Origin of the sequence: Nonomuraea sp. NPDC059007, from assembly GCF_042740555.1 — a bacterium.
Taxonomy (GTDB): Bacteria; Actinomycetota; Actinomycetes; order Streptosporangiales; family Streptosporangiaceae; genus Nonomuraea.
In genome coordinates this window covers 1-56401 of record NZ_JBHYJD010000001.1, presented here as the reverse complement: position 1 = coordinate 56401, position 56401 = coordinate 1, and the positions used below count along the sequence as shown (strand labels likewise).

Below are 56401 nucleotides of genomic sequence, written 5' to 3'. Positions count from 1 at the left end.
CGGCGCCGACCGTCGGCTCGCCCACGCCGCGGGCGCTCAACACGCCTTCCTGGGCCGGGTAGTCGGGGAGTCGTGGCTTGCGGCCGCCCGGCGAGCCCGGGCGTAGGTCGAAGGAGGCCTCCGTGCCGACGAGGCCGCGGCGCTCGGCGTTGTAGGCGTCGCTGAGCAGGTCGCGCATGGGGACGTCCGGCGTGTCGCCGTACCAGGCCTCGCGGTCGGCGAAGGCCAGCTTGGCGCACTCGATCACCGTGTGGACGTAGTCGGCGCTCAGGTGACCCATCGCGGTCAGGTCGTAGCCGGACAGCAACGCGAGCTGCTGGAGGAACGCCGGACCCTGACCCCACGGCCCCGTCTTGCACACCGTGTGGCCGTGATAGTCGAACCTCAGCGGCTCCTCCACGGTCGCCGACCATGAGGCGAGGTCGTCGCCGGTGAGCAACCCGCCGTGTACCTCGCCCGAGCTGTCACGCCACGCGGTCGTGGCGCTGAACTCGGCGATCGCCTCGGCGACGAAGCCGCGGTACCAGGCGTCGCGGGCATTGGCGATCTGGGCCTCCCTGGTGCTGCCGACGGCCTCGGCGACGATGCGGCGATAGGTGGCGGCGAGCACGGGGTTCGTCAGCCGTGACCCGGGCACGGGCGCCTTCCCGCCGGGCAGCCACGTCGCCGCGGAGGTCGGCCAGTCGTCGGTGAACAACCGCTCGACCGTCTCGATGGTGGCCGAGATGCGGTCCAGAACCGGTACGCCGTGCTCGGCGTAGTGGATCGCGGGTTCGAGCACCTCGGCGACCGACCAGGTGCCCCAGCGCTCCAGCATGAGCATCCAGCCGCCGAACGCCCCGGGCACCGTGGCGGCGAGCAGGCCGGTGCCCGGCATGACCTCGACGCCGAGGGCGGTGAGGCGGTCGATGGTCGCCGAGCCGGGAGCGACGCCCTGGCCGCAGACGACGGACACCTTCCGCGCGGACTCGTCCCAGAGCAGGATCGGCACCTCGCCGGCCGGCCCGTTCAGGTGTGGTTCCGCCACCTGCAGGACGAATCCGGCCGCGACCGCCGCGTCGAACGCGTTGCCGCCGCCTTCGAGCACGCTCATGCCTGTCGCGGAGGCCAGCCAGTGGGTGCTGGCGACCATTCCGAAATTTCCCGCCAGTTCGGGCCGGGTGGTGAACACACTGGATCCTTTCGGCTGCGGCGGATCGATGGGGGTTCGTCGAGCCCGCGTCATTGTAGGCGGACGCCTTAAGCGTTATGGTCATCTCATCTGGGAACAGTATCTCATTTGAGAATGGAGTAGCCATCATGTTCATTCATGCGGCGACGGACAGCGTGTTCATCGCTCCGGGCTGGGACCGGGTGCCGGCGGAGGAGACCCGCCGGCTGGGGGAGGTGCCGGCCGCCGACGTCGGCGACGCGCTGCAGCGGATGACCGTCATGGACGGCGGCATCCGGCTGTTCACCGAGCGCGCCGCGCTCCTCGGGAACGCCCTGCCGGTGGAAGTGCGCTCGGGTGACAACCTGGCCATCCACCGGGCGCTCGACGAGGCCAGGCCGGGCGACGTCCTGGTCGTCAACGGGCACGGGGACATGACCCGAGCGCTGATCGGCGGCCTCATCGGCGAGATCATGGTCAACGCCGGGGTCGTCGGCGCGGTGGTCGACGGCGCCGTACGCGACGTCCAGACGCTGTCGGAGATGGGCCTGCCCGTGTACGCGCGGGCGATCACCCCCGCAGGACCGTTCAAGAACGGCCCCGGCGCCATCGGAGCCCCGGTGGCGGTCGGCGGCGTGGTGGTGGCGGCGGGCGACGTGCTCGTCGGTGACGCCGACGGCGTCGTCGTCGTCCCTCGGGACCGGGTGAAGGGGGTCGTGGCCGCGATCGACGGGATCGTCGAGAGGGAGGCGGCGCTCCGGCAGCGCATCCTCGCCGTGCGTACGGCGGCGGCCCGGTGACCGCCTTCCGGATGGAGGAACTGCGCCGCCTCTCGCGGCGTCCGGCCCTGGCCCCGGCCCCGCCGGGAGCCGTCTCCCTCGCCATGGGCGAACCGGACTTCCCGACACCTGCGCCGGTGGTCGAGGCGGCCGTGGCCGCCCTGCGCGAGGGGTACACCCATTACGCCGACCAGAAAGGCCTGCGGGAACTGCGCGCCGCGCTCGCCTCCGGGCTGCCGGCGCGTCCCGGCCGGACCTGGACCGCCGACGACGTCGTGATCACCCACGGCGCCACCGCCGCGCTGGCCGCCGTCGTGCTCGCGACGGTCGGCCCCGGCGACCGCGTGGTCATCCCGGAGCCCGCCTACTCGCTCTACGCCGACCTGGTCGTCCTCGCCGGAGGCACCGTGGACTTCGTTCCACTCGCCCCCGACCTGCACTGGGACCTCGACGCGCTGGCCGCCGCGCTTCCCGGGGCCACGATGATGATCTTCTCGAACCCCTCGAACCCGACCGGCATCGTGCACGGCGAGCGGGAGCTCAAGGCGCTCGGGGAACTCCTCGACGGCTCCGACGTCCTGGTCGTCAGCGATGAGGCCTACCACCGGCTGGTCTATCCGGGGCATGTGTTCACCTCCGCGCTGGAGATCGAATCGTTGCGGGACCGGACGGTCTACGTGCAGACGTTCTCCAAGACGTACGCGATGACCGGCTGGCGGGTGGGGTACCTGGCCGGGCCGCGCGAGGTGGTCGACGCGGCGGCCCACATGCACCGGACCTGCGACGGCTCGTTGAACACGGCGGTCCAGTACGCGGCCCTCGCCGCCCTCGATCTGCCGGACGGCGTGGTCGAGGCCATGGTCGGCACGTACCGGCGGCGCCGCGAGCTCGTGGTCGCGCACCTGTCCGGCATCCCCGGCCTGCACCTGGCTCCGCCCGAGGGGGCGTTCTACGGGTTCCTCCGCTACGACGCCGGCCTGCCGTCCGAGGTGGTCGCCCGCGAGCTCGCCGAGCGGAAGGTGATGGTCCGGGCCGGCGCCGAGTACGGGCCTTCGGGCGAGGGGCACGTACGGATCTCGTTCGCCGCCTCCGAGGACGACCTGCGGACCGGGCTGGCCCGCATCGTCGATCACCTGGGCGGTGCGAGATCCTGACGCGCCCGGTCCGCGCGGGTCCGCGCGGTCGAACGCCCGCCACCCGGACGGGATATCCTTCGCCTGCACTTCGATGAGGGCGGAGGAGGCCTGTGACCGATCAGCGGGACGCCCCACGTGGGGAGGGCAAACTGCGTAGCGACACCCGCCGCAACCGCCGGCGCCTCCTCGAGGCCGTCGGGGAACTCGCCAGGGAAGCGCCCGACCAGCTCACCATGCAGGCCGTCGCGTCCCGAGCGGAGATCGGCCCGGCCACCGCCTACCGCTACTACTCCACCGTGGACGACGTGCTCGCGGCCTATGTGCTCAGCGTCGTCGAGGAACTCCGCGACTTCACCGCGGCCTCGACCGCGGAAGGGCAGCCGCTGTTCGACTCCGTGGTGGACAAATGGGTGGATTTGCTCGCCGAGCACGGCCCGGCGCTGGTGCAGATCCGATCGCGGCGGGGCTACCTGGAGCGGCTCCACGACGGGAACGAGATCATCACCGCCCTGCGTGACGCCTGGGCCGAGCCGGTGCGCGGGCTGCTCGCCGACATCGGCCTCCCGGACGACATAATCGAGTACGCCCTGTTCCTTAACAACATGATGTACGACCCGCGGGAAATCCAGGATCTGCTGCAGCAGACGGACCTGTCCCGCCGGGAGGTCATCACCCGGCTGACCGAGGCCTATCGCGGCGCGTTGCGCGGGTGGGCGCGCGCGGGCTGATCCGCCACGCGGGCATCGTGTTGCCCGGCTTCTTACCTGGCCGCCGTTGGCGGCACCACACTGGGCCGCCGTTGGCGGCAACGCAGTTGGCCGCTGGTGAAGGCGCTGCACTTGGCCGTCGTTGACGGCGCCGCCGTACCAGCGGGTCGGTGTCGGCGAGCGCGCTGATCGCGACCGTGGGCGCCGCCACCGTGCCGCCCGTCACCGACGGGCGGCGAGTGCGGCGTCACGTCACCCAGAACCGCTGCGGTGTCCGCCGCGCCATGCGCGCATCATGAAGTCGGGCAGCTCTAATCGTGTGATGCGGGCCTCCCTAAACAAGCAGTGAAGTGATACGCTCATCTCAAATCAGATAAGTGTCTACGTATCTTGTCGGACGAAGGGGGCCAGCAGTGGCCACTCATCAGGAAAAGCGCGAACCCGCCACCTCCATACGCGCGGGTGAGCTCGAAGTCGGATATATCGATGGCGGCAGTGGTGTGCCGCTCGTGCTCGTTCATGGCGGAGAGAGCGACCGGACCCAGTTCGCGACACTCCGCACGCACCTCGGCGCGGGCATCCGGGCGATCTCCTACGATCAACGCGATTCGGGGATCACCGTGAACCCGCCGCTTCCGTACACGCTGGGCGACCTCGCCGATGACCTCGTCGCCCTGCTGGACGCGCTGGGGCTCCAGCGCGCGCACCTCCTGGGCACTTCCTTCGGCGGCGCCGTCGCGCAGCACGCCGCGCTCCGGCATCCCGGGCGGGTCGCCTCGCTCATCCTGGTCGCCACCACGCCGAGCTACGCGATGTGCGTCGAGGCGGTCGACGAGCTGCTGGGCATGTCCCACGACGACCGGCAGAACGCGCTCTCGGGCTTCTTCCTCACCCCAGAAGGCGAGGCCGATCTGCGCACCCGAGCCGCCCAGACGCTCACCGTCCGCGATCCCGAGCAGAGCGCCCGCCGCCACGCCGTCGCCCGGCAGCACGAGGTCCGCGACCACCTCGGGGAGATCACCGCGCCCACCCTGATCGTGCACGGCACGGCGGACCGGCTGGCCCCCTACGCCGGCGCCGTTCTGATGGAGCAGCGGATCCCGGACGCCGAACTGCGTTCGATCGAGGGCGGGCGGCACGCGATCACGATGGAGTTCGCGGACTCGATCGGCCGCTGGGTGCGCGAGTTCCTCAAGGTGACGGCCCCGTGAACGGCGCCACGCGCGCCCGCGTCCGGGTCACTGGTGACGGCCGCGTGAACGGCACCACGCGCGCCCGCGTCCGGGTCGCTGGTGACGGCGACATGAACGGCGCCACGCGCGCCCGCGTCCGGGTCGCCGCGGCGGGCATCGCCGGGCGGGCTCCGCAGGTGCGCGGCGCGGAGTTCGTGCGGGCACACGTTCAGCGGGGGCAGCGGTGATCGACGCCGCCCGCGAGGTCGCGAGCCGCATGGCCGAGGCGGCCCAGGCTTGGCTGGCCTCCCTGAACGCCGACCAGCTCGCGCTCGCGGCCGGACCGCCGCCGGACGCCGACGGCACGGCCGACGCCGAACGCACCCGCTGGTACTACACGCCCACCGACCACGGCGGCCTCACCTTCCACCAGCAGCGCCCCGCCCAGCACCGGCTGGTGATGCGGCTGGTCGCGAGCGGACTGTCCGAAGCCGGATACACCACCGTCGCCACCGTGCTCGGCCTGGAGAACGTGCTCGACCGCGTCGAGGGCTTCTCGGTGAACTGGGGACGGGAACGTTCCCGCGACCCCGCCATGTACTACCTGAGGGTCTTCGGCGAGCCCGGCGGGCAGCGGCCGTGGGGATGGCGGTTCGGCGGCCACCACGTCTCGCTCAACTACCTCGTCGTGGACGGGCGCGTCGCCGCCACCACCCCGTGCTTCCTGGGCGCTGACCCGGCCGCGTCGCCACTGCTGGGCGGCGCGACGCTGCGCCCGCTGGGAACGGCCGAGGACCTGGCCCGCGAGCTGGTCCGCTCCCTGCGCCCCGAGTCCGCCGCCCGCGCCGTGCTGCTGGGGCGCGCCCCGAACGACATCGTGGCGGGCAACAGCGACCGGATCGGCGACCGCGTGGTGCGGCGCAGCGAACTCTGGCGCCCCGGCCAGCACACCCCGGACGGTGCCGAGAACCCGGCCACCGGCCTCTACGGCACGGACCAGCAGGCCCTGGCCCTCACCCCGGCCCCCAAGGGCGTGCCCGGCGCCGAACTGGACACCACGCAGAGGGAACTGCTGCGCGCCCTGCTCGCCACCTACCTCGACCGCGTCCCCGACGGGCTGTCCCGGCTGCCCCTCTACGACGACCCGGCGGCGCTCGACACCGTGCACCTCGCCTGGGCCGGCTCCACGACCGCGGGCGAGCCGCACTACTACCGACTGCAGGGCCCGCGGCTGCTCGTCGAGTGGACCAACATCCACCGCGGCGTCAACCACGCCCACGCCGTGTGGCGGGACCCGGAGAGTGACTTCGGCGGCGACGTCCTCGCCGCCCACCACGCCGCCCACCACCGGCCATAGGACGAGATGTGAACGACATGTCCGGTCACCAGCCACCCCTAACCGCCGCAAGCCGCCGCCCGCCGCAAGAACCCATCAGCGTGTACGCGCCGAACCGGCCCACACCGGACCAGGGCGCCAACGCGCCCGTAGCGGCGAACCCGCGCGGCGCCCAGGATCACGCGGCAAGACAATGAGCACCACCGCACACGACACCAGCACCAGCGCCACCACCGGCACTGGCACCGGCACCGGTTCCAGCGCCCGCGCCACCACCGGCACGGGCGCCACCACCACCGGCGCTAGCGGTAGCACCCGCGCCAGGGCCAGCACCCGGACCAGCACCCGCGCCCGCGCCTGCGCCCGTGGCCGTGGCCGGTTTGTGGGGTGGCGGGTCACGACGCTGGGGCTGATGCTCGCTCTCACCTTCGCGACGGGCGTCGTCGACGCTGTCGGGTATCTGCGCCTGGACCAGGTGTTCGCGGGCAACATGACGGGCAACGTGGTCATCCTCGGCATGGCGGCCATCGGCGGGACGGGGCTGCCCGTGCTCGGTCCGGTCGTGGCGCTGGTGTCCTTTGTCGCCGGTGCGGCCGTGGCCGGGCGGGTGCTGCGTACCGCGGCCCCGGGCTGGAGCGGCAGGTGCACGAGTCTGCTGGGAGGTGTCGGGCTGGTTCTGGCCGCCACGGCGGTCGGCCTGGCCGTGGTCGGGGCGGGCAGCCCTGCCGCCCGCGCGTCGATGGCGGCGTCGCTCGCCCTCGCCATGGGGGTGCAGGCGGCGACGGCGCGCCACCTGGGGGTGAAGGACGTCACCACCGTGGTCGTCACCTCCACGCTGACCGGCCTCGCGGCGGACTCGCGGCTGGGGGCGGCCCGCGGTCAAGGGGCACGGCGCCGGGTCGCGGCCGTCGCCCTCATGATCGTCGGAGCGGTCGCCGGCGCGGCACTGTGCCAGGTGCACGAAGGCGTGGCGGTGGCGGTGGCAGCGCTCGTCGTGCTGGTGGTGACCGGCCTAGGCCACGCGTACACCCGCCCGGCAATTCACCCTGACCAGCCCATACCCACGCCCGACCCCACACCCTGACCTCCGCACGCACGCCAAGGCACCACACCCCGACCGCCTGCACTCACGACAAGGCACCACACCCTGACCGCCCGCACGCACATCCGGCCCACACCCTGACCTCCGCACGCACGCCAAGGCACCACACCCCGACCGCCCGTACTCACGACAAGGCACCACACCCCGACCGTGTACGCGGCGATCGCCGAGGGAGACCAGTGATGAAGATCCCACGAAGCCCACCGCCAAGCCCGACGACCTGAACCACCGCGCCATCGACGGCCCGCACCCACGCGACCGGCCGTCCCGACCGGCCACCGGCTGCCCGGCGGCTTCGCCCTCGACATCGGCGGCGGCCCGCACGACGCCGGCCGCGGCCGAGGATGCCGCCCCTTCGCGAGACCGATCGTGGCCATCGCGAAGTTCACCCGGCTCCTGAACAACCTTGGGCCCGCACCGGCACGCCCGCCGCGCGGCGGCGGGTGTGCTCGCGGCGGGCTTCGTACTTCGCGCTCGCGGCGTGAGTACTCCCGGCGAGGCGGCGGCGTTACGCACGCCGCCCACCTCCCTACTCGCCCGGAAACGAGGAAAGGACCTTCCATGACCACACCCCTGGCCCCCCCGATCCGCATGGGGAGGGCCGCTGTCGTGGCTCTCGGCATGCTGGCAGCCGTCACCGGTGTCCTGGAGTCGGTGGTGGCGCCGACGCTCCCGCTGCTGCAACGCGAACTGTCCATCAATCCCACCCAGGGGGCACTGCTCAGCACCGCGATGCTCGTCACCGGTGCTCTCGTCGCGCCCATCGCGGGTAATCTCGGCGACCGTTACGGCGGGAAATGGGTCCTGGTCCGGCTGATGGCGGTGGTCTCGGCCGGGGGTCTGGTGTCCTCGCTGGCGCCGAACATGGCGGTGCTGCTGCTCGGTCAGGTACTGCAGGGCGCGATGGTGGGCACGCTGCCACTCTCGATCATCCTGGTACGCAAGTACCTCTCGCCGGGAGAGTCCCAGGTGGCCATCGGGGTGGTCAGCGGGTTGTTCATCGGCGGCGGCATGCTGGGCACGCTGATCGCCGGGCCCATCGCGGAAGGGCTGTCCCGGCACTGGATGTTCGCGATTCCGACGTTCGCCGTCATCGTGACGACCCTGTTCGTCCAGAAGCTGATGCCGCACGATCCGCCCGCCCGGTCGGACGCCAGGATCGACTGGCCGGGACTGGCTCTCCTGAGCGGCGTTCTCCTGACGCTCATGCTCGGGCTCTCGATGGCCCCCGAGATCGGCAGCCGGCCCGTCCTGCTCGGCGCCGTCGTGGTGCTCCTGGTCGTCCTCGTGGCCGGATGGATCTTCGTGGAACGCCGCTCGCCCGCGCCGATGGTCGATCTGCGGCTGCTCACGAGGCCCGCGATCTGGAGTTCCTACGTGATCACGTTCGCGGTCTGCGTGGGTACCGCGGTGTCGATGTTCCTCGTCCCGCAACTGTTCTCGCTGTCCGCCGACGGGTACGGCTTCGCGGCCAGCTCCACCGACATCGGGCGCTACCTGTTGCCCGGCGCCATCGCGGCGGCGGTCAGCGGGCCGGTGGGCGGGGTCCTGGCGCGGCGTTTCGGCTCGCCCGCCGTGGTCGGCGCCGGGGTCGGCGTCATGGCGGCGACGCTGCTCACGCTGGCGTTCCTGCACAGCGAGGTCTGGCACCTCGTCGTCGCCAAGGCGCTGATCGCCCTGGCCAGCGGTATCTGCATCACGGCGATGGTCGTCAAGACCGCCACCTCCGTCGATCACGGCAACACCGGCACCGCGACCAGCCTGGTCCTGGTGACTCGCGTGATCGGCTTCGCCGCGGGCGCACAGGTCAGCGGCGCCTTCCTCACCGCCGGGACCGCCGCCGGTTCGACTGTCCCGGCGGAGTCGGCCTACGTCACCGGCTTCGTCGTCGCCGGCGTCGTCACGGCGCTGTCGCTGCTGGTCGTCCGTACCATGAGCAAAGGAGTCAAGGAATGACATCGAGGCGCACGATTCTCGTCTCGGGGGCGAGCATCGCGGGGCCCGCCCTCGCGTTCTGGCTGAACCGCTACGGATACGCGGTCACGGTGGTGGAGAAGTCGGGCACGCTCCGTGCCGGCGGTTATCCCATCGACGTGCGCGGCACCGCGCTGGAGGTCGTCCGCAGGATGGGAATCCTGCCGCGGCTGCGGGACGTGCACATCGACCTGCGCCGGCTGACTTTCCTCGACGGGGACGGCGGTGAGGTGGCCTCGATCCATCCGCATGCCGTCAGCGGAGGTGTCGAGGGGAAGGACCTGGAGGTGCGGCGCGGGGACCTGACCAACGCTCTGTACGCGGCGGTCCGTGACGACGTGGAGTTCGTGTTCAACGACTCCATCGACGCCCTCGACCAGTCCGGCGACGGGGTCGACGTCACTTTCAGCGGGGGCGGCAGCCGTACGTTCGACATGGTGGTCGGCGCGGAGGGCCTGCACTCGCGCACGCGGGAGATGCTGTTCGGGCCCGAGGAGCAATTTCACCGTTACCTCGGCTACTGCTTCGCGGTGTTCACCATGCGCAACACCTTCGGGCTCTCGCACGAGACCGTCATGTGGAACACCCCTGGCAGGGCCGCGGCCCTGTACGCCGTGGGGGACAACGACGACGTGCACGCCTTCCTGAACTTCGCCCGGCCGCAACCGCCGTTCGACGCGTTCCCGGACCCGGAGGCGCAGCGGAACCTGGTGGCCGAGGTCTTCGCCGACGCGGGATGGGAGGTTCCGGGCATGCTGGCCGCCATGCGCGAGACGGACGACGTGTTCTTCGACGCGGTCAGCCAGATCCGCATGCCCGGCTGGTCCAGCGGCAGGGTCGCGCTGGTGGGCGACGCCGCGTACGCGCCCTCGTTCCTTTCCGGGCAGGGCACCAGCCTCGCGCTCGTCGGCGCGTACATGCTCGCGGGTTCTCTCGTCGGCCGGGACCCCGCGGCGGGCTTCGCCGCCTACGAGCAGAGCACCCGCGAGTTCGTGACCGTGAACCAGGGACTGGTCGGCGAGGGCGGCGCCACGCTCTTTCCGACCACCGCGGAGGCTCTGGAGCAGCGCAACGACAGGCTGCGCAAGCTCAGCGCCATCCCCCCGGCTGAGGGACGACCGGCCCATTCGGCCCTCACCCTGCCCGAATTCACGCCCACGATGACCGGTTGACCCTCACGTGGCGTGAGGCGGCATAGTCGACGCCATGGAGGATCACTGGACCGTGGGGCACGTGGCCGGGCTGGCCGGCGTGAGCGTCCGCACGCTGCATCACTATGACGAGATCGGGCTCGTCCGGCCGTCGGCGCGGACCTCGGCCGGGTACCGGGCCTATTCGGCGGGCGACGTGGAGCGGCTGCGGGAGGTGCTGGCCTACCGGCGGCTGGGCTTCGGGCTGCGGGAGGTCGCGGAACTGGTCGGCGACCCGTCCACCGACGCGGTCGCGCACCTGCGCCGGCTGCGCGGCCTGCTGCTGGAGCGGCGCGATCGCGCCGGCGCCATGGTGGCCGCCATCGACAGGGAACTCGAGGCACGGGCGAAGGGGCTGAAGGTGACACCGGAGGAACAACTGGAGGTGCTCGGCGCACGGCTGTACGACACGATCGGCGGCGCCTACACCGCGACGCGGCGGACCGACCCGCGCATCGCCGCGCAGATCTGGGACGCGCTCGGAGACGCGCGGACGGTGCTGAACGTCGGGGCAGGCACCGGCTCCTACGAGCCCGCCGATCGCGACGTGACCGCGGCGGAGCCGTCGGCGGTCATGCGGGCGCAGCGGCCCGCCGGGTCGGCGCCGTGCGTGGACGCCGCCGCGGAGAACCTGCCGTTCGAGGACCGGTCCTTCGACGCCGCGATGGCCGTCTCCACCGTTCACCACTGGGGTGACCCGATGGCGGGGTTGCGCGAGATGCGGCGCGTGGCCCGTCGCGTGGTGGTGCTCACCTTCGACACCGACGAGCCGGGATGGCAGGACCGGTTCTGGCTGACCCGCGACTACCTGCCGGAGTTCGCCGGCGTGCTCGCGGAGTTTCCCTCGCTGGCCGCGATGGCCGGCGCGATCGGCGCCCGCGCCGAGCCGGTGCCCATCCCGTGGGACTGCGCCGACGGCCTTTTCGAGGCGTACTGGCGCCGGCCGGGCGCGTACCTGGAGGATCGTGTGCGGCGCGCGATGTCGGTGTGGACGAAGGTCGGGCCGCGGGTCGAGCGGCGGGCGGTGCGCAGCCTCGGCGAGGACCTCGACTCGGGCCGGTGGGACGAGCGCAACGGCGACTTCGCCGGCCTCGACGCGGCGGATCTCGGCCTCCGCCTGCTCGTGGCCTGAACCGTCCCGGCGCGTGTGCCGCTCACGTGGTTCTTGCCCGGTTTCGGGGGCGGGTGCGATGCTGCTCCCCGCGTGATCGCGACCGAGGGGAGTACGGGATGGGTGACCTCGGGCCGCCGTCGTGGGGAGTTCTGGACCGGGCAGAACCCTTCAGCGACTGCTTCGGCTACGACCGTGGCACGCCCATCGACCGCCGCCACATCGACGCCTTCCTGACGGCCGCCGCCCACCTGATCGAACCACCGCTCCTGGAGGTCGGGGAGAACGTCTACGCCCGGCGGTTCGCGGGCGACACGGCGCGGACCGACGTCGTGGACATCGACCCGGACAACGAGGACGCGACGCTCATCGCCGACCTGGCCGGGCACGAGTCCCTGCCCGCCGCGCGTTACCGCTGCGTCCTGCTCGTCCAGACCCTCCAGTACGTACGGGACCCCCGCGCGGCGCTGGTCAACGTGCGGCGCAGCCTGGTACCCGGAGGCAGCCTGCTGGTGACGGTGCCGGGGATCAGCCGCACCGACCCGGTGGACGACGCCCTCATGGCCGACCGGTGGAGGTTCACCCCGGCGGGCCTGCGCGACCTGCTGTCGGAGGTGTTCGGGCCCGGTTCCGTCCAGTGCCGCGGTTACGGCGGGCTGCGCAGCGCCACGGCCTTCCTGTACGGCCTGGCCGCCGAGGAGAGCGGCCCGCCGGAAGAGGACGGAGGCGGCGCGGAGTTCCCCATCGTGGTCTGCGGCACCGCGCTGGCCGGTCCGTGAGCGCGGAACCGGCGCCCGGGGCGATCGTCATCGACGGGGCCGACGACGACCTGCTCGCGACCCTGGTGCGCGCCCTGCGGCGGTTGTGCGCGGGGGAGCGGGCTCGTCACCTGCGGGCGCCGCCCGTCCTCGCCGCCGCGGTGGCGGAGCGGGCGGGCTACGCCGCGTCCTTCCCGCATCTGCTCGCCGCGGTCAGCCAGAACGGCGCCGCCACGGACCTGGTGCTGACCCCGGCGGCCTGCCACCACGTGTATCCGCGCTACGAGGGCCGCACCCTCGCCGGCCCGGAGGAGCTGAGCGTGGTCGCCGACTGCTTCCGCCAGGAGGCCACGACGGAGCCCGGCCGCCTCAGATCCTTCCGCATGTACGAGACGGTCCGGCTGGGGACACCCGAGCAGTGCCTGACCTGGCGCGATGACCGCCTCGACCGGCTCACGCGCTGGCTGGAGGCCGTGGGCGTGCGGCCGGAGGCCCGCCCGGCCAACGACCCGTTCTGGGGACGGACGGGTAAGCTGCTCGCCGCCGCGCAGCAGGCCGACGGGCTCAAGTGGGAGCTCACGGCCGACGTCGCCGGAGGCGTCCGTCAGGCGGTGGTGTCGGTGAACTACCACAAGGAGCACTTCGGGGCGGCGTTCGGCATCCGGGCCGCCGGCGGTGCGCCCGCCCACACCGCCTGCGTCGGCGTCGGCCTGGAGCGGCTGCTGCTGGCCCTGCGGCACGCCCACGGCCCCGATCCGGAGCACTGGCCCGCCGGGGTGGCCGCCGCCCTGACGCCGTAGCCGCGCGCCGTAGCCGCGCGCGCCGAGGCCGCGCGCGCCGAGGCCGTGCGCCGAGGCCGTGCGCCGGGGCTTGGTCAGGTCGTCTCGGCCGCCTCGCGCAGTGTCGTGCGGACAGCCTCGCCCAGCTCCGCCAGACGGTGGAGCGGGAGCTCAAGCGCGGTGACCTCGTCGGCCCAGGGAGCGATCCGCAGGACCAGGTCGCGGGCCTGCCGCTTGGTCAGCCCGTCATGCGCCCGGATCAGCCCTTCCCGCCAGGTGTTGATGAGCTTGCCGTGGGCCCGGTCAAGGAGCCGGCGCAGCAGGAGCTCGGCGGGGTCATCGGCGGGCGGACGCCGTACCGCGTCGATGGCGGTGTCCTGGACGGTGATCGTGTAGACCGGCGACAGCAACGCGGCGGTCTCCGTCACGTCGCCCGGGGGCTCGGCGGGGAAGGCGCGGACGTGGCCCGCCCTGGCCGCGAGCAGCAGGCGGGGCAGCGCCGTCTCCAGGCCGGCGGGTACGGCGACGGCCACCCGCTCCGGCGCGGCGGCGTACGGCTTGGCCAGCCAGGTCGCCAGGCGCACCCGCGGCGTCTGCGGCAGGAAGCCGGCGGGCCAGTCGCCCACCAGCAGCTCCGGGGCGAAGCCGGCGGCCTGCTTGAGCAAGCGCTCGTCCCCCGCGCCGGCCTTGCTCTCCACCGACTGCGGCCCGTGCGTGTAGATGGCTGCGGCGAACCGCTCCACCCGGGCGGCCACGGCCGGCTTGGTCTTCGTGGTGGGCCGCAGGATGTAGAGGTCGGCGGCCGACCCGATGGCTTCCGCCCCGAAATAGCGATTGAGGTCGGGATACATGGCCTCGTAGGCAAGGTTGAGGTCGTGCAGGGACGTCTGCACCTTCAGGGCGAGCATCGGCGTGCGCTCGCTGGCCCCGTACGCCAGCATCACCCGCCCCTGCTCCGGATCCCTGAGCCCCTCCACGCACCGGGCGACGAACAGGCCGATGCCCTCCGGGGTGTAGGGCGGGTCCGTCACGGTCACGTCGGCGTACCCGTGGAGAGAGGACGGCAGGCTCAGCCGCAGGTCGGCCCACCGCGTACGCACCGACAGGCCGAGGTCGGCCGCGCACCGGTCGATGTAGGCCAGGATGCGCTCGTCGATGTCGGCCACCGCGATGTCCACCTCGGGGTAGAGGGAGGCGATGGCGAGCGAGGTCAGGTCGTGGTCGCCGACGCACAGCACGCGCGCCCCGGGCGGCCAGGATCGTGCCCCGAGCAGCAGCGCCCGCCGCACCACGGTCTCCGGGGTGGCCGAGACGTGGTCGAGCGACTGCCGTGCCCGCGGCGCCCCCGCGATCAGCTTCCCCATCCGCTCCACCAGGTCCGCGTGGCCGGGCAGGAGATGATCGACGGGCCCGGCGGCGCTGACGGGAGGGTGACCGGCGCCGAGCAGGTCGCGCACCCGATCGGGGGACAGGCGGTAGCGGTCGCCGGAGCGTTCCGGGCTCACCTCGCGGAGCATGGCCTCGATCGAGCGCCTGGAGACGGCCGTCCGCCGCACCAGATCGGGAAGTGCCCACCACGAGCCGTCGCCCAGCACGGTCAGCACCTCGCCGGCGCGTCTCGGGTCCAGGCCGGTCGCCGCCGCCAGGTCGCGTACGTTCTGCTCCTCGTCCACAGCGGAACCCTAACGGGGGTCGCGGGTATCCGCGATCAAGCCGCGGAGCGCCACCAGCGCTCGACCGTCTCGCGGGTGGCGGCGAAGTGCTCGCCGGCGTAGCGGACCGCCGCCTCCGTTCCGTCTCCACGTGCCCCTGTCCCGGCGCGGGGCAGCGCGCGGGCGGCCGCGTTCAGGAAGCCGGAGATGTCGTCGTCCGTCAGCGCCGCCGAGGGCATGAACCGCTGGCCGTACGCCATCGGGTAGCCGCTGTCCCGCAGCGAGGCGAAGAAGCGCCGTCCCAGGTCCGGATCGGCGAAGACGACGTCGAACATGGTCGGCCGGGCACGCGCCCACGCCGCCACGGCCGCCTCGTCGAACAGGCCGTCCAGCCCACGCATGAGCCGCTCGCCCGCCGCCCGCATCGCCTCGACCACGACCCCGCCGGCACTCGCGTCGAGCGTCGCCAGCGCCGCGGCGAAGGGCGTGGTCTCCCTCTGGTAGGTGTTGCCCAGGTGTGTACGGCGGGCCGCCGCCATGACCGCGGAATCCCCGGCGACGGCCGAGAGCGCGAACCCGTTGGCCAGGCCCTTGCTCAGCGTGATCAGGTCGGGGGTCAGCCCCGCCGCGGCGTGGTAGCCGCCCCAGGCGTAGCGGAAGCCGGTCATGACCTCGTCCACGATGACCAGGCCGCCGTGGGCGCGGGCGATGCGCTCGACCTCGCGGGCGAACGCGGGCGGGAAGACGTTCACCTCGGGTGTCACGATCACCGCGGCCAGGTCGCCGCGCCCGCGCGCCAGCCGTTCGAGCAGGTCGAGGTCGTAGCCGAAGTCCGCGGTGTCGGGGTCGCGGTCGGCCAGCCCCATCGCGGGGCGGTACTGCAACTGCCAGTCGTGCCATCCGTGGTAGCCGGAGGTGAGCACGGTACGGGCGCCGGTGTGCAGCCGCGCCAGGCGGACGGCGGCGGTCGTCGCGCAGGACCCGGTCCTGAAGAACTCGACGGCCCGCGCGCACGGGAAGATCTCGACGATCCGGCGGGCCACCTCCTCGCGCAGCGGTGAGGTCGCCTCCGGCAGGATGCCCCCGCGGTGCATCTCCGCGACCGCCGCGTCCACCACCGGCCGGTACCCGGCGCCGAGCGGCGCGGCGCCGCTGCACGACGACAGGTCCACGTGGCAGCGGCCCCGCGTGTCCCACACTCGCGTGCCGGAGGCGCGCTCGAAGGCCGGTCCCGGGCCGGGCGAGGCCAGCGCGCTCGCCCGCCCGTCCTGGGCGATGGACGTGGCAGTCGTTCTGGCCATGGGTTCTCCCTCGAATCAGATGGTGGCCGTCGCGAGGTCCCGGGCGATCCGCCGGGCGATCCGGGAGGCGTTCGCCAGGATGGTGAAGGTCGGATTCACCCCGCCGGGATAGGGGAAGAACCCGCCGTCCACCACGTAGACGTTTTCCTGGTCGTGGATCCTGCCGTCGGCGTCGACCACGGAGGTCCTGGGGTCGTCGCCCGCCCGGCATCCGCCGTGCAGATGGCGGCTGCCGCGTTCGTATCCGGATGCTTCGAGCCGGATATCGGCGGCGCCCGCCTGCGCGAGGAGTTTCTTCGCCTTTTCCGCGAGGTAGCGCAGCCGTGCCGCGTCCAAGGGATGTGTCGCGTATTCCATCATCAGCTGTGGTGCGCCGAGTCCGTTCTTCTTTTTGGACAGGCGTACGCGATTGCGCCACATGGGCTGGTCGGCGGCGAGGTAGTGCACGCGCAGCGGCAGCTTTCCGTCGCGGGGGGCGCGTTCGGCGGGGCTGGCCTCGTACAGGATGCCGCCCAGGCCTTTCGGGCAGGCGTCGTCGAGGTAGTGGTCGGAGAAGGACACGGTCGAGAACGGCCCGCCGGCGTTGTGGGCGCTCCGGGTGGGTGTGGCGACGGTGCCGGCCGCGTACCCGCTGACCTTGAAGCAGAGACCGCGTCCCACGACGTCGTGGCGATTGCCGAGGCCGGCCGGGGACCAGCGTGAGGGCGAGCGCAGGAGAAGGGCCGAGGACTGCACGGCGTTCGCGGCCAGCACCACGCACCTCGCCCGGGTCGTGTGCCGGACCTCGGCGCGCTGGTCGAGCCATTCGACCGCGCTCACCCGGTCGCAGGCGGAGGCGCGCACGCGCAGCGCCCTGCTCCCCGTCGCCACCACGAGCGAGCCCTCCTCGACGGCCGGGTCCAGGAGGGTGGCGACCACGTCCGCCTTCGCGCCGGTGGGGCAGGCGTGTTCGTTGCAGGGCCCGCAGCGATGGCAGGCGGGGCGGCCGCGGTACTCGGCCGAGTTGATGAGCAGGGGCGTCGGAAAGGGGCGCAGGCCCAGGTGGCGGCCGGCGCCGGCGAGCAGGCGGCCGGGCGGGCTGTAGGCGTGCGGCGGCAGCGAGGCGGGCGCGCCGTCGGGTTCGAGTGGGTCGGCGCCGCGGGTCCTGGCCACGCCGAGCAGGCGTTCCATCTCGTCGTAGTGCTCGCGCAGGTCGGCGTACGCGATGGGCCAGCGGGGATCGAGGGCGTCGGCGGCGACGTGCTCGCGGGCGTCGAAGTCGACGTGCCGCAGCCGGAATCCGATGCCGGCGAACAGGCCCATCCCGCCACCCAGGGCCCGCGCGGACCACGGGCGCCCGACGAGGGCCGGCCGGCGTCGTCCGAGCCGGGCGAGCGCGGGCTCCCATCCGGGTTCGAGGGCTTCGAGCGTCGCGCCGGGGCCGACCCTGTCGCCCTCTTCCAGCAGCAGCACCCGCAGGCCGCGCCGGGCCAGTAGGTGAGCCGTGACGGCCCCGCCGGGACCGCTGCCGATGACGCACACGTCGGCCGAGCGATAGACGGCCGAGGCGTCCCGCACAGCGCTCACCCGCCCCCCGGAGTGCGTGATCTTCGCAAGGGTCACAGGTTAGCAACGAACCCGGCGATCACGTCAAACAGCCCATTATTACCATGCGTCACAATTGCTGACAGATTGCGGTAGTTCAAATATGGAGCAATATCCGGGAATTTCCGGGAAACGGATCGACCGCAGTGGGGGTTATGGACTGAGTGCGATCTTGTGTGCTCTTATATGGCCCTCGCAAGCCGTCGTCCACACCGTCGTGGGCTAGCACCGGTGGCCGTCTCACACACCGGGAGTAACGTGGGAGTTGAATCGGAACGCGACAACGACGACACGCGCCAGGTATACGCGCTGCATATCAAGCTTCTGAAAAGGGGAGACTCGCCACGCCTGCTCGGCGTGGACGAGGAACACGTCCGCCGGCTGGCCGCCGTCGAGACCGAGCTCCCGCCCATCCTCGTGCACCGCGAGACCATGCGCGTCATCGACGGGATGCACCGGCTCGGCGCCGCCATACTCAACGGCCGGCAGATGATCGACGCGCGCTTCTTCGAGGGCGGCGAGGAAGCGGTCTTCCTGGCGGCGGTACGGGCCAACGCCACCCACGGCCTGCCGCTGTCGCTGCAGGACCGGCGCGCGGCGGCGCTACGCATCATCGAATCCCACCCCGGCATGTCCGACCGGTCGATCGCCGAGGTCACGGGGCTGTCGGCGAAAACGGTGAGCGGACTGCGCCGGTGCTCGACCGTGGATTTCCCACAGTTGAACGCCCGCGTCGGCAAGGACGGCCGCCGCCGCCCGCTGAACGCCGAGGAGGGCCGGGTGCGCGCGGCCCTCGTGATCGCCGCCAACCCCGACGCCTCCCTGCGGAAGATCGCGCAGGACGCGGCGGTCTCGGTCGGCACCGCGCACGCCGTACGCCAGCGGATCCGGCGTGGTGAGGACCCCCTGGCGGCACAGACCGCGGAACGGCACGCCGACGCCCCCGGCACCGCGAACACCACCAAACGCCGCCGCCCGGAGCACCGGACCACCGATGTGGTCATGCGGCTGCAGTCCATTCAGCGCGACCCGTCGCTACGGCTTTCCGAGGCGGGCAGGCACCTGCTCCGCTGGATGCACATCCACGTGACGGCCAAGGACATGCAGCCGAACCTGCTCGACGCGGTCCCCTCGCACCTGGCTCCCATCGTGGCCGACCTGGCGCTGCAATGCGCGGAGATCTGGATCGACTTCGCCCATGACGTACGGGAACGCCTCGATGACCAGGCGGAGGGCCCGCCGCACTCCCGCTCGCAGGCAAGGGGGCAGTAGTGGAACGACGATCGGCCGAGTTCACCGGGCAGAGCACCGGATCGGGACCCGCCACCTGCGGGCAGGTGTCCATGTGGCTGGACATCACCGGCAAGGACCCGAGCGAGGCGTTCTTCAACCCGTCCGGCGAGGTGGAGATACCGTCCGGGCTCACCGTCGAGGACGTGCTGGACGAGCTGGGCGCGCTGATGTGCCGGCACGAGTCGCTCCGCACCTTCCTGACCGAGGACGCCGGCGGCCGGCTGACGCAGACGGTGACCGGCGCGGGCCGGCTGCCGGTGGACCTGGCCGACCTCGGCGCCGACGGCGAGGGGTTGTGGGCGGCGCTGGCCGGACGCCGCCAGGTGGTGGAGCGGTTGCCGTGGGACCTGTCCGCTGAGCTGCCGTTACGCCCCACGGTGTTCCACCGCGCCGGCGAGCCGCTGGCCGTCCTGCTGAGCGTCGCGCACACGGCCGCCGACGGCACCGGGGTACGCAACCTCGTCGCCGACCTCGCCACGATGATCGAGGCCAGGGCCAAAGGCCTGGACCGGCCCCCGCGGCCCGCCGCCCGGCAGCCGCTGGAGCAGGCCCGCCACGAACGCTCCGGCGAGGGCGCCCGGCGGCTCGCGGGCGCGCTGGACCACTGGCGCGCCAGGCTGGCCACGGTGCCGCCCACGATGTTCCCCGCGGCCGCGGCGCCCGGCCCGCCCTCCTACCACGCGGCGGTCCTCTTCTCCAGGGCCGCCGATCTCGCGCTGAACCTCCAGGCGAAGCGTCACGACGTCAGCGGGACGGCGATCCTGCTCGGGGCCACGGGGCTGGTGCTCGGCGCGTACACCGGGATGCCGGTCTGCGCCGTCCAGCTCATCTGCGCCAACCGCACCCGGGAGCCGGAACGGCGCGCCGTCGCCTGCATGATCCAGGGCGCGCTCGTCACGCTGGACCTGCGCGGGGCGAGTTTCGGCGACGTCGTCACCCGGGCCTGGACGGCCTCGCTGCGCGCCTACCGCAACAGCCTGTACGACAAGCGGGAGCTGCGCCGGATCATCCGGTCGACGGAGGAGGAACGCGGCGTACCGCTCGACCTGTCGTGCGTGTTCAACGACATGCGCGAGGAGACCCGCCCGGACCGGCGGCTGATCGGCTCCGCCGACGAGGCGGCCGTGCGGCACGCGCTGCGCGACAGCCTCATCCGGCCGGAGCCCGCGGTGGAGCAGGAGAAGTTCGCGCTGTACGCCGAGGACACCCCCGAGATGCTGCGGCTGACCCTGCACGCCGACGCCCGCTACCTGGACGCAGGCGCCCTGCGGGACGTGCTGCTCGGCATCGAGCGGCTGCTGGTCGAGTCGGCGTTCGGCGAGGTCCGCCCGGACGAGGTGGGCGCGCTGACCGGCATCGCCCCGCCCCGAGCGGAGGCGACGGCGTGAGCGTGCCCGGCGGGACGCTGCGGTCGCTGCGGCTGATCCCGGACGAGGCCCGCAACCCGGAGGTGCCGTGGAGCTCGGCCGAGCAAGAATACGGCCTGCCCCCCGACGTCCTGCGGGCCATGGTCGCCGCCGGGCTCGGCGGCCCGGACGGCTTCGACCACTTCGACCTGCTCAACGTCTCACTCGACCTGGGCGTGCGTTCCCTGTGGACGTTCGGCCCGCCCTCATGGGCGAAAGGCCTGCGCGCCGGTACGGCCACGCGCGCCGAGATCGAGTATGTGCCGGAGTGCGCGCACGAACCAGGCGAGGACCGGGCCTGCGACTTCCACGTCCTGCTGCCGACCGGATGGGCCCCGTGCCCGGAAGGCTCGGCCGTCGCTCACTTCGACCTGCCCGCCACCTGGCCCAAGCCGGAGCCGCCCGCCGCCGAACTGCTGGAGGAGTTCGGCCGCGTCCGGTTCGTGCGCCTGCCCATGACGGTCGGGCTCGACCCGGACTTCGTCGGGCGCACCGGCATCGCGGACTGCACGGGCGGCTCGCTCTTCCTGGTGCGGGAGGGGCGCCGCCGCGGCCTGCCGATCCGCCTCGCCCAGGGCGTGATCATCTCGCCGCCGTTCTCCGTCCTGCACTACTGGGCGGAGATCGAGAACGACGGGGTGTGGGTGCCGCACGACCCGCTGATCGTGGGGGCGATGCTGCGCTGGGGGCTGCTCGACCCCGCCGAGTGGGGCGTGCTGAGCTCCACCGGCGCCGTCCTCGCCCGCATCTCCGGGGAGATGGGGCCCGTGGGACTCGACGCCGGCCGCCCGGCCGGGGTGTCCTTCGCGACTGTTGTGCAGACCGGACCGAGAGGATGAACGCGGTGCCTGCGAGAGCCGTACACGGTGACGAGCGAACTCACGTGGAGCGCCGCGTGCGCGACCTGCTGGTCAGGAAGGACCTGCTGCCCGGCGTCATCGAGTCCGCCGACGCCGGGGCCGACCTGTGGGAGCTGGGGATGGAGTCGCTCGCCATGGTGGGCGTCATGGTCGCGGTGGAGGACGAGTTCCGCGTCGAGTTCCCCGACGAGATGCTCACCCGGGCGACCTTCCGGTCGCTGGCCGTGATCACGGACGCGGTCATGGGCCTGACGCACGGGGAAGACCGCCCATGACCGGAGATCCGCGGCGGACCTGCCGGGAGCTGGCCGATGGGGTGCTGGCCGAGCACGCGGCGGCGGTCGACAGGGACGCGCGCTTTCCCAAGGAGGCGCTGTCGGCCCTGCGCGCGCACGGCCTGCTCGCCGCCGCGGCCCCGGTGGAGCGCGGGGGTCTCGGCGCGGACGTGCCCGCGCTCGCCGGCATGGCCGCGGCCCTGGCGCGCGGCTGCGGCGCCACCGCCATGATCTGGGCGATGCACCAGGTGCAGCTCGCCTGCCTGCTGGCCGGCGAACAAGCGCCGGAGCTGCGCGAAGCCGTGACCAGGGTGGTACGCGACCAGCTCCTCATCGCCTCCGCGACCAGCGAGGCGGGCATCGGCGGCGCGCTGCGCACCAGCTCCTGCGCGGTCGAGCGCGACGGCGCCGGCGCCCGCCTGGACAAGCGCGCCACCACCGTCTCGTACGGCGTCGAGGCCGACGCCCTGCTCGTCAGCGCCCGCCGGGGCCCCGGCTCACCGCCCAGTGACCAGGTCGCGGTGCTCGCCGACTCCGCGCGTACGCGCCTGGAGGTCCTGGGCGGCTGGAATCCCCTCGGCATGCGCGGCACGTGCAGCCCGGCGCTGCGGGTCCGCGCCGAGTTCGAGGAGTGGCGGATCCTGGCGGTGCCGTTCGGCGACCTCGTCGCCCGGGTCATGACCCCGCTGTCCCACGTGCTGTGGTCCGGGGTCTGGTACGGCCTGGCCGCCGAGGCCGCCGACCGGGCCGTGCGCCACGCGAGGGCACGCGGGGAGGCCGCGGGGCCGCCGAGCGCGAGCCTGGCCGAGACGCGCTGGCGGCTGGCGGGCCTGGAGGCGCAACTCGACGCCGCGGCCAGGGACACGCAGGACGTCATGACCGGGACGGCGGAGCCGACCGTCGCCTTCACGCTCCGGGTCAACGCGCTCAAGCTGGCCGTGTCGCAGGTCGCGGTGGACGTCGCGCTGGCGGCCATGCGGGCGTGCGGTATGGCCGGCTACTCCGAGGAGGGCCCCTTCTCCGTGGCCCGGCTCCTGCGCGACCTGCTGTCCGCGCCCCTGATGATCAACAACGAGCGCCTGGTGGCCATCAGCTCCCAGCTCGCCCTCGTGGCCAGGGAGCGCTGATGGGCGAGACCCGGTCCCATGTGCTCCCGCCCGGCGAGACCTGGGCCCACGTGCTCCCGCCCGGCGAGGCCTACTCGCCGGCCAGCGGCGGGTCGCTCGGCACGGTCGCCGCCGAGCTCACGCGCGAGCACACCAGGCACGGCGGCGCCACGGTGATCGTCGCCGACCGCGGCGAGGAGCACACGGCGCGGGAGGCGCGGCTGCTGGCCTACCACAGCCCCGGCGAGACGCTGGAGGAGCACGAGCGGCGGGAGGACGACGCGTCGGCCGGGCGGGGCGAGCGCCGCGCCCACTACGCCAGGTTCTTCCGGCCGGCGCTGGAGGCGCTGCCGGCCGGCTTCGACGGACCGGTCGTGCTGCACAACGCGGTCGCCGCCGTCCCTGAGCTGCGGCGGACGCGACCGCGGGCGCGGGTGTGCCTGTACCTGCACGCCGACATGTTCCGTTCGTTCCCGGCGGCCGAGCGGGCGCGTGTGGTGGCCGAGGCGGACTTGGTGGTGTGCGTGAGCCGGTTCGTGGCCGAGCGCTTCCTCGACGGGACCGGCCTGCCGCTGTCGGCCGTCGCGGTGGTGCACAACGGGCACGACCCGGCCAGGTTCCACCCCGGCCCGCGGCCGGACGGGGAGGCGCCTGTCGTGCTCTTCACCGGCCGGCTCGCCCCGGAGAAGGGGCCGATGGCGCTGATCAACGCCTGCGTGGAGCTGGCCCGCGCCGGCGCCCGATTCCGGCTGCGGATCGTGGGCAACGCGGAACTGCACGCGTCCTCGGCGCCGGACCGCTACGAGCGGCAGGTGAAGCACCGCGCCTCCTTGCTGGGTGACCGGGTGGAGTTCTCGCCGTTCGTGGACCGCGCCGTCATCGGACAGGTGTACCGCGAGGCCGACGTGCTGTGCGTGCCCTCGCTGTGTGAGGACGCCAGCCCTCTCGTCCTGACCGAGGGCCTGGCCAGCGGCCTGGCCTGCCTGGCGAGCGCGCGCGGGGGAGTGCCGGAGGTGGGGCGGGACGCGGTGCGCTACTTCGACTACCGGCGGCCCGGCGACCTCGCCCGGCAACTCGGGCGCCTGGTCCGCGAGCCGGGCCTGCGGGCCGAGCTGAGGCGGCGGGCGCTGGGCCGCGGGCGCGAGCTGACCTGGGAGAGCCGCTACCGCCTGCTGCGGTCGCGGCTGGCGGGAGTGGTCCGGTGAGCCGCACGGTGCTCGTCGTGTCGGCGCATCTCGACGACGCCGTGCTGTCGCGTGGCGGCACGATCGCCGCGCTGAACGCCCGAGGAGCGCGGGTCGTGGTGGTGACGGTGTTCGCCGGGTGCGCGGGCGATCCGATGCCGCCGTTCGCCGGGCAGTACCACGGCTGGTGGCGTAAGGCCTGCCCCGCGATCGGCGGCACGGCCGCCGACGGCATGCGGCTGCGCCGTGAAGAGGACCGGCGGGCCTGCGCGGTCCTGGGCGCCGAGCCGGTCCACCTGGACTTCCTGGAGGCGCTGTACCGGCGCGGCCCCGGCGGGTCGCCCCGCTGCGCCGTGGGCGACGACCTGTTCTCGCCGCCGGGGCCGGACGACCTCACGCTGGTGAAGGCCGTCGCCGCCGAGCTGGGCGAATGGATCTCCCGGCTGGCTCCGGACGAGGTGCACGCGCCCGCGGCGGTGGGCGGTCACCTCGACCACGTGCTGACGGCACAAGGCTGCGCGGCGGCCCTGCGGGACGTCGCGGACGGGCCGCGGGCCCGCTGGTACGAGGACCTTCCCTACGCGCTCGAACAACCCGCTCACCGCCCGGCGGCCGTCGAGCCCCTGACGGGCGACGACTGGCGGCGCAAGATCGAGGCCGCCGCCGCGTACCGGTCACAGCACCCCATGCTCTGGGACGACGACTGGCCGGACCTGTTGCTCGCACACGCCCGCGCGGCCGGCGGGGACAGCCCGGCCGAACGACACTGGGACGCCGCCCCGCCCCCCGATGGAGATCATTGACATGTCCGCCAAGCCCGTTGATAACATCCTGCCCGACTCCGGAGCCGGAGGTCCTATGGCACCGTCCCCGTCCGTGCGGTCCTTCGACGTCTCGCCCGGCCAGGCCGCGTGGCTGCCCGCCGCGGCCGGGGCCCTCGCCGCCGACGGCGCGGTGCTGCTCACCGGTACGGGCCTGGCCGGCATGGCCCGCGAGGTCGGTGCGCGCATGCTCGCGGAGGTCCCTGTGCTGGTGGACCACCACGACGTGCTCAGGGCCTACGACGACGGCCACATGCGGCACCGGCCACCCGGCGGCGGCGACGGGCACGTGGCGGCGTTCCTCGGCCATCCGGCCGTCCTCGCCCTGTGCCGCGAGCCGCTGGCCGAGCCCCGCGTGCTCAGCTACCACGGGCACACCGTGCTGCCCGGCTCCCGGCCGCAGCCGGTCCACGCCGACTGGGAGCCGCTGTGGCCGCGGAGCGTGGCCGCGCACCCGCCGTTCATGCTGGCCGTCAACATCGCCCTGGTGGACACCGGCGCGGACAACGGCAGCATCGAGGTCTGGCCGGGCACTCACGAACTGGCCTCCCAGGACGTCTACCGTCCCGGCTCGCTGTGCGTACGCGAGGAACTCCTGGAGGAACGGCGGCGGGCACGACCACCCGAGCGCGTCGCGATGCGGGCCGGAGACGTGCTGGTGCGCGACGTGCGCTTGTGGCACCGGGGCACCACGAACACGACCGGCACGGCCCGCCCGATGTTGTGGCTGCTGCTGGCCGCGTCCTGGCTGCGCGCCGAGCCGTCGGTCCTGCTGGAAGCGGAGGTACGCGGCGAGGTGGAGGCGCTGGCCGTCGAGGTGGCCGCCGAGTACGTCGGTCACCCGGTCGGCGCCCTGTCGGAAGGCGGGGCGGAGTGAGCACCACTCAGGGAGGGCATGTGCCGTACGAGGTCCGTCCGATCACCGAGCGGGACGTCGAAGAGGTGCTGGTGCTGTGGGGCCTGAACGCCGGTGAGCATGTGCCCCTGCTCTCCTACGATCGCTGGGGGCCCGGCGTGGCCGTTCCGGCGCGGCCCGAGGTGACGGAGGTGGAGGCGTTCACCCGCGACCCGCTTGAGGGCACCAGGGATCTGCTGCGGGCCGCGCTCACCGACGAGCTGTCGTTCTGCCTGGTGGCCGGCACCGGGCACGAGCTGGAGGGATTCCTGAGCGGGGAGATCCACACCCAGTCCGTCAACGACTTCCGCATCGGCTCCGTCCGCGAGTTCTACGTCCGGCAGGAGAGCAGGCGCCGCGGCATCGGGTCCGCGCTCGTCGAGGCGGCGATCGCGGAGTTTCGCCGGCGCCGGGCGCGGATGTTCCGTGCCGAGGTCAACCCGACCTGGAAGGACGGCATGGCGTTCTGGCGGGCGCGGAGCGCGTGGCTGCAGGACGCCGTGGTGTTCAACCACTACGAGTGAGCATTCATCCGCGAAACGCCTGGGGAGCATGATGAGCCTGCAGAACGACGGCGTCACGGTGGTCGCCGAGGACTCCACCCCGATCGCCGGCGATCCCGGCGCGCTGCGGCGGCGCCTGCGGGAGCACGGCATGCTCCTGTTCAGGGGCCTCCTGCCGCGGACGCGGCTGGCCGAGCTGCGCGCCCGGTTCACCGGGGTGCTTTACCGCCACGAGTGGCTGGCCGAGGACGGCGACGACACCGAGCCGCGCCCGGCGGCCAACCGCCGCGACGGCAGCCCCCGCTGGTGGCGCATGTACCAGGACCTGCAGCGGGTCGAGCTGATGCACGAACTCGCGCACGCGCCGGAGGTCGTCGGGGTGATGCGGGCCATCCTCGGCAAGCATTTGCTGAACCACACGCGGCGCCAGGTCAGCCTCGTGCATCCCGGCTTCTGGGTGCCGCCGCACCAGGAGCACACCTATGTCCAGGGCACCCCGGACGTGCTGACCGCCTGGGTGCCGTTCACCCCGTTCCCGGCCGACGGTGGCACGCTGCGCGTGCTGAGGGAGCGCACCGTGCCCGGGGTGCGGCCGCTGACCGTGCTGGACACCGGAGGGGTCGAAGCCGAGGTCGGGCCGGGCGAGGGTGACTGGTGGCGGGCCCCCGACCTGGGGCCCGGCGACGTGGTCGTGATGCACGCGCTGGCGACCCGGGCGGTGGACGAGAACCGCTCGCCGTACCTGCGCGGTGCCGTGGAGTACCGCTACCAGTCCGCGCGCGAGGCGGTCTGCCTCGCCTCGCTGCGCCCGCACCACTACCCGCGCGTGCCGGGCTGGGAGGAACTGGCGACCGGCTGGGACCAGCGGCGCTGGCTGCGGGTGCCGCTGCGGGTCCGGCAGGTGGAGTTCCTGCTGCCCGACCGGCAGGAGAGCTGGCACGAGCTCCTTCCGCACCCGGCCTCCCGGTTGCTCGACGTGGAGTCCGGTCGGAGGTGACGTCGACCCGCCGGCCCGGGAAAGAGGGCGGGGCCGGCGCGGCCAGGGTGGCGATCCGGCTCTGCTTCGAGGCCTCACCCAGGCTCCTGGTCCTCGTTCTGCTGCTGTCCACGGTCGTGTCCACGTTGCCCGCGGCTCTCCTGCTCATCGTGCGCGAGATCGTCGAGGCGTTCTCGCAGGGCCAGGACGGCCGGGCGACGACGTGGATCCTGGTGCTCGGCGGGCTGACCGCCGCGCGGGTGGCGCTCGGCGCCCTGATGTCCGTGCGCCGTGAGGAGCTGACCGAGCTGGTCGGCATCACCGCCGAGCAACGTCTGCTGCGGGTCACGGGCTTCGCGCCGCTGGAGCGCTTCGACGATCCCGCCTGGTACGACGCGGTCGCGCGGGCACATGACGGAGTGACCTGGCGACCGGCCGCCATCGCCGGGATCCTCATCGAGTTCTGCGGCCAGATCGTCTCGCTGGCCGGCATGGTGGGCGTGCTGGCCGTCCTGGACGTCCGGCTCATCGGCCTGGCCCTGCTGGCGGGCGTGCCGCTGCTGGTGCAGCGGCGGCTTGAGGCCAGGGCCATCTATCTCGCGCGCCGGGGCACCACCGAACTGGAGCGCCGCCGCGACTACCTCACCGAGTTGCTCGTCCGCTACGACCTGGCCAAGGACGTGCGCAGCTACGGGCTGGCCGCGCCGTTCACGCGGATGCACGACGACGTCAGCCGGCGCGCGCTGCGGGCCGTCGTCGCGGCCAGCCGCCACAGCGTGGCGCGCGGGCTGGTCGCGGGGGTGCTGAGCGCCGTCTGCCTGGTCGTGGCCTACTACCTCGCCGCCGGTCAGGCGCGGTCGGGGGCGCTGACGGTGGCCGAGCTGTTCCTGGTCTTCACCGCCTTCAACACCCTCGTGGCCAGCACGGTGGACCTGTTCACCATCGCGGTCGACATCGAGGAGCACGCCGCCTACCTCACCGACTTCGTCGCGCTGGCGTACGGCCCGGCCCTGCCCGCTGATCGGCCGTCCGAGGCCGCGCCCGCGGTCGTGGAGCACGTGCCGGCGGTCGAGTTCCAGGGCGTCGGCTACGCCTACGCGGGCGGGCCGCCGGTGGTGCGCGAGGTGTCGTTCACGCTCCGGCCCGGTGAGTTCACGGTGCTGGTGGGACGCAACGGGGCGGGCAAGTCCACGCTCGTCAAGCTCCTGCTCGGGCTGCTCGGCCCCGTCAGCGGGCGCATCCTGATCGACGGGGCCGACCTGGCGGAGCTCGACCAGGACCGGCTGCGGGAGCTGATCGGCGTGCTCTACCAGGAGTACGGGCGCTACGAGTTCACGGTGGCCGAATCAGTCCGTCTCGGACGGGCGGACCGGCCGCTCGACCAGGACCGGCTCGACTTCGCGCTGCGGGCCGGCGGCCTGGACGGGCTCGTCGCGCGGCTGCCGCACGGAGCCGACAACCTGGTCGGCCGGATGTTCCCCGGCGCCCGCGACCTGTCCGGCGGCCAGTGGCAACGCCTGGCACTGGCGCGGGTCCTCTACCGCGACGCGCCCGTCTGGGTGCTGGACGAGCCCACCGCGGCGCTCGACGTCCAGGCCGAGGCCGCCCTGATCCAGCGGCTGCGCGCCGAGCGCGGCAGGCGGACCGTCCTGCTGATCACCCATCGGCTGGAGACGGCGCAGACCGCGGACCGCGTGCTCGTGCTGGACGACGGGGTCCTGGTCGAGCACGGCTCGCACGAGGAACTGCTCTCCCTCGGCGGCAGTTACGCGCGGCTGTGCGCCGAGTACGCCGACCGGTCCGGCTAGCCGGCGGCCCGGCGGCGGGCCGTACCGGCCAGGAACTCCAGCACGCAGCGGTTGGCCACCAGCGCGGTGACGTCGGCGTGGTCGTACGGCGGCGCGACCTCCACGACGTCCATGCCGGCGACGTCGGTGTTGAGCACCAGGTCACGGATGCCGGCGAGCAGTTCCCTGCTGGTCAGGCCGCCGGGCTCGGGGGTGCCGGTGCCGGGCGCGTAGGAGGGGTCGAGCACGTCGATGTCGATGGAGATGTAGACCTTGCCGGTGATGGTGGAGATCACCTGCTGGATGATGTCCGTGAGCCCGGTCTCCTCCACGTCCATCATGGTCCAGTGCTCGACGCCGTTCTCCCCGGCCCAGGCGAAGGTCTCCCTGGACGGGCCGTAGCCGCGCAGCCCGATCTGGAACACCTGGTTGGTCAGGCCTTCCTCGATGACGCGCCGGACCGCCGTGGCGTGGGTGAGCAGGCGTTCCGGGCCGCCGTCCCAGGTGTCGGCGTGCGCGTCCCAGTGCACGAAGCTCACCGGGCCGTGCTTGGCGGCCACGGCACGCAGGACCGGCAGCAGTACCGAGTGGTCGCCGCCGAGCACCACCACCTGCTCCGTCACGGACATGAGCTCCCGCACCCACTTCTCGGCGGCGTCCAGGTTGCGGTCGTGCTGGCCGGGGGTGACGGGCACGTCGCCCACGTCGACGATCCGCAGGTGCTCGAAGATCTCGGTCTCCAGGCCGACGTGGTAGAGATTGCCGGAGATGAGCGTGGACGCGTCGCGGATGGCCGCGGGGCCGAAGCGCGCGCCCGGCCGTCCGCCGGTGCCGGAGTCGACGGGTATGCCCAGCACGGCCACGTCACTCGGACGACCCTCGAACCTGCCGTCATTTGACGGGGGAATGTCATGAAACGTCCGCGTGGGCACTCATATCCCCAATCGCACACTTGTCTCTTTGGTTATCGGTCGGCAGCATAGATCAAAGATCGCGCGCACAACACCGTCCACCGGGATGCGGCAATAGGGGGAAAACTCATTTCTCATTCCTATGTCAGGGAATTATCCGGCCGCTGGGCCGCCGAATGGGCGCGGCCGATCCGCAAGGAGTACCGCGACGGCACGGATCGAGCGGTGAGCCCGGCCGCGACCCTCGAACGGGTGTCGCCCGCCATGGCCGTCGCCGGAATCACCCGCGTCGCGAACGTGACCGGAATGGACCGGATCGGGATCCCGGTCTGGTGCGCGATCCGCCCCGCCTCGCGGAGCTTGACCGTCTCGCAGGGCAAGGGCGTCACCGCCGAGGCCGCGAAGGTCTCCGCGATCATGGAGTCGCTCGAACTGTGGCACGCCGAGACCCACCACCTCCCGCTCCGCTACGACAGCTTCCGCGCGCTGGCCGCCCGCGGCGAGGCCGTACTCGACCCGATGACCCTCGTCCGCTGCCCCTGCAGCGGGTACGCCCCGGACCGCGCGATGCGCTGGGTCCACGGCTGGGACCTGATGAGCCGGGAGCCGGTCTGGGTGCCGTACGAGGCGGTGCACTGCGACTGGCGGGTGCCGATCGCGCCGGGCGACCACTCCGTGCAGAACGGCTCCAACGGCCTGGCCTCCGGCAACAGCCTCATCGAGGCCGCCGTCCACGCCCTGTGCGAGCTCGTCGAACGTGACGCCATCGTCGCCGCGCAGGACGATGGCGACATGTTCGCCGCACGGCGGATGGTGCGGCCGGAGTCGATCACCGACAGCGGCTGCCAGGCTCTGCTCGGACGTTTCCGCCGGGCCGGGATCGACGTGCTGATCTGGGACCTGACCTCGGAGATCGGGGCGCCCGTCTTCAACTGCCTGGCCGTGGAGACCGACACGCCCTGGTACCACCCGCTGCCCCAGACGCAGGGCTCCGGCTGCCATCCGCGCCGGGCCATCGCGCTGTCGCGCGCCCTCACCGAGGCGGCGCAGGCCAGGGCGACGGTGATCGTGGGGTCGCGCGACGACATCGGCCGCGAGCGGCAGACCTGGTACTTCGACCCCGAGCAGCGGCGCGCCGTCGGCGACGCGACCGGCGACCGGCCCGCGCGCGACTACGCCGAGGCGCCCGACGTCGACCACCCGACGACCAACGAAGACCTGGACTGGCTGGTGGCCAGGCTGGCGGCCACCGGAGCGACCTCGGCCGTGGTGGTCGATCTGACGATCGGCGATCTGGGCGTGCCGGTGGTCAAGGCGGTCGTGCCCGGACTGCGGTGGCGGCCATGGGAAGAGTGAGGGGCGCGGAGCGGCGTCCGCCGGTGGTGTTCCTGGGGCCCACGCTGCCGGTCGAGGAGGCCGCGCGCATCCTGCCCGCCGACTACCGCCCGCCCGCCGAGCTCGGCAGCGTCTACCGCGCGGCCCGCGAGCGCCCGTCCGCCATCGGGATCGTGGACGGGTACTTCGAGCGCGTCCCCGCCGTCTGGCACAAGGAGATCCTCTACGCCCTCTCACTCGGCATCAGGGTGTACGGCGCGGCCAGCATGGGCGCGCTCCGGGCCGCCGAGCTGGCCGCGTTCGGCATGATCCCGGTGGGCGAGGTGGCGGAGCAGTACCGCCTGGGCCTGCTGACCGACGACGACGAGGTGGCGGTGCTGCACGCCCCGGCGCAGGGTGGATACCGCCCGATGTCCGAACCCATGGTCAACATCAGGGCGACGCTGGCGGCGGCCGTACGGGAGGAGATCATCGACGCGGACGCCGCCGCGGCGCTGACCGCACGCGCGAAGGACATGTACTACCCCGACCGGGACTGGCTGGCGCTCCTCGCCGCAGAAGCCGAGGCGGCCGGATCCGAGGCCGCCGCGCGCCTCGACCGGCTGCGCGCGTGGCTGCCCGGCGGCGCGCTGGACCAGAAGCGGCTCGACGCCGAGCGGCTGCTGGCCGAGATGGGACGGTGGCTGGAGACGGGAGCCGGCCCGCCCCCGACGCCGGCGTGGCCGTTCGAGCAGACGGAGAACTGGGGGGAACTCGTCGTGGGCGACGGGCACCCGCCGTCGGGAGCGGCCCACGGTGACAGGCGAAAGGAGTCCGGGGCAGTGAACGGTGACAGCGAGAGGTGGGGGAACGGCTTGCCCGCCGGGAGGACGATCCGCGCGGCCGAGGTGCCCCGGCGCCGGGCCGCGGACATCGGTGACGTGCGAGAACTCGAACGGGCACGCCGGCCGGTCCTCCTCGAAGGCGCCCTGGACGGCTGGCCGGCCCTGGACCGCTGGAACCCCGGCTACTTCCGCGAGCGGGTCGGAGCGACGCGGGTGCCCGTCGAGTTCTACCCGTCCGGGTCCTACTACGGCAGCTGGGTGCACTCCTATCTGCGCATGGACCGCTACCTCGACATCCTCACCTCACCCGGGGAGGCGGAGCGCTGCTACCTCGCCCAGGCGCCGCTGCTGGACCTGCTGCCGGAGCTGGCGGAGGACCTGTCGGTTCCCGGCTGCCTGAACGGGGCGCCGGAGCTGGGGCTGGCGTTCTTCCTGGGCCGCGACACGGTGACCGCGCTGCACTACCACAGCAGCGAACAGGCCCTGCTGTGCCAGGTGAGCGGGGCCAAGGACGTGCTGCTGTATCCGCCGGAGGACCATCGGTTCCTGAACTTCCATCCGTGGTACTCCTACCGGTTCAACTTCAGCCGGATCGACTTCTCCGCCGTGTCGGAGGGGCCGGGCTCGCCGCTGCGGTGCACCGTACGGGCGGGTGAGGCGCTCTACATCCCGCTTTATTGGGGGCACCTCGTCGAAGGGCCGGGCACCACGTCGTCGGTGACGTTCTTCTGGCAGCCCACCACCGGGCGCACCCGGCCCGCGCCCGGCATGCGGCTGCGGTCCGCCCTGGGCGGAGCCGTACGGCGCCGCTTCGTGAGCCCGTTCGGCGAGGCGTTCAACCGCCGTTTCGGCCTGGGCTGACCCGCTCGGCCCCCGACAGCCACTCCTCCAGGACCGTCAGCCTGGTCCTGACGTCCGCCGGCGCCTCCTCTTCCGGAGCCAGCAGCCCGAGCCGGCGGCACAGCGGATACTCGCCGGCCGCGCCGGGGATCGCGCCGGTGGCCGGGGGAGGGGGCGCAGTGGGGAGCGCGTCGTGGGCTGCCCGCGGGACGAGCGAGGTCAGCAACCTGTTGCGTCGCAGGTGGGGCGTCGGCCCGCGGACGTCGTAGCGGGCGCTCTGGGGCAGCCGCAGCGCCCACGAGGAGAAGCCGGGATCGAGGAACGGCGCCGCGCGCGGAACCGGCGCCGCGGCGGCCACCGCGGCCGGGTACGGGCCGGCGAAGCGCGCCATGCGGGCCCGCACGTACGCGCGGACCGGGTCACGCTCGCCGGCCAGCTCCTCGGCCAGCCGGCTGACCCACCCGGCCGTCCAGGCCTCCACGTGGGCGCGCAGTTCCGGCGCCAGCACGCGCGGCGGCCCGCCCAGCACCCGCGCGAACGGCGCCTGCGCCAGATGGAGGCGGGCACGCAGCCGCCGGGCCGCCGGGCCCCGTCCCAGCACGGCGGCGGCGTCCGCGAGCGCCGCGGCGACACCCTCCGCCTGCCACCGGTCGGCCAGCCCGCGGCCCGCCGCCCGCACATCCCGCAAGCCGGAGGGGCCGGCTTGCAGGAGCTCTTCGCCGCCGTCCGGGGTGAGGACCACCGTCGCCCCGAGCTGCGCCGCCCTGGCCTCGGCCGCCCGTACCAGCGGGGTCCGCGCGAGATCGGGCGCGACGGGATTCCACCCGTCGCGACCCTCCTTCCGCGCTGTACGGCCGCGCGGCTCGCTTCCCCGGAACCTGGGGCCGGGCAGCCGGTCGGCTTCGGCCAGAAGGAACCGGTGGCGCCCGCCGAGAAGCGCGACGGCCTGCTGAGCCGGCACCGCCACGCTCGCGCCCCGGGGGTCGGGATGGTCGGCCACCACGACGGTCACCTCGGCCCCCGCCTCCCTCCCGGCCGTGTCCGCCGCCGCCAGCAACGCCGTCGCGCCCAGGCTCCCGTCGTGCAGAACGGCCACCGTCCGGTGGGGCCCGACGGCCCGGCGGACCGCCTCCACGAGCCGCCCGCCCAGCTCACGCGCATCGGCCGAGCCTGGCTGGTCCCAGCCGGTCTCCTCCCGCGGAGAACCGGGATAGACCCCCAGCACCAGCGACGGGCGCGACAGGTACAACGCCAGCGCGGCCACGTCGACCCTGCCCGGAGCACTGACCGGAACGCCAGGAACGCCAGGAACGCCAGGAACGGCCCGGGTCACGCCGTCGCCCCGATCCCGGCCGCGCGTGCCCCGCGCTCCTCCGCGCCGCGCAGCCACAGCTCCACCGCGCTGGCCGTGGCCACCTCGAACGTGTCCCGGCACCGCGTGCGCCAGTCCGGCCGCAGCAGCCCCCGCTCCACGGCCAGCGAAGGTTCCACGCGCGTCAGCCGCCAGTACCGGGAGTACGAGCGCGAGCCCCGCTGCCGGTACGGCGGCAGCACGGAGCCGATCCCGTCCGGCAGCAAGTCCGTGACCAGGTGCTTCCTGCGCAGATATTCGTTCTCGTAGGCCGAGGAGTAGCGGGCGGCCGCCGGCAGGTGCAGGGCGTACTCGGCGAAGGCCGGGTCGTAGAAGGGGGCGGCCTCGGGCAGTTCGGTGGCCGCTACGACGACGTCGTACGGGAAGGTGCGGTGGATCATCAGCGCCTCCGCCCAGGACATGCCCGCCTCGGCGGCGATCCTCGCCGACTCCCGCCGGTAGTCCTGTTCCCAGGCGCAGGCCGCCTCGTGGACCTCCTCGGTCAGCAGGGCCGAGCCGGGTTCGCGGGTCCGCTGCGGCCAGGCCGTCGGCCAGTAGAGGGCGGAGGAGAACCCCCGGTGCAGCCCTCCGGCCAGGACGGCCGTCAGCTCCCGCAGGGGTGGCCCGCCGCCGGCCGCGGCGTCCTTGAGGTAGGCGGCCAGATCGCCGAAGGCGCCCCGGCCGGCCAGCCGCGCGGCCATGTAGCCGGGAGCCTCCAGGAGCTGGTCGGCGCCGCTGCCGTGGAGCAGGATCTGCGCGCCCGCGCCGGCGGAGAGCTCGGCCATCCCGCGGTGCAGCCGGGGGAAGCCGTCGAAGCGGGGGCCGTGCTCGCACCAGTCCGGCTCCGGCCAGCGGCGGGGGGCCGTGTCCACGCGCAGGTGGAGGCAGCGCAGCCCGAGGAAGTCCAGCAGCCGGTCCACGACCACCTTGGGGCGGCGGCCCCGGTCGTCCGGAATGTCCATGGTGACGGTCAGCAGCCGGCGGCCGGTACGCCGGCAGACCCGGGCGGTGACGGCGAGCAGCGCGGCGGAGTCGAGCCCGCCCGAGGTGGCGACCGCCACGTGCTCCCGGTCGCCGATCGCCCGCTCGACCGCGGCTTCGAGCCGGTCGCGCAGCTCGCCGGGGCGGGCGTGGCCACGGGGGCGGGGCGGCGCGTGCCGTACGCGCTCCAGACCGGTCCACGGCGCGGCGGGGAACAGGTCGGTGCTCAGCGCCGGCCAGGTGAACCAGGTGGCCAGCGCGGCCAGGGAGTAGGCGCCGGTGGAGGGGCTCGCGGCCCGTTCCGAGCCGGTCTCCCGGTAGGCCGGGCGGGTCACGAACGGCGCGAGCCGGTCGGGGGCGGCGACGTAGCGGAAGGACGGACGCTCCCCGGCCGCGGCCTGCGCCGGTGTCAGGTGCGTGTCCTGAGGGCTGGTCATGCGGGCCTCCCTGCGAGGTGGTACGCGAGCTGGCGGCCAACCACCCGGGCGAGCCGGATCCGGTTGGCGGGGCTGGTGATGCCGTGGCCCTCGCCGGAGAGCACCAGGCAGTGGTGGGGACGGCGATGCTCGGCGAGCGCGGCGGCCATGGTGGTCGCGTGGGTGAAGGGAACCAGCGGGTCGTCCCTGCCGTGCACCAGCAGCACCGGCGTATGACAGCCGGCGGCGTGGGTGAGGGGCGAGCGGGCGCGCAGGCGGCCGGCGTCGTCGTCCGGGTCGCCCACGCGGCGCAGGAAATGCGCCCGCTCGTGGTGCGAGGACCCCTTCACGTGCCGCAGGAAGGCCACCAGGTCGGTGGGCGCGCAGACGGCCACGGCCAGCGCGAACGCCTTCGGCCGGGCGGTCGCGGCCATGAGCGCCGCGTACCCGCCGTACGACTGTCCCATGATGGCCACCCGGTCCGGGTCGAGGTGCCCTTCCTCGGCCGCCCAGCGCAGTGTGTCCTCCAGGTCGTCGTGCATCGCGCCGCCCCAGCCGGCACGGCCGAGGTCCAGGAAGCGCGTGCCGTACCCCTCCGAGCCGCGGAAGTTGACGCGCAGCGACGCGTATCCCAGCTCGGCCAGCCACTGGGCCTGCGCGGACAGGCCCCACACGTCGCGCGACCACGGGCCGCCGTGCACGAGCAGCACACCGGGGTACGGCGGCGCGCCCCCGGACGGCGTGACCAGGTAGCCGTCGAGCACCAGGCCGTCGCGGGCGGGAACGGCCACGACGGCGGTGGGCGCGAGCGCCCGCCGCTTCGCCCTGCGCGCGATCAGGCCAGGCTTCGGGAGCCCCGGGGTGAAGGGGTACGCGGTGCCGTCGCCGCGATCCCACAGCAGGTGCCTGGGCGCGGACTCGCCGTCGTCGAGCCGTCCGAGCCAGACGGTGTTGTCCCTGGTCAGGCCCACGAGGTCGAGCTCGCCCGGATGGCGGGAGGTGAGGTCGGACAGGTCCGCGGCCAGCTCGGGGCCGAGCGCACGGAGACCCTGGCGGGCTCCCGACACCAGCGCCAGCTGCGGGACGCGCGTCGCCGGATGCAGCACGACGTCCAGGTCGTGCTCGCCGTCCTCCAGGACGGTCCGCGTCTTGCCGGTACGCAGGTCCAGCAGGCGTACGCCGAGAAACCCGTCGCGGCAGGGGCCGGACAGGTAGAGGCCCAGCCCGTCCGCGGTGACGTCGACGGGGTGGGTGACCAGGGAGCCGGGTGGCCGGGATCGCCACACCTCATGCCAGGTGTCCGCCTCCGCCGCGTACACGAGGAGGGAGCCGTCCTCGGTGCGGGCGGTGGCCGCGCACGGCCGGTCACCGGCGTCGCTGAACAGGCGTCCGGCCGGGCCGGGCGCGGGCACGTGACGTGCCTGCCCGCCGGGCGAGGACAGGACGTGCCACGCCGCCCGGCCGTCCGCGCCGGTGCCGCCCAGCAGCAGGCTCCGCCGCCGCGGCTGGTCGCGGTCCACGACGTGGATCCGGCCGAGGCCCTCCGGCGTGACGTCGGAAGTGCGTCCGGTGGCCTCGTCGTGGACGATCACTCGTTCGGTACGGCCGGCCACGACCGCGACCAGCGCGCCGCTCCCGGGCAACCAGGCGTGATCCACGATCCGGGCGCGGCCGGTCCGGAGCGCGCGCACGCCGTGTTCCCGGCGCCAGACGAACAGGCCAGGCTTCCGCTCGCTCTGCCAGCTCACCGCCCGGCCGTCGGGTGACAGGGCGAGGTTGACGGCCGGTTCCGCGCCGAACCACCTGCGTGCCGGGCGGTTCATGCTAGAGGGCCGGCTCGGCGCCGGCTTCCAGCGCGCCCGCCACCCACCGGTCCACGTTGCGCACCACGATGGGCAGCCGTGGATGAACCCGTTCCAGGTCGAGCCGGTCCATAGGCTGGATCAGCCCCAGTTCCTCGATCAGCGGCGGTTCCTCGGGCAGCACGTCGAGCACGTAGCGCCGGAAGGCGTCGGAGTAGCTCTGCTTGTAGCCCGGCAGCATCGGGCGCAGCGCGGCGGGCAGCAGCCGCAGGTGCAGCGCCTTGTACCACTGGTACGGGTACGGCCCCTCGGCCCGGAACCGGGTGGCCGGCGGCAGCCCGAAGGCGTACCGCACGAAGTGCTCGTCCACGAACGGCGAGCGCTGCCGGATCGGAGCGCCGAGCGGATGCGCGTCGTAGGCCCAGGGGAAGATGGAGTCACGCAGGCTGGCCGTCGTCCAGTCGCCGCCCGCTTCCCGGAACGACGCGAACCTGTCGGCCAGCCAGCCCTCGGTCCAGCTCCTGACCGACTCGCGGTAGCCGTCCGTGAGCACCGATGGGCGCCCGCTGTTGACGACGTCGCGCAGCGCGGTCGCCACGTAGAGCTGGAAGGAGAGGTGCGGCGGCAGCCGTCGTGCCGCGATCGCGGCGGCCTCGCCCGCCACCTCCACCAGGGAGTCGGCCTGGCCGAAGCTCGTGAGGTAGCTGCGCAGGTCGCGCCACCTGCGCCCGCGCGCCAGCGAGGCGGACAGGTGGTTCCAGGCGCCGAGCACCTCGTCGCCGCCCTGGCCGCTGAGCAGGACGCTCGCCCCGATGTCCGCGGCGTGATCCACGGTGGCCTGGTGCAGGCGCGTGTAGTAGTCGTGGCGTGGGCCGAGCGGCGACCACCGCGGCTCGGGCAGCGCCTGCCACTCGGCGGGCAGGACGTGCAGGTCGCAGGAGATGTCCACGGCCTGGAGCTGGCGGTGGACGAGGGCGGCGGTGGCCTTGCCGAACTGGTCGCGCAGGTTCCACACGACCGCGCTCAGCCGGCGTCCCTCCCGCCGCGTCTGGCGCCAGGCGTGCGCGAAGACGGCCCACGAGTCCATGCCGCCGGACAGCAGGACCACGGCGGACTCCGCGTCGCCGAGGCAGCGCGAGACGGCCGCGGCGAACTCCTCGCCCAGTGCCGCGTCGTCGGTGGAGCCCAGCGGAGGAAGGTCGAGGGGCGGGCGGTGCCGTACCACGCCCTCCCAGGGGCTCTCCGGCGGGAACTCCGCCTCGAACGGCAGCCCGTCCAGAAGCAGCGCCAGTCGCTCCAGTGAGAACCGCTTCGCCGAGGTCACCAGGCGCAGTGGATCACGGTCGAGGGCGCCGTCCTCCGGCCGCAAGTAGAGGGGCTCGGACAGGGCGTCCGAAACCCCTCCAGTCATGCTGGTTTCTGATCGCAAGGAACAGTTACCGGCTCTTGTTCAGCATCTTGCGGGATGCCCGGAACGTTGACCAGAACTCGGACACCGCCCGGACATTGCGGCGGACGGCCGATTCTTTCGGCTGCACGGCGTTGGCGACGAGAAGATTGCCGCCGCACCGGCGCACGCCACCACAGCTGTCACGTGGTAGATCGCTGTGCCCCATTTCGTACCTCCTATCGGTGCGAATTTCGAGGCTGATTCTTAGAAATAGCGGTAATAGCGTCAATGATGAACATTTATCCCAATTGAGTGGTCTGATCATGGCGACTTCGTGGTGCTTATGGTGAGACGATCGCCCGGTACGCCATGCGCGGGGAGGGACCACTGTTGCCCGGGTTACTGCATGACGTCCTCGCCCGGAGGGCGGCCGCCCACCCGGCGGCGCCGGCGTTCACCGTCGACGGGGTGGGCACACTCGACTACCTGAGCTGGCATCTGGGTGCGCGGCGGGTCGCGGCGGGACTTTCCGCCCGCGGCGCGCGGCCGGGGGAGCGGGTGGTGCTCGCCTTCGAGGACGGCGACTGGCTCCGCTTCGTCACCTGCTTCATGGGCGTGCTGGCCGCGGGCGGGGTGGCCGTTCCGGTACGCGCCCCCGTCCCCCCGGCGCACCTGTCGTCCACCGCCGCCCGGGTGGGCGCGGCCGGCCTGGTCGCCGGGGAAAAGCCCCAGGGGGTGGCGTTCGGCGGATGGGTGGCGGACGCCGCCGACCTGGCAGCCACACCGCCGTCGCCGGAGACGGCGCCTCGCGCGGAAACGGATCCGGCGGCGGTGATCCTCACCTCCGGCACCACCGGCGCGGCCAAGGCCGTGCTGAGCAGCCACAGCTCCCTCACCGACGACTGGCCGCAGGACGGCGACGTCCCGGCGGCCCAGCTCAACGCCCTGTTCACCGCCGTGGCGATCGGCACGAACGCGGCGCAGTCCGTGCTCAAGAGCTGCCTGATCAACGGCGTGCACGTGGTGCTCGGCCAGCCGTTCGCGCCGGAACGGCTGGCCGAGCTGATCGACGAGCATCGGGTGAGCGCCATGAGCCTGGTGCCGACCACCGCGCGGCTCGCCGTGGCCGCGCTGCGCGCGCAGGGCCGCGCACCGGCGCGGATCCGGTCGGTGGTGTCGTCCTCGGCTCCGCTGGACCAGCCCACCGTGGACGGCCTCGCCGAGGTGTTCCCGCGAGCGCGGATCTTCAACGTCTACACGATCGCCGAGGGAGGCGCCGGACTTCAGCACCGGTGCCTGCCCGGCCGCCCGCCCGCGCTCGGCCGGCTGGGCGGGGACGCGCGCGTGGTGGACGGCACGGGCCGCGACGTGGCCCCCGGGCAGGTGGGGGAGCTCTGGCTCCGCGACACCGGCCCGGCGCTGAGCTACCTGGAGCCGGCGGGCACCGCCGAGACGGGCACGCGCTACCTGGCCGACGGCTGGATCGCGACCGGCGACCTGTGCCGGCTCGGCGACGACGCGCTGGTGTACTTCGTGGAACGAGCCGACGACGTCATCGTCTCCGGCGGGCTGAACATCGCCTCGGCGACGGTGGAGGCCGCGCTGCGCACCCATCCGGCCGTCCGGGAGGTGGCCGTGTTCGGGGTGCCGCACACCGCGCTCGGCCGGGCCGTCGCCGCGGCGGTCGTCATGGAGCCGCCCGGCGAACCGGCGGCCGGCCTGCGCGACCACTGCGCACAACGGCTGCCGGGCAGTCACGTGCCGGTGGACATCGTGGTGCTGGACGAGCTGCCCGTCACACCCAACGGCAAGGTCCGCAAGCGGCTGCTGGCCGAGGACTACGTGCGCGCGCAGCGGACCGAGGCGACGCAGAAGCCCGAAGACGAGGTGGAAAGGACGGTCTTCGCCGCCTTCCGCGCCACCCTGGCCGCCGGGCCGATCCAGCGGGACAGCGACTTCTTCCGGCTGGGCGGCCACTCCCTGCTGGCCACGCGGCTCGCCGCCGAACTCGAACGCCGCACCGGGCGGAGCGTCAAACCCGCGCTGGTCCTGCGCCACCCCCGGGCCGGAGACCTGTCCGACGCCCTGCGCCGGTCATGGCGCACGCCGTGATCCGCGCCTTGCACGGCGGCCGGTAGCCGTATCAGAACGATGTCAGGTCCGTGTTAGGCCGCGGAGCCAGACTTCCCGGCATGGATACAGCAAAGCGGCCCCCGGCCGAAACGAAAGGCTTCGTCGCGAAGCTCCTCGCCGACCGTCACTCCGTCCCGTTCTCCATCGCACTGCACCTGGTGCCCGGCGCGTTCATCGTCGCCGTGTACGCGTTCGTCGCCGCCCCCCTGGTCCGGGCGATGGGTTACCCGATCTTCATGGCCTGGGCCATCGCCCTCGCGATCGTGCTCTTCCCGCTCCAGCTGTTCCTGCTGTGGCTGGGCAAGAAGCAGACCGGCCGCTTCACGATGAAGGGCGTCGTCCGAAACCACGACCGGCCGCTCTCCCGCCGCAAGGTCTTCTGGCTCGGGGCCGCGTGCCTCGTGTGGATGACCGTGGTCTCGCTCTCGCTGACCCCGCTGGACAACATCGTCTACGACTGGTTCTTCACCTGGGTGGACTACCAGGGCGCCGGCCCCGACGGCGCCGCCTACCTCCAGGGCTACTCGCCGGACCTCGTGCTCACGACGCTGCTCATCTGCGCGCCGTTCACCGGCTTCACCCTGCCGCTGGTCGAGGAGTACTACTTCCGCGGCTTCCTGCTGCCCCGCCTCCCGCAGCTCGGCAAGTGGGCGCCGTTCTTCAACACCTTCTTCTTCTCCGTCTACCACTTCTGGGCGCCTTGGACGGTCCTGTCGAAGCTCGTCTTCCTGTACCCGGGCGTCTGGCTCGCCTGGAAGGAGAAGGACATCCGCGTCTCGATCGCCATGCACCCCGGCTCGGCGCTCCTGATGACCGTGGTGGGCGTCATCGCCCTCGCCTCCGGTTACACGGTGTGAGCCCGCCCTTCCTCGACGGTGATGGCGGCGGCCGGGCAGACGACGGCCGCCGCCCGGACGGCGGCCCGCCCGGCGGCGGGCGGATGGGGGTCGAGCAGGACGGCGATGCCATCGTCGTCCTGGTCGAAGACGGCGGGAGCGGACAGCACGCACATGCCGCCGCCGATGCACTTGTCCTTGTCCAGAATGATGTCCATGGCTGTTCTCACTTTCCGGGGTCGCGATTGCGGAGCCTCTTGGCCCGCAGGGTCTTGTGGTCGTGCGCAGCGGAGATCAGGTCAGGCATGTTCCGGCCCTTCCGCGGCCACGAGCCGCGGCTCTCTCCTGGCGCCGGTGATCACGGCGGCCCCGGCGGCCAGAGTGGCCAGCACGATCGCGGTGAAGACGCCCGCAGTGACCGCGTCGGGGTGGACGAGCGACTGGCCGCGCGCCGCCTGCCAGGTGACCAGCGCCGTGAGCCCGATGTAGCCGAAGGCGCCGACGCCGACCAGCCGGGCGCGTACCTTCTCGGCGCGCAGCCACGCCACCCTGGCGGCCAGCGCGCCCAGCACGAGGGTCAGGATCAGCAGGGCGTGGATGCCGTGCATGCCGATGAAGTGCGGCACGCGCATGTCGCCGCCGGTGACGCTCCAGTTGGTGAGCGGCATGCCGGTGCCGTCGGGGTCGCCGACGCCGTGGCCGATCACCATCTTGACCCTCTCGCCGTTGGCGTTGAGCACGGTGCGCTCCTTGATGCCGCCGACGAAGGCCATCCAGTACGGCACCGCCGTACCGTGGACGGCCAGGACCAGCCCGGCCCGGATCGCCGTCGTCATCGCCCGGTCGCCCACACGCTGGACGAGCACCAGGACCGCGATGATCAGGTTGGAGACGAAGACGGGCGGCACGCCGTAGATGAGGACCTGGGTGGTGAAGCTCGTGACCGGATCGGTCTCCAGGTTGAAGTGGCTGAAGGTGCCGCGGGCGGCGGCGAAGGTGATGGCGCCGACGTCGACGACCACGCAGACCGCGATCACGGTGCCCAGCCACCACCCGAAGCGCTTGGCCTTGGTCAGCAGCGTGAGCAGCCAGGCGAGCGTCACGGCGTACAGGGCGAAGGCGAAGCCGAACTTCAGGGGCTTGACCCACACCGACTCGCCCAGGAGCGTACGCCCGTCCACCACCATGCCGGCCAGCGACACGAGCATGACCACGGCGAGCAGGCCCGAGGCGATGACCAGCGGCCGGTGCGCGGCCCGCAGGAGGCTCACCATGTCACGGGAAGGCGGTGCACGCCGTAGAAGTCCTGACCGTGGCGCATGGGCACCTGGCCGGCGGGAACCGCCAGTTCGAGCGAGGGGAAGCGGGCGAGCAGCGCGGGAAAGGCCGCCCGCATCTCCACGCGGGCCAGTTGCTGGCCCAGGCACTGGTGGATGCCGTGGCCGAAGCCGAGGTGGCCGGAGGCGTCCCGGCGCAGGTCCAGCACGTGGGGGTTGGGGAAGCGCTCGGGGTCGCGGTTGGCCACCTGCACCGCGACCGTGACCGTCTCGCCGGCCTTGATCAGCTCTCCGCCCAGTTCGACGTCCTCCAGCGCGGTCCTGGCTCCGACGGCGGTGATGGTCAGGAAGCGCATCAGCTCCTCGACCGCGTTGCCGGCCAGCTCCGGCTCCGCGCGCAGCGACGCGAGCTGCTCGGGGTGCTCCAGCAGGACGAACATGCCCAGGCCGATCATGTTCGCGGTGGTGTCGAGCCCCGCCCCCAGCAGGAAGCTGCCGAGCCCGGCCAGTTCCTCGTCCGACAGGTCGCTGGTGGTCAGGTCGCTGAGCAGGTCGTCGGTGGGGTCGTCCCGCTTGGCCCGGACGAGCCCGGCGATGTACTCGCCCAGTGCCACATAGGCCGCGTACTGCTCCTCCGGGCTGGCGTCCAGCCCGCCGATCTTGGCCGCGTTGCTCAGGAACTCCTCCCGGTCGGAGAACGGCACGCCGAGCAGCTCACAGATCACCACGGCGGGCACCGGCTTGGCGAAGGCCTCCACCAGATCGACACCGGGCCCCTGGGCCTCCATCGCGTCCAGGTACTCCTGGACGACCTGCTCGATCCGCTCGGTCAGCAGCCGCATGCGGCGCACGGTGAACTTGCCCGCCAGCAGCTTGCGGTACCGCGTGTGCTGCGGGGCGTCCATTCCGCCCAGGTCACCCGGCTGGGCGGGCGGCAGTTGCCCCGCGTCCGCCGAGGGGTAGTGCATGAGCTCGTAGCGGGAGCTGAACCGCGCGTCGCCGGCGATGAAACGGACCAGCTCGTGGCTGAGGGCGAGCCAGCCCAGGTGCCCGTCGGGGAAGGTCATCCGCCACAGCGGCTTCTCCTCGCGCAGCCGCGTGAGCTCCGTGGGTGGATCCCAGGGACGATCATCGGGTCGGGACATGGGCAGTGTCACCGGAGAGTCGGTCATGGTCGGGGCCTTTCTTCAAGGGCCTGCACGGCGTGCAGTTGATGAGCACACCGTACGCATGATGAACAGTGTACGCAAGCGCTGTACGGCGTGCAGTACAGTGGCGGGGAGCTCAGGAGGAACCATGGCGACAGGCCCGGACCAGCCACCGTCGGTGTGGACACGACCACCGAAGAAGGCGCCCACGCTCACCCGGGAGCTGATCGTCGCGACCGCGATCCGGGTGCTGGACGCCGAAGGGCTGGAGGCGCTCAGCATGCGCCGCCTCGGCGCCGAGCTGAAAACCGCCGCCACCGCCTTCTACTGGCACGTCGGCGGCAAGGACGAGCTCATCGAACTCGTCGTCGACCAGGTCTACGGCGAGATCGACATCCCCGTGCTCGACGACCCCGCCGACTGGCGCACCGCCGCCGCGGCCTGTGCCCGCAGCCTGCGCGCGGCGATCCTGCGCCATCCCTGGTTCGCTTCCCTGACCGCCGAAACCGGCCTGGCCTTCCTCGGGCCCCAGCTCATGGAGAAGACCGACCACATGATCGGCATCCTCGAAGACGCCGGCTTCACGCTGGAGGAGGCCGACCTGGCCCTGAGCACCCTCGTCTCCTGGGTCACCGGCGCGAGCATCGTCGAGGCCGCCTGGAGGAACACGCTGGCCCGCAAGCAGCTTGACGAGCAGGACTGGATGCAGCGCGTGTGGCCGCTCGCCGTACAGGCCGTCCAGCCCTACCCCCGGCTGCGCCGCCTGTACGCGACCCAGTCCGACGCGCACGGCGGCCCCAGGGAGGACGCCTTCGACTACGGCCTGCGCCGCATCCTCGCCGGCATGGAACCCACCCCCGAATCCTGAGGCGACCCACGTCGACAACGCCGCGCCGTTCCCGATGCTCGGGCCTGGATCGATCGGCTTCGCGGACCCCGACGACCCGCGAGCGTCGAACCTGGCCGACGCCGTCCGATCCTGCCTCGGACAAGGGGGTCGCGCCTGTCGGCCCGCCAGGTGTGGGTAAATGTTCGATAGGCGACTGGACAGCTCTCCTCTCTTGACACAGAGCCATGCATGCCAAAAAGTAAATGGTGATTAGTGTCTGGAGGAGAGCGATGCGAGTCAATGTGCTCGGTGTGGGGATGATCCCCTTCACCAAACCCGGAGCGAGCGAGCCGTACGACGTCATGGGGGAGAAGGCGGCCAGGGCCGCGCTCGCCGATGCCGGGATCGGCTACGACCAGGTCCAGCAGGCCTACGTCGGCTACGTCTACGGCGATTCCACCAGCGGGCAGGCCGCCCTCTACGGCCTGGGCCAGAGCGGCATCCCGATCATCAACGTCAACAACAACTGTTCCACCGGCTCCTCCGCGCTCTGGCTGGCCAGGCAGGCGGTGGCCGCCGGCGCGGTCGACTGCGTGCTGGCTCTCGGCTTCGAGCAGATGCGCAAGGGCGCGCTGCGAACGGTGTGGGACGACCGCCCCCAGCCGATGTCGCGCAGCGCGACCACCATGGCCGGCATCCAGGGTGCCGACGAGAAGGCGCCCTTCGCCGCCCAGTACTTCGGCGGCGCCGGCCGTACCTACGCCGAGCGCTACGGCACCCGCCCCGAGACGTTCGCGAAGATCTCCGTCAAGGCCCGCAGGCACGCGGCGCACAACCCCTACGCCGTCTTCCGCGACCCGCTCACCGAGGAGGAGGTGCTGGCCTCCCCGCACATCTACGGACCGCTGACCAGGCTTCAGTGCTGCCCGCCCACCTGCGGGGCCGCGGCGGCCGTCCTGTGCTCCGATGATTTCGCCCGGCGGCACGGACTTGCCCCGGACGTCGCGATCAGGGCGCAGGCGCTGACGACCGACACCTCCAGCACGTTCGACGAGGGCGACATGATGAAGGTCGTCGGCTACGACATGACCGCGAACGCCGCGCGCTCGGTCTACGAGAGCGCCGGCGTCGGTCCCGAGGACATCGGGGTCGTCGAGCTGCACGACTGCTTCACCGCCAACGAACTGATCACCTACGAGGCGCTGGGGCTGACCCCCGAGGGCACCGCCGAGCGGTTCGTCGTGGACGGCGACAACACCTATGGCGGGCGTGTGGTCACCAACCCCAGCGGCGGGTTGCTGTCCAAGGGACATCCCCTGGGCGCGACGGGCCTCGCGCAGTGCGCCGAGCTGGTCTGGCAACTGCGGGGACAGGCCGGCGCGCGCCAGGTCGACGGGGTACGGCTGGCGCTGCAGCACAACCTGGGCCTGGGCGGCGCCTGCGTCGTCTCGCTCTACGAGAAGGTGTCATGAGCACCGTCGAGGTCGAGCGCGGCAGGCTGCGCTTCTTCGCCAAGGCCACCGGCCAGAACGACCCGCTCTACACCGACGTCGAGACGGCCGTGAAGGCCGGGCACCCCGACCTGCCGGTGCCGCCGACGTTCCTGTTCTGCCTGGAGATGGAGTGCCGGGACGACGCCTTCGCCTTCATTTCCGAGCTGGGCATCGACCTGCGCAAGGTACTCCACGGCGAGCAGGGCTTCACCTACCACGCCATGGCCTACGCGGGCGACACGCTGACCTTCGACAGCGCACTCACCGGCGACTACACGAAAAAGGGGGGCGCGCTGCGCTTCCTGGTCAGGACCACCAAGGTGACGCGCGACGGCGAGCCGATCGCCGACCTGACGAACACGATCGTGGTGACCTCATGAGGCTCGAACTGCCGGCGATCAGCCGGACGACGCTGGCGTTGTACGCGGGCGCCTCAGGCGACCACAATCCCATGCACATCGACCTGGACGTCGCCCGTGGCGCGGGTGCGCCCGACGTCTTCGCCCACGGCATGCTCTCGATGGCCTACCTCGGACGGCTGCTGACCGCCCTGGTTCCGCAGGAGCGCATCCGCTCCTACGCGGTGCGCTTCACCGCCATCACCCCCCTGTACGGCAGGCCGGTCTGCGAGGCCACCGTGACCCGTGCCGAAGACGGGCTGACCCACCTCGACCTGACGGTAACCCTGGACGACGGCACCCTCACCCTCAAAGGCCAGGCGATCATCGAAGGAGCACTGTGAAGCTGAACGGCAAAGCCGCCATCGTCACCGGATCGGGCCGGGGCATCGGCCGCGCGATCGCGTTGAAGCTGGCCGCGGAAGGCGCGTCGGTCGTGGTCAACGACCTGGACGCCGAGCCCGCCGAGGAGACGGTGGCGGCGATCAAGGCGGCCGGTGGGGCGGCGGTCGCCTGTCCGGGCAGCGTCACCGAGCCGGGCTTCGGCGGGCGGGTGGTGGACACCTGCGCCGAGTCGTTCGGCGCCCTCGACATCATCGTCAACAACGCCGGGTACACCTGGGACAACGTCGTGCAGAAGATGACCGACGACCAGTGGGACGCCATCCTCGACGTCCATCTGAAGGCGCCGTTCCAGATTCTCCGGGCGGCGCAGCCGTACCTGAAAGCCCATCCTGTCGAGCACCACCGCAAGGTGGTGAACATCTCCTCGATCGCGGGCCTCGGCGGCAACGCCGGTCAGGCCAACTACGCGGCGGCCAAGGCGGGCGTGGTCGGCCTGACCAAGACCATGGCCAAGGAGTGGGGCCGCTACCGGGTCAACGTCAACGCGGTGGCGTTCGGCCTCATCGAGACCAGGCTGACCCAGGAGACCTCGATCGAGGTCGAGGGGCAGGAGATCAAGGTCGGGGTGAACGCGAACCTGATGGCGACGATGAAGCTGATGATCCCGCTCGGCCGCGGCGGCACGCCGGAAGAGGCGGCGGGCTCGGTGTTCCTGCTCTGCCTGCCCGAATCCGACTACGTCAGCGGGCAGGTCCTTGTCTGCGGCGGCGGTTATGAGTAGCGACCTGCTGCGCGATACGGCACGCGCGTTCCTCAAGGCCGAGGCCGTGCCGCACCTGGAACGCTGGGAGGCCCAGCACCACGTCGACCGCGACTTCTGGCGCAAGGCGGGCGAGGTCGGGCTGCTGTGCTGCTCGATCCCCGAGGAGTACGGCGGAGGCGGCGGCACCTTCGCCGACGACCTGGCGGTCCTGCAGGAGCAGGCCAGGATCGGCGACTCGGGCTGGGGCAACGCGGTGCACAGCGGCATCGTCGCGCACTACATCCTGGCCTACGGCACCGAGGAGCAGAAACGGCGCTGGCTGCCGCCCATGGCCACGGGCGAGGTCGTGGGCGCGGTGGCGATGACCGAGCCGGAGGCCGGGTCCGACCTGCGCGGCATCCGGACGAAGGCGGTGCGCGACGGCGACGACTACTTGGTCACCGGGTCCAAGACGTTCATCTCCAACGGCGGCTGCGCCGACCTGGTCATCGTGGTGGCCCAGACCGGCAACGGCATCTCCTTGATCGTCGTGGAGCACGGCTTCCGGCGCGGGCGGGTGCTCGACAAGATCGGCATGCCCGCCGCGGACACCTCCGAGCTGTTCTTCGACGAGGTCAGGGTGCCCGCGGCGAACCTGCTGGGCGTCGAGGGACGGGGTCTCGGCCACCTCATGCAGCAGTTGCCGCAGGAACGGCTGATCATCGGTGTGGTCGCGGTGACCGTCGCCGAGCGGGCGCTGGAGGAGACCGTCGCGTACGTGAAGGAGCGGCAGGCGTTCGGCCAGCCGCTGATGGCCATGCAGAACACCCGCTTCGAGCTGGCCGAATGCGCCACCCTGACCAGGGTGGGACGGGTGTTCGCCGACTCCTGTGTCGAGCTGCACCTGCGCGGCGAGCTCGACGCCACCACCGCCTCCATGGCCAAGTGGTGGCTCACGGAGGTGGAGTGCCAGGTCGTCGACCGATGCCTGCAGCTGTTCGGGGGATACGGCTACATGCGCGAGTACCCGATCGCGCGCATGTACGCCGACGCGCGCGTCCAGAAGATCTACGGCGGCGCGAACGAGGTCATGAAGGAACTCATCGCCAGATCCCTGTAGGAGCACGACATGTACCTGACCCAAGGGCTGCATCGGGCCCTTCAGCAACGCCCCGACGGCCCTTACACCGTCTTCGGCGACAGGACCCGCACCGTGCGCGAGTCGGCGGACCGCGTCGCCAGGCTGGCGGCCGCGTTGCGCGCGCTCGGCGTCGCGGCGGGCGACCGGGTGGCGATGCTCGCGCTCAACTCCGACCGTTTCCACGAATACCTGCTGGCCACGTGGTGGATCGGCGCCGTGGTGAACCCCGTGAACATCCGCTGGGCGCCGCCGGAGATCCGCTACTCGCTGGAGGAGTCGGACTCGCGGGTGCTCCTGGTGGACGACGCGTTCGCCGCCGCGGCGCCCATGTTCGCCGACGTACTCGACGCCGTCATCCACTGCGGGGAGCGGCCCGCCCCGGACGGCATGCTCGCCTACGAGGACCTGCTCGCCGCCCACGAGCCGATCGAGGACTCGCGTACGGGCGGCGACACGCTGGCCGGGATCTTCTACACCGGCGGCACCACCGGTTTCCCCAAGGGCGTCATGCTCAGCCACGGCAACATGATCACTTCGGCGCTGGGCAGCCAGGCGGGCGGCAGCTTCACCGTCCCGGGCGGGCGGCTCCTGCACGCCGCGCCGATGTTCCACCTGGCCGCCCTGTCCGCGTGGACCGCGCAGAACCTCATCGGCGGCACCCACGTCATCATCCCCATGTTCGAGCCCGTGGCCGTCATGAAGGCGATCGCGACCCACCGGGCCGACAGCGGCGTACTGGTTCCGGCGATGATCCAGCTGGTCGTCGACCACCCGGCGCTGGACGATCACGACCTCTCCAGCTTCAAGACCATCCTGTACGGCGCCTCGCCCATCCCCGCGTCCCTGCTCACGCGGGCCATGAACGCCTTCCCCAGCGCCGGGTTCGTCCAGGCCTTCGGCATGACCGAACTGTCGCCGGTGGCCACGCTCCTCACCGCCGCCGACCACCGCGACGGGACCAAGCTGCGCTCCGGCGGCCGGGCGGCCCCGCACGCCGAGGTCCGCATCGTCGACCCCGAGGGCCGGGAGGTGCCCCGCGGTACGGTCGGCGAGGTGGTGGTGCGCGGCGGCCACGTCATGCTCGGCTACTGGGACAAACCTCAAGAGACCGCCCAGGCGCTGCGCGACGGATGGATGCACACCGGCGACGGCGCGTACATGGACGAGGACGGATACGTCTACATCGTCGACCGGCTCAAGGACATGATCGTCTCCGGGGGCGAGAACGTCTACTCCGCCGAGGTGGAGAACGCCCTCGCCCAGCACCCCTCCGTCGCCGCCTGCGCCGTGATCGGCGTGCCCGACCCCGAATGGGGCGAGCGCGTGCACGCCGTCGTGGTACTCAGAGCCGGCCGTACGGCAAGCGCCGAGGATCTCCGGGCGCACGCCAAGACCCTGATCGCCGGGTACAAGGCGCCGCGCAGCGCCGAATTCGTCAGCGAACTGCCCCTCTCCTCGGCCGGAAAGATCCTCAAGCGGGAGCTACGCCGGCCGTACTGGGAAGGCGCCGACAGGGCGGTCACCTGAGACAATCGGCGCGATGACCACGACCAGGCGGCGCCCGCGCGACCGCAAGCAGCAGATCCTCACTGCGGCTCTCGATCACTTCCACCGGTCCGGCTTCCACGCCACCGGCATGGACGAGATCGCCAAAGCCGTCGGCATCACCGCGGGCGCGCTCTACCGCCACTTCAGCGGCAAGCAGGAGCTCCTCGGCCAGGTCATCCTCGACGGGCTGGCCAGGCTCGATGCCGCACTGGCCGAGGCCACACCGGACGAGATCGTGGGCACGCTCGCCCGCTACGTGCTCGACCACCGCCAGCTCGGCGTCTTGTGGCGGCGGGAGGCCAGGCACCTTTCCGCCGCCCAGACCGTCGGGGTGCGCGAGCATCAGCGGGCGATCCACCAGCGCGTCGCCGGGCTGCTCGACCGGCCGCGGGACGAGGCGGACCTGCTGGCCTGGGCGGTGCTGAGCGCGCTGTCAAGTCCCTCGTACCACGCCGTCGAGCTGCCGAGGGCACGCTTCGAGAGCCTGATGGTGGAGATCGGGCAGGCACTGCGCCACACCTCCCGGCTGAGCCCGGCGGGGCCGGGCGAGGTGAGGCAGAACGCGGGGCTGGCCCGCACCTCGCGCAGGGAGACGCTGCTCGCCGCGGCGATCACGCTGTTCCACGAGCGCGGTTACCAGGCGGTCGGCATGGAGGACATCGGCGCGGCGGCGGGGATCGCGGGGCCCAGCGTGTACAACCACTTCGGCAGCAAGGCCGAGATCCTCATCACCGCGCTCAACCGGGCCAACGACGGGCTGCAACTGGCGCTGGCCCAGGCGCTGACATCCAGCTCCGGCCCGCGCGAGGCTCTGGAGGCGGTGCTGCGTTCCTACGTCGACAACACCCTGGCGCACAGCGAGCTGAACGCGATGCTGGTCACCGAGGTCATGCACCTGCCCGGCGAACAGCTCCGCGCCATGCGCCGAGCCCAGCACGACTACATCCTCGAATGGGTCGGCCTGCTGTCCGCCCAACGCCCCGAGCTGACCCAGGACGAGGCCAGGGTGCTCGTCCAGAGCGCGATGACCCTGGTCAACGATCTGTCCTTGAGTACCAGGGCCCGTTCCCGCGCGCACCTGGCCGGCGAGCTGACGGGGCTGTCACTCGACGTCCTGGGCGGGTGAACGGTCAGCCGGGCCGGTGCCGCGGCAGCAGCAGTCCGGCCACCGCGATGGCCAGGCCGAGCCCGGCGGCCATGAGGAAGACCAGGTTGTAGCCGGCGGCCGTCGTGAGCACCGCCAGGCCGATCGCCCCGCCCACCTGACTGGCGGTCTGGGCCAGGCCGCCGATGATGCCCGCGTCTTCCTCCGGACCGTCGGCGGTCGCCACCGCCATGAGGGTGGGGAAGGTCAGCCCGATGCCGACCGCGACGAGCAGCGTGGGCCCGAGCACGCCGGTGACGTAGCCGCTGCCGGCGTGGGCCAGGGAGAGCCAGCCGAACCCGGCCAGGAAGAGGGCGCTGCCGGCCAGCACCGGAGCGCGCGGACCCGTACGTGGCAGCAGCGGCGCGGCCCATCGCGCGGTCACCATGAACATCACCGCCGCGGGTGTCTGCCCGAGCCCGGCCTGCAGCGCGCTGAAGCCGAGGACGTTCTGCTGGAACAGCGAGGTGAAGTACCACATCGCGATGGCGATTCCGCCGAACAGCAGCAGCATGCCGTTGCCGACCGCGACCGCCCGGATCCTGAACAGCCGCAGGGGCATCATCGGCCGGGTGGCGAAACGCGCCTCCACCGCGGCGAAGACGACGAGCAGGAGCAGGCCCGCCGCCACCGGCCCCAGAACCAGCCAGGACGACCAGCCGTGATCGGCGCTCTCCATCACACCGTAGACGAGCGCGGCCAGCCCAGCGGTCCCGGTGACCGCGCCGGTGAGGTCGAGCGACTGCCGCCGGATTCGCGTGGCGGCCAGGGAGATCAGGGCCACGACGATCAGTAGCGCGCCGATCGGCATGTTGACGAGGAAGACCCACCGCCACGACAGGCCGGTGGTGATGGCGCCGCCCGCGAGCGCGCCGACCATCCCGCCGACACCACCGGCGGCGGACCAGGCGCCGAACGCCTTGGCACGCGCGCCCGGCCCGGTGAAGGAGGTGTTGATCACGGCCAGCGTCGCCGGAGCCATCATGGCGGCTCCGGCGCCCTGTACGAGGCGGGCCGCCACCAGGACCTCAGGAGCCGTTGCCAGGCCGGCGGCCAGGCTGGAGGCGGAGAACACGAACAGCCCGGCGACCAGCGTACGGCGCGGGCCGAACAGGTCGGCGGCGCGGCCGCCCGGCAGCATGAGCCCGGCGAAGGTGAGCAGGTAGCCGTTCACCACCCAGGCCAGGCCGGTGGGCGTGAAGCCGAGGTCCTCACGGACGGCGGGCAGGGCGACGTTGACGATGGACGCGTCCAGGATGACCATGAACTGGCAGGCGCACGCCAGCGACAGGATCATCCAGGCGCGGCCGGTCTGCCGTGTCGCGGTGCCGGTCACGCGGTCTGCGAGGTTGTCGCGGCCAGGGCTTCGCCGGCATCGGCGGTGCGGAGCCGGATCGTGATCTGGGCCAGCCGCCGTCCCTGGTACCTGGCCGCTTCCAGCGCCGCGGTGTCCGGGCCGTCCCCGCTCGGGCCGCTCACGAACGATGTGCCGTACGGATTGCCCCCGGCGGCGTACACGGCCGGATCGGTGTATCCGGGCGGCACGATCAGCGACCCCCAATGGTAGAAGACGTTGCCCAGCGACAAGATCGTGGCCTCGCTGCCGCCGTGCCGGTGGAACGCCGAGGTGAAGGCGGTCACCGGCTTGCCGGCCAGCTCGCCTCCGTGCCACAGCCCGACGGCTTGGTCGATGAACAGCTTGAGCTGCGCGGCCGGTGCGCCGAACCGGGTCGGCGTGCCGAACGCGAACGCGTCGGCCCACGCCAGATCCTCCACCGCGGCCTCGGCGATCGGCCCGTCCTGCCGTCCTTGGTCGACGGCGCCGTCGGGCGCCAGTTCGGCGACCCGTCGCAGCCGCACCTCGGCCCCGGCCGAGACGGCCCCCTCGGCGACCGCCCGCGCGAGCGCGCACCATGCCCGTCGCGCTGTAGTAGATGACGGCGACCTTTGCGGTCATGCCCTGCTCCTCATTGTCGGCTAGGATTAGTTATGCGCATAATAGTTATGCGGATAACTAAACTGTCAAGGAGGGCTCATGGACTTCGAGCAAGCCGACGCACTCAACCAGGCCATCCGGTTGCTGAGCCTGCGCCACCGGGCCAGAGCCGCGGCGCTGCTGGATCCGCTCGGCCTGCACCCCGGACAGGAGGCGCTCCTGCTCGAACTCGACCGGACAGGCCCGATGATCCAGGCCCAGCTCAGCGAGGCGCTCGGTTGTGAGCCGCCCAGTGTCACGCTCATGAGCCGCAAGCTCGAAGCGGGCGGCCACATCCGCCGTACGCCCGCCCCCACCGACAAACGCGCCAGCGTGGTCGAGCTCACCGACAGCGGCAAGGCTCTGGTCGGTCAGATCAAGCGACTCTGGGTCGCATTGGCGGAGGAGACCGTGTACGGCCTGCCCGCCGGCACGGTGGCGGGCCTACCCGGCATCCTCACCACCTTGACCGCCAACGTGGACACCAGGCGCTCCCGCCACCGGCCCGTCGATCAAGCCGATGACTACGAGCCGAGCGCGTCGGCGTGGGTCCGCGAGCACGTCGAGCAGATCATGCGCACCGGCACGACCGACGGCGTCACGATCCGTGACCTGCCCACCGTTTTGCTGACCTACCGGGGCGCCAAGACCGGCAAGGTGCGCAAGACTCCGCTGATGCGGGTCGAGCACGATGGGTATTACGCGGCCGTCGCGTCCCTGGGTGGCGCGCCGGTCAACCCGCAGTGGTATTCCAGCCTGGTCGCCGAGCCGGACGTCTCGCTTCAGGACGGCACGGTGACCGGGCGGTACCGGGCCCGCGAGGTGTCCGGGGGCGAAAAGGCCCTCTGGTGGCGCCGGGCGGTGGCCGCGTACCCGGACTATGCCGAATACCAGCGCAAGACCGACCGTCAGATCCCGGTCTTCGTCCTCGAACCGGGTGACCTCGATTGATGGGGAGTCGTTTCACATCCGGGTGAAAAGCCCGTCGAGATGAGCTCCCAGCAGGTCGGTGGCCTCCTGAGGTGTGTGCTGTCCGGCGAGTACGGCCGACTGGAGGCCGGTGACCAGTGCCAGGCAGATGGGCGCCGCCCTGCCCGGATCCACGTCTGGCCGGAGTTCGCCCGCCTGGGCGGCCTCGCGGAACTTGGCGGCGATCAGATCGTGCAGGGTTCCCGCGTGGGCGAGGCCGGTCGGAGCCAGGTGGGGCTCGGTGAGCGTGAGGGTGTAGTGGGCGGTGTAGGCGAGCACGATACGGCGGCTCTCCTCGTCGGTGGGCAGGAGGGACGTCATCGCGTCGCGGAGATGGGAACGGGGAGTGGCCGAGCCGGCGACGGCGTGGGCCATCCGGCTGCCCAACTGGGTGCCGAGGCGATGGAGGACGGCGCGCAGCAGTTCCTCCTTGGTCTGGAAGTAGTACTGCACGAGGCGCAGTGAGACGCCGGCCTCGGCGGCCACCTCCCGCATGCTGGCCGCGTGCAGGCCGCGGGTGGCGGCGATGGTGACCATCGCTTCGGCGATCTGGCGGCGGCGCTCTTCATGGCTGACCTTGCTCGACACCCATCCATGATACACATGTATCAAGAATGGTGTTCGGAGAAAGGATGAAGCATGGAGCGCATCGGTCGTTTCCGCAGCGATTCGGCGAGGCGGAAGTATCTCGCGGACTACGACGCGGAGATCCGTACCTGGCCGGAGCCGCTGGAGGCGCTCGACGTGGCCACCGGTTACGGCACCACGCGCCTGTACCGCACGGGCGCGGCGGAGGGACTGCCGGTGGTGTTCCTGCCGGGTATGGGCGGCAATTCGCTGGGGTGGCGTTACAGCAGCGGCCCTGTCGGCGCGGCCCATCCGGTCTACCTCGTCGACCCTCTCGGTGCCGTCGGCCGCAGTGCGCAGACCCGGGCCCTCGCCGGACGAAACGACATCGTGCGCTGGCTGACCGAGACGCTCGACGGGATCGGGGCGCCCGCCGTCTACCTGGTCGGCTTCTCCTATGGCGGCTGGCAGTCGCTGCTGACCGCGATCCACGCCCCGGAGCGGGTGGCGGGAATGACGCTGCTGGACCCCGCGGCCTTTCGCGTGGCCGACCTCCGGCACTACGCCTGGGCCATCGCCTGCGGCCTCGGCCTGTACCTGCCGTCGCCGCTGCGGCGCGCATTGGCCGGCATGTTGTACACCGACTCGGTGAACCGGCCAGGAGACATGCGCACCGCGGTCTTCGGCTCGTACGTGTACGAGACGGCGCTACCGGCCATGGTTCCGCTCACCGACGCGGAACTCGCCGCCGTTTCCGTGCCGACGCACATCCTGTTCGGCGCGCACAGCACCATGCAGGACTCCGCGCACGAGGCCCGCCGCCTGGCCAGGGTCCTGCCGTCGGCCGAGGTGGAGCTGGTGCCGGGCACCGGGCACTCGATCGCGCTGGACGTGCCCGAGTTGTGCAATTCCAGGATCCTGCGCCACGCGGCTCGCGTCTCCGCCGACCCTTCCTTCTCAAAAACTAATTCGCAAAATGGTTAGATTTCGAGACGGCGATAGACGGTGGCGCGGGAGACGCCGAAGCGGGCCGCTATCTCCTCGACGGCGCGACCGTCGGCGTACAGGGAACGGGCCTGCTCCAGCTGCTCCTGGGTGAGCGCGGCGGGGCGCCCGCCGTTCCGTCCCCGGGCGCGGCCGCGCCGCCTGGGCGGGCCCGGTTCGCCGAG

At 72.4% G+C, this 56401-nt stretch carries 54 protein-coding genes and 2 pseudogenes (1 of these 56 cut by a window edge); 39 read left to right on the top strand and 17 right to left on the bottom strand.

The window, feature by feature from the left end:
• A protein-coding gene (locus ACFWY5_RS00280; protein ID WP_379630125.1) for a gamma-glutamyltransferase family protein crosses the window boundary here: on the bottom strand, nt 1-1225 show its 5' portion. The gene continues 596 nt to the left of window position 1, outside the view; 1225 of the gene's 1821 nt are visible here — the first part of the coding sequence; the start codon lies at nt 1223-1225; its stop codon lies beyond the left edge, outside the window.
• Nucleotides 1226-1299: 74 nt separating this feature from the next.
• Here ACFWY5_RS00280 and ACFWY5_RS00275 point away from each other — a divergent pair, with 74 nt between their 5' ends.
• From ACFWY5_RS00275 to ACFWY5_RS00215, 13 genes are all read left to right on the top strand, one after another.
• The gene (locus ACFWY5_RS00275; protein WP_379630124.1) at nt 1300-1950 is read left to right on the top strand and encodes a methyltransferase; all 651 of its coding nucleotides are present in this window, start codon (nt 1300-1302) and stop codon (nt 1948-1950) included.
• Nucleotides 1947-3083: a pyridoxal phosphate-dependent aminotransferase gene (locus ACFWY5_RS00270; RefSeq protein ID WP_379610238.1), complete on the top strand. Its 1137-nt coding sequence runs from the start codon at nt 1947-1949 to the stop codon at nt 3081-3083. The genes ACFWY5_RS00275 and ACFWY5_RS00270 overlap by 4 nt, the downstream gene beginning before the upstream one ends.
• Nucleotides 3084-3175: 92 nt before the next feature.
• Nucleotides 3176-3793 (top strand): TetR/AcrR family transcriptional regulator, encoded by a 618-nt coding sequence (locus ACFWY5_RS00265; RefSeq protein WP_379610237.1) that lies wholly within the window; start codon nt 3176-3178, stop codon nt 3791-3793.
• Nucleotides 3794-3942: 149 nt separating this feature from the next.
• Complete coding sequence (locus ACFWY5_RS00260; protein ID WP_379610236.1) at nt 3943-4071, top strand: hypothetical protein; 129 nt, start codon at nt 3943-3945, stop codon at nt 4069-4071.
• A gap of 114 nt (nt 4072-4185) precedes the next feature.
• The gene (locus ACFWY5_RS00255) at nt 4186-4983 is read left to right on the top strand and encodes an alpha/beta fold hydrolase (RefSeq protein WP_379630123.1); all 798 of its coding nucleotides are present in this window, start codon (nt 4186-4188) and stop codon (nt 4981-4983) included.
• Nucleotides 4980-5192, top strand: coding sequence for a hypothetical protein (locus tag ACFWY5_RS00250; RefSeq protein ID WP_379630122.1), 213 nt, complete (start codon nt 4980-4982; stop codon nt 5190-5192). The genes ACFWY5_RS00255 and ACFWY5_RS00250 overlap by 4 nt, the downstream gene beginning before the upstream one ends.
• A complete protein-coding gene (locus tag ACFWY5_RS00245) occupies nt 5189-6301 on the top strand; it encodes a DUF3500 domain-containing protein (protein WP_379630121.1) in 1113 nt (370 codons plus the stop codon). The genes ACFWY5_RS00250 and ACFWY5_RS00245 overlap by 4 nt, the downstream gene beginning before the upstream one ends.
• Before the next feature lie 172 nt (nt 6302-6473).
• The gene (locus tag ACFWY5_RS00240; RefSeq protein ID WP_379630120.1) at nt 6474-7364 is read left to right on the top strand and encodes a YoaK family protein; all 891 of its coding nucleotides are present in this window, start codon (nt 6474-6476) and stop codon (nt 7362-7364) included.
• Between the two features lie 579 nt (nt 7365-7943).
• Complete coding sequence (locus ACFWY5_RS00235) at nt 7944-9338, top strand: MFS transporter (RefSeq protein ID WP_379610230.1); 1395 nt, start codon at nt 7944-7946, stop codon at nt 9336-9338.
• Entirely contained in the window at nt 9335-10528 is a 1194-nt protein-coding gene (locus ACFWY5_RS00230) for an FAD-dependent monooxygenase (RefSeq protein ID WP_379630119.1), read from the top strand. Before ACFWY5_RS00235 ends, ACFWY5_RS00230 begins: the two co-directional genes overlap by 4 nt.
• 34 nt (nt 10529-10562) lie before the next feature.
• Nucleotides 10563-11678 carry a MerR family transcriptional regulator gene (locus ACFWY5_RS00225; protein ID WP_379610228.1) on the top strand — a complete coding sequence of 372 codons (1116 nt, stop codon included), beginning with the start codon at nt 10563-10565 and terminating at the stop codon, nt 11676-11678.
• Between the two features lie 98 nt (nt 11679-11776).
• On the top strand, nt 11777-12436 hold the full coding sequence (locus tag ACFWY5_RS00220) for a methyltransferase domain-containing protein (RefSeq protein WP_379610227.1): 660 nt from the start codon (nt 11777-11779) through the stop codon (nt 12434-12436).
• A complete protein-coding gene (locus ACFWY5_RS00215) occupies nt 12433-13215 on the top strand; it encodes a hypothetical protein (protein ID WP_379610225.1) in 783 nt (260 codons plus the stop codon). The genes ACFWY5_RS00220 and ACFWY5_RS00215 overlap by 4 nt, the downstream gene beginning before the upstream one ends.
• A 74-nt stretch (nt 13216-13289) precedes the next feature.
• Here ACFWY5_RS00215 and ACFWY5_RS00210 read toward each other — a convergent pair whose 3' ends face one another.
• The 3 genes from ACFWY5_RS00210 to ACFWY5_RS00200 are packed head-to-tail and all read right to left on the bottom strand — an operon-like array spanning nt 13290 to nt 17713.
• A complete protein-coding gene (locus tag ACFWY5_RS00210) occupies nt 13290-14867 on the bottom strand; it encodes a bis-aminopropyl spermidine synthase family protein (protein WP_379630118.1) in 1578 nt (525 codons plus the stop codon).
• 35 nt (nt 14868-14902) lie between these two features.
• Nucleotides 14903-16147 (bottom strand): aminotransferase class III-fold pyridoxal phosphate-dependent enzyme, encoded by a 1245-nt coding sequence (locus ACFWY5_RS00205; protein ID WP_379610222.1) that lies wholly within the window; start codon nt 16145-16147, stop codon nt 14903-14905.
• A 15-nt stretch (nt 16148-16162) separates the two neighbouring features.
• A complete protein-coding gene (locus ACFWY5_RS00200) occupies nt 16163-17713 on the bottom strand; it encodes an FAD-dependent oxidoreductase (protein WP_379610221.1) in 1551 nt (516 codons plus the stop codon).
• Nucleotides 17714-17989: 276 nt separating this feature from the next.
• Between ACFWY5_RS00200 and ACFWY5_RS00195 the strand changes: the two genes are divergently transcribed.
• From ACFWY5_RS00195 to ACFWY5_RS00145, 11 genes are all read left to right on the top strand, one after another.
• Nucleotides 17990-19003 carry a streptomycin biosynthesis regulator gene (locus tag ACFWY5_RS00195; protein WP_379630117.1) on the top strand — a complete coding sequence of 338 codons (1014 nt, stop codon included), beginning with the start codon at nt 17990-17992 and terminating at the stop codon, nt 19001-19003.
• Nucleotides 19003-20412 (top strand): condensation domain-containing protein, encoded by a 1410-nt coding sequence (locus tag ACFWY5_RS00190; protein WP_379630116.1) that lies wholly within the window; start codon nt 19003-19005, stop codon nt 20410-20412. Before ACFWY5_RS00195 ends, ACFWY5_RS00190 begins: the two co-directional genes overlap by 1 nt.
• On the top strand, nt 20409-21269 hold the full coding sequence (locus tag ACFWY5_RS00185) for a hypothetical protein (protein WP_379630115.1): 861 nt from the start codon (nt 20409-20411) through the stop codon (nt 21267-21269). The genes ACFWY5_RS00190 and ACFWY5_RS00185 overlap by 4 nt, the downstream gene beginning before the upstream one ends.
• 56 nt (nt 21270-21325) lie before the next feature.
• Complete coding sequence (locus ACFWY5_RS00180) at nt 21326-21565, top strand: acyl carrier protein (RefSeq protein WP_379630114.1); 240 nt, start codon at nt 21326-21328, stop codon at nt 21563-21565.
• Complete coding sequence (locus tag ACFWY5_RS00175; RefSeq protein WP_379630113.1) at nt 21562-22692, top strand: acyl-CoA dehydrogenase family protein; 1131 nt, start codon at nt 21562-21564, stop codon at nt 22690-22692. The genes ACFWY5_RS00180 and ACFWY5_RS00175 overlap by 4 nt, the downstream gene beginning before the upstream one ends.
• Entirely contained in the window at nt 22692-23876 is a 1185-nt protein-coding gene (locus ACFWY5_RS00170) for a glycosyltransferase family 4 protein (protein WP_379630112.1), read from the top strand. The genes ACFWY5_RS00175 and ACFWY5_RS00170 overlap by 1 nt, the downstream gene beginning before the upstream one ends.
• Nucleotides 23873-24658: a PIG-L deacetylase family protein gene (locus ACFWY5_RS00165; RefSeq protein WP_379630111.1), complete on the top strand. Its 786-nt coding sequence runs from the start codon at nt 23873-23875 to the stop codon at nt 24656-24658. The genes ACFWY5_RS00170 and ACFWY5_RS00165 overlap by 4 nt, the downstream gene beginning before the upstream one ends.
• Before the next feature lie 73 nt (nt 24659-24731).
• Nucleotides 24732-25553: a phytanoyl-CoA dioxygenase family protein gene (locus ACFWY5_RS00160; RefSeq protein ID WP_379610213.1), complete on the top strand. Its 822-nt coding sequence runs from the start codon at nt 24732-24734 to the stop codon at nt 25551-25553.
• Between the two features lie 20 nt (nt 25554-25573).
• Complete coding sequence (locus tag ACFWY5_RS00155; protein ID WP_379610211.1) at nt 25574-26095, top strand: GNAT family N-acetyltransferase; 522 nt, start codon at nt 25574-25576, stop codon at nt 26093-26095.
• A gap of 28 nt (nt 26096-26123) precedes the next feature.
• Nucleotides 26124-27071, top strand: coding sequence for a phytanoyl-CoA dioxygenase family protein (locus ACFWY5_RS00150; protein ID WP_379630110.1), 948 nt, complete (start codon nt 26124-26126; stop codon nt 27069-27071).
• Nucleotides 27068-28858 carry an ABC transporter ATP-binding protein gene (locus tag ACFWY5_RS00145; RefSeq protein WP_379610209.1) on the top strand — a complete coding sequence of 597 codons (1791 nt, stop codon included), beginning with the start codon at nt 27068-27070 and terminating at the stop codon, nt 28856-28858. The genes ACFWY5_RS00150 and ACFWY5_RS00145 overlap by 4 nt, the downstream gene beginning before the upstream one ends.
• Here ACFWY5_RS00145 and speB read toward each other — a convergent pair.
• A complete protein-coding gene (gene speB / locus ACFWY5_RS00140) occupies nt 28855-29694 on the bottom strand; it encodes an agmatinase (RefSeq protein WP_379610208.1) in 840 nt (279 codons plus the stop codon). The genes ACFWY5_RS00145 and speB overlap by 4 nt on opposite strands.
• A gap of 279 nt (nt 29695-29973) precedes the next feature.
• Here speB and ACFWY5_RS00135 point away from each other — a divergent pair, with 279 nt between their 5' ends.
• Complete coding sequence (locus ACFWY5_RS00135) at nt 29974-31104, top strand: YcaO-like family protein (protein WP_379630109.1); 1131 nt, start codon at nt 29974-29976, stop codon at nt 31102-31104.
• Nucleotides 31092-32768 (top strand): TfuA-like protein, encoded by a 1677-nt coding sequence (locus ACFWY5_RS00130; RefSeq protein ID WP_379630108.1) that lies wholly within the window; start codon nt 31092-31094, stop codon nt 32766-32768. Before ACFWY5_RS00135 ends, ACFWY5_RS00130 begins: the two co-directional genes overlap by 13 nt.
• Here ACFWY5_RS00130 and ACFWY5_RS00125 read toward each other — a convergent pair.
• The 5 genes from ACFWY5_RS00125 to ACFWY5_RS00105 all read right to left on the bottom strand — a co-directional run bounded on the left by ACFWY5_RS00125 (nt 32743) and on the right by ACFWY5_RS00105 (nt 39012).
• Nucleotides 32743-34011 carry a hypothetical protein gene (locus ACFWY5_RS00125; RefSeq protein ID WP_379630107.1) on the bottom strand — a complete coding sequence of 423 codons (1269 nt, stop codon included), beginning with the start codon at nt 34009-34011 and terminating at the stop codon, nt 32743-32745. The genes ACFWY5_RS00130 and ACFWY5_RS00125 overlap by 26 nt on opposite strands.
• 65 nt (nt 34012-34076) lie before the next feature.
• On the bottom strand, nt 34077-35516 hold the full coding sequence (locus ACFWY5_RS00120; protein WP_379630106.1) for an asparagine synthase-related protein: 1440 nt from the start codon (nt 35514-35516) through the stop codon (nt 34077-34079).
• Nucleotides 35513-37318, bottom strand: a complete 1806-nt coding sequence (locus tag ACFWY5_RS00115; protein ID WP_379630105.1) for an alpha/beta hydrolase family protein — start codon at nt 37316-37318, stop codon at nt 35513-35515. The genes ACFWY5_RS00120 and ACFWY5_RS00115 overlap by 4 nt, the downstream gene beginning before the upstream one ends.
• Nucleotide 37319: 1 nt before the next feature.
• A complete protein-coding gene (locus tag ACFWY5_RS00110) occupies nt 37320-38708 on the bottom strand; it encodes an asparagine synthase-related protein (RefSeq protein ID WP_379630104.1) in 1389 nt (462 codons plus the stop codon).
• Nucleotides 38709-38733: 25 nt separating this feature from the next.
• Nucleotides 38734-39012: a hypothetical protein gene (locus tag ACFWY5_RS00105; RefSeq protein ID WP_379630103.1), complete on the bottom strand. Its 279-nt coding sequence runs from the start codon at nt 39010-39012 to the stop codon at nt 38734-38736.
• A gap of 65 nt (nt 39013-39077) precedes the next feature.
• Between ACFWY5_RS00105 and ACFWY5_RS00100 the strand changes: the two genes are divergently transcribed.
• Together ACFWY5_RS00100 and ACFWY5_RS00095 are read left to right on the top strand one after the other, a co-directional pair.
• Nucleotides 39078-40799, top strand: coding sequence for an AMP-binding protein (locus tag ACFWY5_RS00100; protein ID WP_379630102.1), 1722 nt, complete (start codon nt 39078-39080; stop codon nt 40797-40799).
• Between the two features lie 80 nt (nt 40800-40879).
• Nucleotides 40880-41677, top strand: coding sequence for a type II CAAX prenyl endopeptidase Rce1 family protein (locus ACFWY5_RS00095; RefSeq protein ID WP_379630101.1), 798 nt, complete (start codon nt 40880-40882; stop codon nt 41675-41677).
• Here the strand turns inward: ACFWY5_RS00095 and ACFWY5_RS00090 are convergent.
• The 3 genes from ACFWY5_RS00090 to ACFWY5_RS00080 form a co-directional block, all read right to left on the bottom strand.
• Nucleotides 41665-41874, bottom strand: a complete 210-nt coding sequence (locus ACFWY5_RS00090; RefSeq protein WP_379630100.1) for a ferredoxin — start codon at nt 41872-41874, stop codon at nt 41665-41667. The genes ACFWY5_RS00095 and ACFWY5_RS00090 overlap by 13 nt on opposite strands.
• An 81-nt stretch (nt 41875-41955) precedes the next feature.
• Complete coding sequence (locus tag ACFWY5_RS00085) at nt 41956-42930, bottom strand: hypothetical protein (protein ID WP_379630099.1); 975 nt, start codon at nt 42928-42930, stop codon at nt 41956-41958.
• Entirely contained in the window at nt 42924-44105 is a 1182-nt protein-coding gene (locus ACFWY5_RS00080; RefSeq protein WP_379630098.1) for a cytochrome P450, read from the bottom strand. The genes ACFWY5_RS00085 and ACFWY5_RS00080 overlap by 7 nt, the downstream gene beginning before the upstream one ends.
• A 124-nt stretch (nt 44106-44229) precedes the next feature.
• Here ACFWY5_RS00080 and ACFWY5_RS00075 point away from each other — a divergent pair, with 124 nt between their 5' ends.
• The 8 genes from ACFWY5_RS00075 (at nt 44230) to ACFWY5_RS00040 (ending at nt 51703) form a co-directional block, all read left to right on the top strand.
• Nucleotides 44230-44949, top strand: coding sequence for a TetR/AcrR family transcriptional regulator (locus ACFWY5_RS00075; protein WP_379610195.1), 720 nt, complete (start codon nt 44230-44232; stop codon nt 44947-44949).
• A 251-nt stretch (nt 44950-45200) separates the two neighbouring features.
• A complete protein-coding gene (locus ACFWY5_RS00070) occupies nt 45201-46382 on the top strand; it encodes a lipid-transfer protein (RefSeq protein WP_379610194.1) in 1182 nt (393 codons plus the stop codon).
• Nucleotides 46379-46783: a MaoC family dehydratase N-terminal domain-containing protein gene (locus ACFWY5_RS00065; RefSeq protein WP_379610193.1), complete on the top strand. Its 405-nt coding sequence runs from the start codon at nt 46379-46381 to the stop codon at nt 46781-46783. The genes ACFWY5_RS00070 and ACFWY5_RS00065 overlap by 4 nt, the downstream gene beginning before the upstream one ends.
• The gene (locus ACFWY5_RS00060; protein ID WP_379610192.1) at nt 46780-47145 is read left to right on the top strand and encodes a MaoC/PaaZ C-terminal domain-containing protein; all 366 of its coding nucleotides are present in this window, start codon (nt 46780-46782) and stop codon (nt 47143-47145) included. Before ACFWY5_RS00065 ends, ACFWY5_RS00060 begins: the two co-directional genes overlap by 4 nt.
• A complete protein-coding gene (locus ACFWY5_RS00055) occupies nt 47142-47927 on the top strand; it encodes an SDR family NAD(P)-dependent oxidoreductase (protein WP_379630097.1) in 786 nt (261 codons plus the stop codon). The genes ACFWY5_RS00060 and ACFWY5_RS00055 overlap by 4 nt, the downstream gene beginning before the upstream one ends.
• Complete coding sequence (locus ACFWY5_RS00050; protein ID WP_379630096.1) at nt 47920-49008, top strand: acyl-CoA dehydrogenase family protein; 1089 nt, start codon at nt 47920-47922, stop codon at nt 49006-49008. Before ACFWY5_RS00055 ends, ACFWY5_RS00050 begins: the two co-directional genes overlap by 8 nt.
• 9 nt (nt 49009-49017) lie before the next feature.
• Nucleotides 49018-50556, top strand: a complete 1539-nt coding sequence (locus tag ACFWY5_RS00045; protein ID WP_379630095.1) for a long-chain fatty acid--CoA ligase — start codon at nt 49018-49020, stop codon at nt 50554-50556.
• A gap of 13 nt (nt 50557-50569) precedes the next feature.
• Entirely contained in the window at nt 50570-51703 is a 1134-nt protein-coding gene (locus tag ACFWY5_RS00040; protein WP_379630094.1) for a TetR/AcrR family transcriptional regulator, read from the top strand.
• 4 nt (nt 51704-51707) lie between these two features.
• Here ACFWY5_RS00040 and ACFWY5_RS00035 read toward each other — a convergent pair whose 3' ends face one another.
• On the bottom strand, nt 51708-53057 hold the full coding sequence (locus ACFWY5_RS00035) for an MFS transporter (RefSeq protein ID WP_379630093.1): 1350 nt from the start codon (nt 53055-53057) through the stop codon (nt 51708-51710).
• Nucleotides 53054-53590: pseudogene (locus ACFWY5_RS00030) on the bottom strand (NAD(P)H-dependent oxidoreductase); the annotation flags it as partial. The gene ACFWY5_RS00035 and the pseudogene ACFWY5_RS00030, both read right to left, overlap by 4 nt.
• A 166-nt stretch (nt 53591-53756) precedes the next feature.
• Between ACFWY5_RS00030 and ACFWY5_RS00025 the strand changes: the two are divergent.
• Nucleotides 53757-54014, top strand: a pseudogene (locus tag ACFWY5_RS00025) (MarR family winged helix-turn-helix transcriptional regulator); the annotation flags it as partial.
• A gap of 159 nt (nt 54015-54173) precedes the next feature.
• On the top strand, nt 54174-54647 hold the full coding sequence (locus tag ACFWY5_RS00020) for a nitroreductase family deazaflavin-dependent oxidoreductase (RefSeq protein ID WP_379630356.1): 474 nt from the start codon (nt 54174-54176) through the stop codon (nt 54645-54647).
• Between the two features lie 12 nt (nt 54648-54659).
• Here the strand turns inward: ACFWY5_RS00020 and ACFWY5_RS00015 are convergent, their stop codons facing one another.
• The gene (locus ACFWY5_RS00015; RefSeq protein ID WP_379610184.1) at nt 54660-55253 is read right to left on the bottom strand and encodes a TetR/AcrR family transcriptional regulator; all 594 of its coding nucleotides are present in this window, start codon (nt 55251-55253) and stop codon (nt 54660-54662) included.
• Between the two features lie 51 nt (nt 55254-55304).
• Here ACFWY5_RS00015 and ACFWY5_RS00010 point away from each other — a divergent pair, with 51 nt between their 5' ends.
• Nucleotides 55305-56216 (top strand): alpha/beta fold hydrolase, encoded by a 912-nt coding sequence (locus tag ACFWY5_RS00010; protein ID WP_379630092.1) that lies wholly within the window; start codon nt 55305-55307, stop codon nt 56214-56216.
• On the opposite strand, the gene ACFWY5_RS00005 is transcribed toward ACFWY5_RS00010, so the two are convergent.
• Nucleotides 56213-56401, bottom strand: a 189-nt coding sequence (locus tag ACFWY5_RS00005; RefSeq protein WP_379630091.1) for a helix-turn-helix domain-containing protein, incomplete at its 5' end; no start/stop codon positions are given. The genes ACFWY5_RS00010 and ACFWY5_RS00005 overlap by 4 nt on opposite strands.

Coding starts and splice junctions, on each gene's coding strand:
- ACFWY5_RS00050 (WP_379630096.1), top strand. CDS start 47,920: ATGAGTAGCGACCTGCTGCGCGATACGGCACGCGCGTTCCTCAAGGCC.
- ACFWY5_RS00105 (WP_379630103.1), bottom strand. CDS start 39,012: ATGATCAGACCACTCAATTGGGATAAATGTTCATCATTGACGCTATTA.
- ACFWY5_RS00085 (WP_379630099.1), bottom strand. CDS start 42,930: ATGGTGAGCCTCCTGCGGGCCGCGCACCGGCCGCTGGTCATCGCCTCG.
- ACFWY5_RS00120 (WP_379630106.1), bottom strand. CDS start 35,516: ATGACCAGCCCTCAGGACACGCACCTGACACCGGCGCAGGCCGCGGCC.
- ACFWY5_RS00240 (WP_379630120.1), top strand. CDS start 6,474: ATGAGCACCACCGCACACGACACCAGCACCAGCGCCACCACCGGCACT.
- ACFWY5_RS00225 (WP_379610228.1), top strand. CDS start 10,563: ATGGAGGATCACTGGACCGTGGGGCACGTGGCCGGGCTGGCCGGCGTG.
- ACFWY5_RS00040 (WP_379630094.1), top strand. CDS start 50,570: ATGACCACGACCAGGCGGCGCCCGCGCGACCGCAAGCAGCAGATCCTC.
- ACFWY5_RS00010 (WP_379630092.1), top strand. CDS start 55,305: ATGGAGCGCATCGGTCGTTTCCGCAGCGATTCGGCGAGGCGGAAGTAT.
- ACFWY5_RS00060 (WP_379610192.1), top strand. CDS start 46,780: ATGAGGCTCGAACTGCCGGCGATCAGCCGGACGACGCTGGCGTTGTAC.
- ACFWY5_RS00170 (WP_379630112.1), top strand. CDS start 22,692: ATGGGCGAGACCCGGTCCCATGTGCTCCCGCCCGGCGAGACCTGGGCC.
- ACFWY5_RS00070 (WP_379610194.1), top strand. CDS start 45,201: ATGCGAGTCAATGTGCTCGGTGTGGGGATGATCCCCTTCACCAAACCC.
- ACFWY5_RS00130 (WP_379630108.1), top strand. CDS start 31,092: ATGGGAAGAGTGAGGGGCGCGGAGCGGCGTCCGCCGGTGGTGTTCCTG.
- ACFWY5_RS00175 (WP_379630113.1), top strand. CDS start 21,562: ATGACCGGAGATCCGCGGCGGACCTGCCGGGAGCTGGCCGATGGGGTG.
- ACFWY5_RS00230 (WP_379630119.1), top strand. CDS start 9,335: ATGACATCGAGGCGCACGATTCTCGTCTCGGGGGCGAGCATCGCGGGG.
- ACFWY5_RS00235 (WP_379610230.1), top strand. CDS start 7,944: ATGACCACACCCCTGGCCCCCCCGATCCGCATGGGGAGGGCCGCTGTC.
- ACFWY5_RS00095 (WP_379630101.1), top strand. CDS start 40,880: ATGGATACAGCAAAGCGGCCCCCGGCCGAAACGAAAGGCTTCGTCGCG.
- ACFWY5_RS00080 (WP_379630098.1), bottom strand. CDS start 44,105: ATGACCGACTCTCCGGTGACACTGCCCATGTCCCGACCCGATGATCGT.
- ACFWY5_RS00205 (WP_379610222.1), bottom strand. CDS start 16,147: ATGGCCAGAACGACTGCCACGTCCATCGCCCAGGACGGGCGGGCGAGC.
- ACFWY5_RS00115 (WP_379630105.1), bottom strand. CDS start 37,318: ATGAACCGCCCGGCACGCAGGTGGTTCGGCGCGGAACCGGCCGTCAAC.
- ACFWY5_RS00275 (WP_379630124.1), top strand. CDS start 1,300: ATGTTCATTCATGCGGCGACGGACAGCGTGTTCATCGCTCCGGGCTGG.
- ACFWY5_RS00045 (WP_379630095.1), top strand. CDS start 49,018: ATGTACCTGACCCAAGGGCTGCATCGGGCCCTTCAGCAACGCCCCGAC.
- ACFWY5_RS00150 (WP_379630110.1), top strand. CDS start 26,124: ATGATGAGCCTGCAGAACGACGGCGTCACGGTGGTCGCCGAGGACTCC.
- ACFWY5_RS00075 (WP_379610195.1), top strand. CDS start 44,230: ATGGCGACAGGCCCGGACCAGCCACCGTCGGTGTGGACACGACCACCG.
- ACFWY5_RS00090 (WP_379630100.1), bottom strand. CDS start 41,874: ATGGACATCATTCTGGACAAGGACAAGTGCATCGGCGGCGGCATGTGC.
- ACFWY5_RS00220 (WP_379610227.1), top strand. CDS start 11,777: ATGGGTGACCTCGGGCCGCCGTCGTGGGGAGTTCTGGACCGGGCAGAA.
- ACFWY5_RS00065 (WP_379610193.1), top strand. CDS start 46,379: ATGAGCACCGTCGAGGTCGAGCGCGGCAGGCTGCGCTTCTTCGCCAAG.
- ACFWY5_RS00110 (WP_379630104.1), bottom strand. CDS start 38,708: ATGACTGGAGGGGTTTCGGACGCCCTGTCCGAGCCCCTCTACTTGCGG.